The sequence below is a fragment of the Rhizobium sp. 05N430 genome, assembly GCF_056396985.1.
Map to the genome: position 1 here is coordinate 112154 of NZ_JBFTMO010000007.1, position 54949 is coordinate 167102.

The following is a 54949-nucleotide window of genomic DNA, read 5'->3' on the forward strand; positions in this document are numbered from 1 at the left end:
GTTGAAACAAACGCAAGAAAGGCAAAGCTGTCATGGCTCTTTATGAACATGTATTCCTTGCCCGGCAGGATATTTCCGCTCAGCAGGTTGATGCCCTCGTAGAACAGTACAAGGGTGTCCTCGAAGCTAACGGTGGTAAAGTCGGGCGCGTCGAAAACTGGGGCCTCAAGTCCCTCACCTACCGCATCAAGAAGAACCGCAAGGCTCACTACGTTCTCGTCGACATCGACGCCCCGGCTGCTGCCGTGCAGGAAATGGAACGTCAGATGCGCATCAGCGAAGACGTCCTGCGCTACATGACGATCGCTGTTGAAAAGCACGAAGAAGGCCCGTCTGCCATGATGCAGAAGCGCGACCGCGACGACCGCGGCCCGCGTGAAGGCGGCGACCGTGGCCCGCGCCGCGACTTCGGCGACCGTCCGCCGCGCCGTGACGGCGACTTCCAGCGTGGCCCGCGTCCGGACCGCGCTCCCCGCGAAGACCGCGCTTAAGGAGATCTGATAATGTCTGAAGCTTCCTCCGCACCGGTTCGTCGCCCGTTCCACCGTCGTCGCAAGACTTGCCCCTTCTCTGGTGCAAACGCTCCGCGCATCGACTACAAGGACGTTCGTCTCCTGCAGCGCTACATTTCCGAGCGCGGCAAGATCGTTCCTTCCCGTATCACGGCTGTTTCCCAGAAGAAGCAGCGCGAGCTCGCTCAGGCGATCAAGCGCGCCCGCTTCCTCGGCCTGCTGCCGTACGTCGTCGCCTAATCGGCTGACGAGACCAAATCGAGGGAAGGCAGAAATGCCTTCCCTTCTCCCTTTCGCGATGGGCGCGGATCGGAACTCTTAAAACCCATGTTGAGGTCTTTCTGAAACCGATTCAGAAAAATCCCTCTAACTGCTTGATAAAGCAGGACAGCGATCGTGAACAAACTGAACTCTAAAACGCTATTGATCGGCGCTCTCGCCGGTTTGACCGCCGCACTTCTGGTGCTCGGCGCGAGCGTTCAATTGTCGTTCAGCGCCGTGCTTTACGCGGCTTCGGCCCTCCCCATTCTTCTCGTCGGTCTTGGCTGGGGCAATGCTGCGGCGATCTCGGCTGTCGTTACCGCCGGTGTTCTCGGTGCCGTGGCCATCTCGCCGACCTTCGCGCTGATGATGACGCTGGTGACGCTGCTGCCGGCCGGCTGGATCAGCCACCTCGCCAATCTCGCCCGCCCCGCCGCCGAACTTGGCGGCCCCGACAATCTGATGGCCTGGTACCCGCTCTCCGACATCCTGCTGCATCTCTGCGGCCTGGTGACGCTTGCGGTCATCGTCACCGGCTTCATGATCGGCTACGGCCCGGATCTCGTCAGCCAGATGGTCGATACGCTGTTCACCTCCTTTGCCCAGCAGCAGCCGGAGCTGAATATCGACGCCGCCGCCGCTGCGCAGACCAAGTCGCTGCTGGTGCTGATGCTGCCTGCCATCCAGGGGTCGATGTGGGTGGTTCTGCTGTTTGCGGCCTATTACATCGCCACGCGGATCGTGAATGCTTCCGGCCGCGCGCTTCGTCCGCGCGAGGACATTCCGTCGGCGCTGCGCATGAACCGCAATTCGATCTTCATCTTCCTCGCCGGTCTGGCCGCCACCTTTTTCGGCGGCGTTCCGGCGATGATCGGAGCAACCGTCGTCGGCACGTTCGGCGCCGGCTTCCTGCTCTCCGGCTTCGCCTCGCTGCATTTCCGTACGCGCGGCAAGGACTGGCGCCTACCGGCGCTGATCCTCTGCTACCTGGCATCGCTTCTCCTGATGCTGCCAGCCTTTTTCATCCTGGTCGTCGGTCTTTCCGATACGCGCAAAGCGATCGCTCTGACCCCCAACAAGGATGGTGATGCCCCTAAACCAACAGATTCGAACATCTAAGAAAGGAACTCTAACATGGACGTCATTCTTCTCGAACGCATCTCCAAGCTCGGCCAGATGGGCGAAACCGTCAAGGTTCGCGACGGCTTTGCCCGTAACTACCTGCTGCCGCTCGGCAAGGCGCTGCGCGCCAACGAAGCCAACCGCAAGCGTTTCGAAGCCGAGCGTGCAACGCTCGAAGCCCGTAACCTCGAGCGCAAGTCGGAAGCCCAGAAGGTTGCCGACGTTCTCGACGGCAAGTCCTTCATCGTCGTCCGTTCGGCTGGCGAAACCGGCCAGATGTACGGCTCGGTCGCTGCTCGCGACGTCGTCGAAATCCTGGCTGCCGAAGGCTTCAACATCGGCCGTAACCAGGTTCACCTGAACACGCCGATCAAGGCAATCGGCCTGCACAAGGTTGCGATCCAGCTTCACGCCGAAGTCGAGATTCACGTCGAACTCAACGTTGCCCGTTCTGCCGAAGAAGCCGAACGCCAGCTCAAGGGCGAGACCCTGACCTCGGTTGACGCGATCTACGGCGTTGACGAAGACGCACTGCGTCCGGAAGACTTCTTCGATCCGGAAGCTGACGGCGTTGACGAAGACGAAGCATAAGCTTCGCTTGCACCTGCTGATACGGAAAGCCCGGCCTTGCGCCGGGCTTTTTCGTCTCTAGTTCTCCGCAACACTCTTCAGCGGTGCGGCGCTCTTGTCGATGCGCACCTCCACCGAGAGCCCGGGTGCCAGATCCTTTGCCAGCTCCTGGCCGGGGTCGATGCTGATGCGGACACCGACGCGCTGGGCCACCTTGGTGAAATTGCCGGTGGCGTTGTCCGGCTTGATGACGGCGAATTCGGAACCTGCAGCCGGCGAGAAGCGCTCGACGCGGCCGGTCAGGCGGTGGTGGCCGAGTGCATCAACCGAGACGGATACCGGCTGGCCGACCTGCATGCCATCGAGCTGGGTTTCCTTGAAATTGGCGATCACCCAGACATCTTCGGGGACAACCGCCATCAGCTGCGTGCCGGACGTCACATACTGGCCGATACGCACGCCGATCTCCCCGAGATGGCCGTCGCGCGGCGCAACGATCGACGTGTTCTGCAGGTCGATCTCGGCGAGCTGGACCGCTGCCTCGGCGCCCGCGACATTGGCTTCCAGAGACGCGCGGTTGACGATGATCGTCGCCAGGCTCTGCCTGGAGACCTCAAGAGCCGCCTGCGCCTGATTGAGCGCAGCCTTCGCCTGATCAAGGGTTGCCTGGGCGGCTTCGGATTCGCTGGCCGAGGCGATGCCGCGGTTGCTGAGATTGTCGACGCGATCCCAGGCGAGCTGAGCGCGTTTAAGCGCCGCGTTGGCGCTGTCGATTTGCGCCTGGCTGGAGGCAATGGTGGCTTGCGCAGAGAGCTCCTGCTGGTGGGAATTGGCGAGCGAGGCTTTCTGGCCGTCGAGTGCGGCGCGCGATTGGGCCAGCTTCTGTGCATAGATGCGGTCATCGATCTTTGCGAGGACCTGCCCCTGCTTCACATGCTCGTAGTCCTTGACCGGGACGTCGACGACGTAGCCGCTGACCTGCGGGCTCATCAGCGTGACGTAGCCACGGACATAGGCATTATCCGTCGTCTCCACCGAGGTGACGAAGGGCGGCAGGCGCCAGGCATAGAGCACCAGCAGAATACCGGCGGCGCCGGCGATCAGCACGATCAGCGAGGTGGGCGAGCGGAGGGACTTGAACATGCGGACGGGGCCTCTGGCTCAGGATTGCGCAAGGGCTGCCTCCGGCCCGTTCTGCCAGGGCCGGCGCTTCCATGCGAGATGAAGAAGAAGGACGACGAGACCTGCCAGGCAGGACAGGAAGATCATGTAGAAGGCGTCGTTATAGGCAAGGACATAGGCTTCCCTGGTTACCTGCTGGCCAAGCAGCGAGAGGCCCTCGGCATTCAGCAGCGTCTTGTCGGTGATGACCTTGCCGTAGGCCGCCGAAAGCTGTGATACCCGCTGGGCGACGATCGGATCGGTGAGCAGGATATGCTCGACGAGAACGTTCGAATGAAACTTCTCGCGGATGACTACGAAGGTGCCGAGCACCGACGAAGCAAACAACGAACCGATCGACTGGGTGAACAGGAAGATCACCAGGAAGTTGACGATATAGGGCATGCCCTTGGCGAGCACTGCGGCAAAGCCTTTCGACATGACCGGCGGCAGGAACATCGCCGCCCCGGCAGCGACCATCGCCTGGCTCAGATACATTTCGGGCGGCCGTGTCAGGCTGGTCGACTGGCTGTCGATATAGGCACCAGCTGCAATCAGGATCAGCGCCAGCACATGGGCGGTCTCGACATAGCGCGTCACCATCAGATAGGCGCAGAAGAGCCCGCCTGCGAGCGAAGACAAGAGGATGATCCCGTAGAGGTGGATCGTCTGGTCGTTGAGCAGGCCGAGCTGCTGATAGAAATTGGCGGCCGTCGTCGATTGCTCCGAGGAGACGAAGCGGAAGAGCAGTAGCAGGCCGGCCATGCGCAGGTTCGGGCCTGACAGAACCCAACGCAGATCGATCATCGGATTGGCGCGCGGCAGCTCGATCAGGAACATCAGCGTCAGGGCGCCGATCGAGACAGCGAGCACGACGCCGAGCCAGGGCACTTCGAACCACCAGTAGAGCCGCCCGAGCGTGAGCACGACGGCGAGGCAGCCGAAGCTGACGGCGAGCAGCAGATAGCTCAGGATGTCGAGCCGCTGAATGACATTGGCGCGCGGCGGCGCCGTCAGCGGCAGCAGGTAGATGACCGGCAGCGCAATCAGCGCCAATCCCATCTCGAAGGTGTAGAGAGCGCTGTAGCCGCCGAGATCGAGCAGCGAGGGAGAGATGATGCGGGCGATCGGCGCAGCAAACAGCGTGTTCATCAAGGCAAGGCTAAGCCCCACCGAAAGCTTCTTCTCCGGCGGGAAGGCTTCCAGCATATAGAGGAAGCCGAGCGTCGAGAGCGGAGCGGCCGCCATGCCGCTGATGGCGCGCACGACGATTGCCGAATGCAGATCGGTGATCAGCAGGTTCATCATCGAGGCGAAGAGGAAGCAGATAATGCTGAATTCCGCGAAGCGGCGCAGGCCATATTGCGTGCGGATCTTGAAGAGCGCGATGGCGAGGCTGGCATAGGGCGCCATATAGGCGGCCGAAAGCCAGGACACTTCGATCGTGGTCGCAGAGAACGAGCCCTGCAGCTGATAGATATTGGCCGTCAGCAGGTTCATCCCCAACCCCTGGGTCAGGAAGAACAGCACCGAGGAGGCCATGTAGAGCGGCACCTTCCAGCGGGCCAGCGGCGCCGGCAGGACAGGCGCTGCGGGCGGCGGCATAACGGCCTCTTCCTCGCCCTTGCGGGCGGGCCCAGCATTGCCATTGGCTGTCTCGGCGAGGCTCATGCGAGCATCCTCATTGCCCGCGAACGGCCGCCAGGTTTGCCTGCATCGCGCGGATAACATTCAAGGTAGTCCGGAGATCGTTTTCGGGAATACCGGAGATGATCTGGCCGCGAATATCCTCGGCCAGAGCCTCGACTTCGCCGGCAACCACCCGCCCGGCATCTGTCATGTAGATTTCCTTGGCGCGGCGGTCGGAGCCGGCGACGCGGCGCTCGACATAGCCCTGCCCTTCCATCGCATCGAGAATGCGCACCAGCGTCGGGGTCTCCAGCTCCAGCCGGTCGGCGAGTTCGCGCTGGTTGATGCCGTCCTTCTTGTTGAGATTAAAGAACACCCGGGCGCGTGGCAGCGTCATGTTGCGCTCCCTCACCTTGGCGTCGAAAGTCGCTCTCAGCTTGCGGGTGAAGGCAGCGATGTCTTCGATCAGTTCGCGGCCAAGCAGCTTATTCGCCATAGATTCCAGTCCATTTTTGTTAGTGCACTAATTATATTACTGCTATCTAAATCAAAATTTGTATTTTTTCAAGTGCTAACTTCAGACGCTTGCGGGTAAAATGACCGCTATGGAATCGGCGCCTGAGTCGCAGCCTTCCTGCCGTGTCCCCAGGGTGACACGATAGCATATTTTGTCCACAGGCCCGAAGCCGCTGTGGACAAGTCGAACAACGTGCAAAGCGCAATGGATTTTGACGACCGGCAGGCGCTGTTGCAGCCATGCACTTGCATTTGCGGGTGGCTGTCTTCAAATCCGGGATAGAAACGACAGAACGGATGACGATGAACGACGCAGCGCGAAAGATTGCAGCCGTTGCTCCTGCCGAGCAGCATTACCGCGAAGCCCCCAACAATATCGAGGCGGAGCAGGCGCTTCTGGGGGCGATCCTGATGAACAACGACGCCTATTACCGGGTGTCCGACTTCCTCAAGCCGATCCATCTCTACGAGCCGCTGCACCGCAAGATCTTCGAGGTCGCGGGCGACATCATCCGCATGGGCAAGATCGCAAACCCGGTGACGATCAAGACCTTCCTGAAGGCCGACGAGAAGGTCGGCGACATGACGGTGTCGGAATATCTGGCCCGCCTCGCCCGCGAAGCCGTCACCATCATCAATGCCGAAGACTATGGCCGCGCCATCTACGATCTTGCGCTGCGCCGGGCGCTGATCACCATCGGCGAGGATGTCGTCAACATCGCCTATGACGCGCCGCTCGACATGCCGCCGCAGGCGCAGATCGAAGACACCGAGCGCCGGCTGTTCGAACTGGCCGAAAACGGCCGCTACGACGGCGGCTTCCAGTCGTTCAACGACGCCGTGGCGCTGGCGATCGACATGGCCGCCGTCGCCAAGGAGCGTGACGGCGGTCTGTCCGGCATCTCCACCGGCATCCATTCGCTCGACGGCAAGATGGGCGGGTTGCAGCGCTCCGACTTGATCGTGCTCGCCGGACGTCCGGGTATGGGCAAGACCTCGCTCGCCACCAACATCGCCTATAACATCGCCGCCGCCTATGAGGGCGAAATCCAAGCGGACGGCAGCTACAAGGCGAAGAATGGCGGCGTCGTCGGCTTCTACTCGCTCGAAATGTCGTCCGAACAGCTGGCCACCCGTATCATCTCCGAGCAGACGGAAGTCTCCTCCTCGAAGATCCGCCGCGGTGATATCAACGACGCCGATTTCGAAAAGCTCGTCGCCTGCTCGATGATGATGCAGAAGGTGCCGCTTTATATCGACCAGACCGGTGGTATCTCGATCGCCCAGCTATCGGCCCGCGCCCGCCGCCTGAAGCGCCAGCGCGGCCTCGATTGCCTCGTGGTGGACTATATCCAGCTGATGACCGGCTCGGGCAAATCGGGCGAAAACCGCGTCCAGGAAATCACCCAGATCACCACGGGCCTCAAGGCGCTCGGCAAGGAACTCAACGTTCCGATCGTGGCGCTGTCGCAGCTGTCGCGTCAGGTCGAAAGCCGTGACGACAAGCGCCCGCAGCTCTCCGACCTTCGTGAATCGGGCTCGATCGAGCAGGACGCCGACGTCGTGCTCTTCGTGTTCCGCGAGGAATATTACGTCAAGAACCTTGAGCCCCGCGATCCCGCCGATCCGAAATATGCGGAATGGGAAGCGCTGTTCGACAAGGTCAAGGGCACGGCCGATGTTATCATCGCCAAGCAGCGCCACGGACCGACCGGCACCGTCAAGCTCGCCTTCCAGTCGGAGTTCACCCGCTTCGCCGACCTCGCCGAGCCGTCGTTCACGCAATACGAAGAACATTGAGGACTGGTTGCTGCAATGCAGCGCCGGGCTTCCCCTCTGACCTCATGAGCTTTAGACTGGCCGGAGACACCTCTCCGGCCTTTCTTTTTTGATGTGTGCGATGACCGATATTTCCGATGCCTTTGAAGACGATCATTTTGAATCCGCCGGTCTGCGGCTGACCGTGGATCTCTCTGCGCTTGCGCAGAACTGGCAGGACATGGCGCGGCGCTCGGGCAAGGCGCGGGCATCGGCTGTCGTCAAGGCTGACGCCTATGGCATGGGGATCGAGGATGCCGGGGAGACGCTCTATCTGGCAGGTGCGCGCGATTTCTTCGTGGCGACGGTCGATGAGGGCGTGACGCTCAGGCTCTATGCGCCGGAGGCCCGGATCTTCGTGCTCTCGGGCATCTGGCCGGGTACCGAGCGGCGCTTCTTCGAGAACGATCTGGTGCCCGTGATCTCCTCCGAAGAGCAGCTCGCATTCTGGATGGCGGTGCTGTCCGACTATGGCGATTATCCCTGCGCGTTGCATGTCGATACCGGCTTCAACCGGCTTGGGCTGCATATCGACGAGGCCCTGGCGCTGGCCGACGACGTATCGCGTCCGGCAAGCTTTGCGCCGGTCCTCGTTATGAGCCATCTTGCCTGCGGCGACGATCAGCTTTCGCCAATGAACAAGCAGCAGCTTGAATCATTCCGCAAGGTTACCGCCGCCTATGAAGGTATCGATTCAAGCCTGGCGGCCTCTGCCGGCATCTTCCTCGGCGACAACTACCACTTCGACCTGACCCGCCCCGGCATCGCGCTCTATGGCGGCGAGGCGGTCAACGGCATGGCAAACCCGATGCGTCCGGTCGCCACCGCCGAAGCGCGGGTGATCCAGGTGCGCACCGTGCGCGCCGGAGAGAGCGTCAGCTACGGGCGGGCGTTGAAACTCACCCGCGACAGCCGGCTGGCGATCGTCGCCGCCGGTTATGCGGATGGCTACATGCGCAGCCAGTCGAGCGGCGGCGTGCCGCTGCGCAATGCGCTACCGCAGGGCGGCCAGGGCTTCTTCGAAGGATACACGGTGCCCGTTGCCGGGCGGATCACCATGGACCTGACGATCTTCGACGTCACCGACCTGCCCGACAATCTGATCCGCGCCGGAGACTATATCGAGCTGTTCGGCAAGAATATTCCCGTCGATGACGCGGCGCGCGCCGCCGGCACGATCGGCTACGAGATGCTGACCAGCGTCGGCCTTCGCCACGAGCGGAAATATGTCACCGACGAGGAATAGGCGCGCTTAGCGGGTGGTGAGCGCCAGGCGGACGCCGAGCGCCACCAGCAGTGCACCGAGCCCGCGATCGAGCCACAGGCCGATCTTGCGATTGCCCTTGACGAGTTCGGCGAGCTTCCCGCCTGCAAGGATCAACGGCGGCTCGATGAGCATCGCGACAGCGATGATCAGGACGCCATGGACGGCAAGCTGCAGCCAGACCGGGCCAGCGCCTTCGACGACGAATTGCGGCAGGAAGGCGAGGAAGAAGATCGCCACCTTCGGATTGAGCAGCGAGACCAGCACGCCCTGCCGGTAGATCCGGTGCCAGGCCATCGTTTCCGCCGCCGCCTTGATGAAACCGCCCTCTCCGCCCGACCGCAAAGCCTGAACGCCGAGCCAGACCAGATAGGCGCCGCCGACCCACTTGACCGCGGAAAAGGCAAAAGCCGATGCGGCCAGTACCGCCGACAGGCCGAAGGCGGCAAACAGCACATGCATGAAGGCACCGCTCCAGACGCCGAAGACGGCCGAAAAACCGGCGCGCGTGCCGCTCTTGATCGTATGGCCGAGGATGAAGGCCATATCAGGCCCTGGCGACAGGTTCAAAAGAACGGCGGCTGTCAGGAAAGTAATCCAATGGGCGAGCGAATAATCGAGCATGAGCAATGTTCCATAAAATGAGCATTGCAACCTGCCACCGCGGCCGATGATAGGAAAATCATTAGTTTTGATTGGTGTCGCCAGCCTCAATTGAGGGAGCGCGTTGAAGGCTGATCCGCCGACGTTAAATAGTCGGCCGCGCTTGCGCACGGCCGCCCCGAATTCGGTTTTGGATTATTCTTCGTCGGAGCCGCCGTCTCCGTCGTCACCGTCTCCGTCATCGGCACTATCGTCGCTGTCGTCGGCTTCATCTGCGCTGGACTCTTCGTCCGTGGCAGATTCCTCCTGCGTCATCGCTTCCTCGACAACGCTCTCCTCGCTCTCGTAGGAGGACTCGATGGTCTCCGATTCTTCGGACACATATTCCGAATAGGAGAAGGACGCATCGGACGTGTCGCTTTCCCAGCTCGAAACCTCGGTCAGCGATACGGCCTCGCTGTAGGACTCCATCGTGATGACAGCGGCAACCGCGACCACCGCACCGTCGCGCTCCAGCGAAAGCGCGACATCCGAATGGCCTGCCTTCAGATCGCGCCTGACAGCGACATCGACATCGACGGGCTTATGAACCTTATGGCCATGAACCTCGGAAAGAACGTCGCCCGGCTTGATCCCTTGCTTGTCGGCAACGCCGCCCGGCTTTACGGAAAGTACCAGAACGCCATGCTCTCCCTTGGCGAGCTTGAACTTCTTGACGACGGCCTTGTTGACCGGCAGCAGAAGCGCATCAAGCGCCTTGGAGATCGAGGGTTTCGGCAATCCGTCTGCAGGGGGCGTTGCAGCGGCTGCGGGATGTATTGCGAGCGGCGAAGCGATGTTCGCGGCAATGACAAGCGCGCGAACAGCAAGGTATGATTTTTTCAAGTCAATCTCCACCATAGACACGAGCCGGCCGATGCCGAACTCCGCGTGCTATAAATGGCCCTCTCGGCTTAATAATTCGCCAATAGATCAGCAGATCATTAAACTAAAGTCGCATGCGCGTGTGCTGCTCTGACCGCACGCCTATCGCCTGTTGCGTCGGGCGCCGAACGGACCGACATATGGATGAAAGAGCGAATCATCCGCGACCGGATGGCGGCGCCAACTCCAGAATTGAAAGTCCAAGCTGATGGCGAAGGCCAGAACTCAATTCACCTGCCAGAACTGCGGCACGGTCCACAACCGCTGGGCCGGAAAGTGCGAAGGCTGCGGCGAGTGGAATACCATCGTCGAGGAAGATCCGATGGGCGGCATCGGCGGCGGACCGGCCAAAACGCCGAAGAAGGGGCGTCCCGTTGCCCTCACCGCGCTTTCGGGCGAGATCGAGGAAGCGCCGCGCATCCATACCGGCATCTCCGAACTCGACCGGGCGCTCGGCGGCGGCTTCGTCCGCGGTTCGGCCGTATTGGTGGGCGGTGATCCCGGTATCGGCAAGTCGACGCTGCTGATGCAGGCAGCGGCGGCATTGTCGCGCCGTGGACACAAGATCATCTACGTGTCGGGCGAAGAGGCCGTCGCCCAGGTGCGCCTGCGCGCCCAGCGGCTGAACGCGGCCGATACCGCCGTGATGCTGGCTGCCGAAACCAATGTCGAGGACATCCTCGCGACGCTTGCCGAGGGCAAGCGCCCCGATCTGGTGATCATCGATTCCATCCAGACGCTGTGGAGCGACCTGGCGGAATCGGCGCCGGGCACCGTCACCCAGGTCAGAACCGGCGTTCAGGCGATGATCCGTTTCGCCAAGCAGACCGGAGCCGCCATGGTGCTCGTCGGCCACGTCACGAAGGACGGCCAGATCGCCGGACCGCGCGTCGTCGAACACATGGTCGATGCAGTCCTCTATTTCGAGGGCGATCGCGGCCACCACTACCGCATCCTGCGCACCGTCAAGAACCGCTTCGGACCGACCGACGAGATCGGCGTCTTCGAAATGTCCGACAAGGGCCTGCGCGAGGTTGCCAATCCTTCCGAGCTGTTCCTCGGAGAACGCAACGAAAAATCGCCGGGTGCAGCGGTGTTTGCCGGCATGGAAGGCACTCGGCCCATCCTCGTCGAGGTACAGGCGCTGGTGGCGCCGACATCGCTCGGTACGCCGCGCCGCGCCATCGTCGGCTGGGACTCGGCAAGGCTTTCGATGATCCTGGCAGTGCTCGAAGCCCATTGCGGCGTGAAGCTCGGTCAGCACGACGTCTATCTGAACATCGCCGGCGGTTACCGGATCTCCGAGCCGGCAGCCGATCTGGCGGTCGCATCGGCCCTTGTTTCATCGCTTGCCGGTATTGCTCTCCCGGCCGATTGCGTCTATTTCGGCGAAGTCAGTCTGTCGGGGGCCGTCCGACCGGTTGCGCACACCGCCCAGCGCCTCAAAGAAGCCGAGAAGCTGGGATTTTCTGCAGCGCTGCTTCCAACAGCGACCGCCGATCTGCCGAAGGGCACGGGCGGACGCTGGAACGAGATAGAGAGCCTGCCGGACCTGGTCGCGCGCATCGCCGGATCGAAGGGTGCGCTACGACGTGTGGAAGACGACGGTTGATCCTTTCATTGCCGCAAACGGTAGTGATATAGGATGCACACGAATGAGGCGCGGCCCGCTTGCGGAAACGTAAGGGCCCTGGAGTTGAATTTATATGCCCATTACGATTTTCGACGGTATTGTCATCGGCGTCGTACTCTTCTCCGCCGTATTGGCGATGGTCCGCGGTTTTTCCCGTGAGGTCCTGTCGATCGCAAGCTGGGGTGGCTCGGCTGCCGCAGCCTACTACCTCTACCACTACCTGGTGCCCTACGCGAAGAAGTACACCGATGACGACCGCATCGCGATCGTCGGCTCTGCCGCGGTCGTGTTCCTGATCGCGCTGATCGTCATCTCCTTCATCACCATGAAGATTGCCGATTTCATCATCGACAGCCGTATCGGCGCGCTTGACCGTACTTTGGGCTTCCTCTTCGGTGCTGCACGCGGCATACTGCTGCTCGTCGTTGCCGTCGCCTTCTGGAACTGGCTTGTCGATGCCGATCACCGTCCGGGCTGGGTCAACAACGCCAAGTCCAAGCCGTTCCTCGACTCGATGGTCGTGAAGCTGCAATCGGTCCTGCCGGAAGAATTCGCCCAAATGGTACGCACGAGCGTGATGGACAAGGTTCTTCCGCCGAGCGAAAATACGGGCAACGCCAATGCACCGGCCACCGATCAGGCGCCGGCGGACGATGCAGCACCGGCCGCACCCGCAGCCCCTGCGCAACCGCAGTCGAATTGACACAGTGTTCAACAGCTTGACCTGCACGATGGCAATTGCCATTTGAGCGGGACGTACAGTAAAGGTCCGGCCGGGCAACCGCTCTGCCGGGCCTCAGCCGTTTAAAACGCATGATGACGGCGTCATGCTATGGAAAAGCCGATCCATTCTTGTGAGAGCAAAGGCCCGCATCGATGAACCAGTCCTATTCCCTGACGCTCAATGACGAACTCGACGGGGATACGCTCCACGAAGAGTGCGGCGTCTTCGGTATTCTCGGCCATCCCGATGCGGCAACGCTGACGGCGCTTGGGCTTCACGCCCTCCAGCACCGCGGGCAGGAAGCCGCCGGTATCGTCTCCTTCGACGGACTGCGCTTCCACTCGGAACGGCATATGGGTCTGGTCGGCGACCACTATACCAACCCGACGACGCTGGCCCGCCTGCCCGGCAATATCTCGATTGGTCACAACCGCTATTCGACGACGGGCGAAGTGGCGCTGCGCAACGTGCAGCCGCTGTTTGCCGAACTCGAAGTCGGCGGCATCGCCATTGCCCATAATGGCAACTTCACCAACGGCCTGACCCTTCGCCGCCAGCTGATCGCCGGTGGCGCCATCTTCCAGGCGACCTCCGATACCGAAGTCGTTCTCCACCTCATCGCCCGCTCGCGCTACACCTCGACCGCCGACCGCTTCATCGACGCCATCCGCCAGATGGAAGGCGGCTATTCGATGGTGGCGATCACCCGCACCAAGCTGATCGCGGCGCGCGACCCCACCGGCATCCGTCCGCTGGTGATGGGCGAGCTCGACGGCAAGCCGATCTTCGCATCCGAAACCTGTGCGCTGGATATCATCGGCGCAAAGTTCATCCGCGACGTCGAGAATGGCGAAGTCATCATCTGTGAGATCCAGCCGGATGGCTCGATCACCATCGACGCCCGCAAGGCCGGCAACGGCCAGCCGGAGCGCCTCTGCCTGTTCGAATATGTTTATTTCGCCCGTCCGGATTCGGTGGTCAGCGGCCGCAGCGTCTATGTTGCCCGCAAGAACATGGGCATCAACCTCGCCAAGGAAGCGCCCGTCGAAGCCGACGTCGTCGTTCCCGTTCCCGATGGCGGCACGCCGGCTGCTCTCGGCTATGCGCAGGAGAGCGGTATTCCCTTCGAATACGGCATCATCCGCAACCATTATGTCGGCCGTACCTTCATCGAGCCGACGCAGCAGATCCGCGCCTTCGGCGTGAAGCTGAAGCATTCCGCCAACCGGGCAATGATCGAAGGCAAGCGCGTCGTACTCGTCGACGACTCGGTCGTGCGTGGCACGACATCGCTGAAGATCGTGCAGATGATCCGCGATGCCGGCGCCAAGGAAGTGCATCTGCGCGTCGCCAGCCCGATGATCTACTATCCCGACTTCTACGGCATCGATACGCCGGATCGCGACAAGCTACTCGCCAACCAGTACGAGAGCCTGGAAGCGATGTGCAAATATATCGGCGCCGATTCACTTGAGTTCCTGTCGATCAACGGCCTCTACCGCGCCGTCGGCGGCGAAGACCGCAACAACGCCCGCCCGCAGTTCACCGACCACTATTTCACCGGCGACTACCCGACCCGCCTGCTCGACAAGGATGGCGAGACTGTAGGCCGCAAGGTCTCGCTGCTGGCGACCAACGGCTGACTGTATCGGCTTTGACATTTTATCGAGGGGCGCTTATTGCGCCCCTTGTTTTTCCTGTGACGCAGAGACCGGGGCACAATGACTATCAACCTTGAAGGCAAGATCGCACTCGTAACAGGCGCTTCGCGCGGCATCGGCTACTTCACCGCGCTCGAACTCGCCAAGGCCGGCGCGCATGTGATTGCCTGCGCCCGCACCGTCGGCGGCCTCGAGGATCTCGACGATGCGATCAAGGCGGCGGGCGGCAGTGCCACGCTGGTCCCCTTCGATCTTGCCGACATGGACGCCATCGACCGCCTCGGCGGCTCGATCTTCGAACGCTGGGGCAAGCTCGACATTCTCGTCGCCAATGCCGGCGTGCTCGGCGTCATCTCGCCGATCGGCCATGTCGAGGCGAAGACTTTCGAGAAGGTGATGAATATCAATGTCAACGCCACTTGGCGCCTGATCCGTTCCGTCGATCCGCTGCTGACCCGCGCCGAAGCCGGCCGCGCCGTGATCCTGTCCTCGGCCGCTGCCCACAAGTGTCGCCCGTTCTGGGGCCCCTACTCCGCCTCCAAGGCCGCCGTCGAGGCGCTGGCCCGCACCTGGGCCGGTGAAAGCCAGTCGACGCCGCTGCGCATCACCAGCGTCGATCCGGGTGCCACCCGCACCGCCATGCGCGCCCAAGCCGTTCCCGGCGAAGACCCGGCAAGCCTGCCGCATCCGTCGGAAGTCGCCAAGGCCATCCTGCCGCTCACCGGCCCCGATGTCACCGAAACCGGCAAGCTCTTCATCGTCCGCGAAAACAAGCTGGTCGATTATCACCTGCCGTCGTGAGCTATCTCGACGGCCAGGAAAAATACGGCGCCAACCCGCTCTCCGGGCATAGCGCGTTGAGATCGACCGCGCCCTTGATGCCTTCCACCTTCCCATCGTCGGCGAATTGCCAGAGCGACCAGCGGCTGCAATCCGGCCGGTGCGCGATGCTGCGGATCCAGAGGTCGTGGGACGGGAAGCGGTTTTCATTGCCGGCGAAATATTGCTCGAAGAAACTTTCGTTCATGTAGAACAGCGGCCGGCCGGGATAGCGGGTGAGGCGCGTGTAGAAGGCCGATAGCTCGGCGCTGAGTTCGTCCAGCGTCGGCACCTTGCCGCAATTGCCGGTGAATTCGAGGTCGAGTACCAGTGGCAGGGTATCAGCATCGGCGGGGATGGTGGCCAGCACGTTATCCGCCTGTTCTGCGCCTGGGCGGCAGAAGGTGAAGAAGTGGTAGGCGCCGCGGATGATGCCTGCGTCCTTGGCGGCCTGCCAATTCTCCGCGAATTTCCGGTCGCGATGATCGCCGCCTTCGGTCGCCTTCATGATGACGAAGCGGACGTTGGGCTGGCCTTTGAGCTTGGCCCAGTCGATATCGCCCTGGTGGTGGCTGATATCGATGCCCTGGATCGGATAGTCGGCAAGTGATGGCGGCGAGAATGGCGTCATGGCCCGATCGTATGCCAGATAGGCGCCGTAGGCGACAACCGTCAGGATGATGGCGGTGATGAGCAGGCGGAAGACGCGGCGCACGGGATTGATCTCATCTGTTTCGACTGCGGTGATAGCATGGAATGAACGCGCGTTGACGCCCTGCTCTTCGCTTGCGCTTCGGGCGATCGGCCCTGCGATCGATTCACGGGATCGATCGCTGCGGCTTTGCCGCACCGGGCCTCACCCCCACTTGACCAATGCCCGTTCCCGCGCCATAAAACGCGCTATGAAAACGGTTATCTGCATTAACTGCCGGAAGATTATTCGCTAGCGCGCTCGCTGGCCTGGCCGTTTTCGTCTCCCAAATACGCAAAGAGATAAACGCCTCGGCCCGCCGGTGGTGGCATTTTTCGGAACATTGCATTGGGAGAACAAGACATGGCCGGTCAGGCTGAACTTCGACTGTACAACACGCTGACGCGCGAAAAGACGGTGTTTGCGCCGATCGATCGCGACAATGTCCGCATGTATGTCTGCGGCCCGACTGTCTATGATTTCGCCCATATCGGCAATGCCCGCCCGGTCATCGTCTTCGACGTGCTGTTCCGGCTGTTACGGCATGTCTATGGCGCCGAAAAGGTCGTCTATGCGCGCAACATCACCGACGTCGACGACAAGATCAACGCCCGCGCCCTGCGCGATTATCCCGGCCTGCCCCTGAACGAGGCGATCCGCCGCGTCACAGAGAAAACCGAGACGCAGTTTCTGGACGACGCCAGATCGCTCGGCTGCCTGGAGCCGACGCATCAGCCGCGGGCGACCGAGAATATCGGCGGGATGATCGAGATCATCGAGAAGCTGCTGGCCAATGGCCACGCCTATCAGGCCGAGGGCGAAGTGCTGTTCGACACCCGCTCGATGCGTGACTACGGCGAGCTGTCGAAGCGCAATCTCGATGAGCAGCAGGCGGGCGCGCGCATCGCCGTCGATGCCCACAAGAAGAACCCCGGCGACTTCGTGCTCTGGAAGCTCTCGTCGCATAACGAACCCGGCTGGGAGAGCCCCTGGGGTCGCGGCCGTCCGGGCTGGCATATCGAGTGCTCAGCGATGAGCCAGCGCTATGTCGGCGAGGTCTTCGACATTCACGGCGGCGGGCTCGACCTGATCTTCCCGCACCATGAAAACGAGATCGCCCAGTCACGCTGCGCCCACGGCACCGAGGTGATGGCGAATGTCTGGATGCATAATGGCTTCCTGCAGGTCGAAGGCCGCAAGATGTCGAAATCCGAAGGCAATTTCGTCACCATCTACGAGCTGCTGCACACCGAAAAATTCGGCGGCCGGACATGGCCGGGCGAAGTGCTGCGGCTGGCGATGCTGATGACGCATTACCGCGAGCCGATCGATTTCTCGATCAAGCGGCTCGAGGAAGCGGAGCGTCTGCTGGCAAAGTGGCCGGCGGTTGATGCCGGAAATGCCGAGCCAGATGCAGCGGTGCTGGCGGCGCTGGCAGATGACCTCAACACGGTCGCCGCTGTGCAGGCGCTGCATGCGCTGGCGCAAGGCGGCGATCCCTCGGTGTTTGCGGCCAGTGCGGCGCTGCTCGGCGTTTTGCCGGAGAAGACGGAGGTGGACGAGGCCGTCGCCCTCGACATCGACCGGCGCGTCGCGGCGCGGCTTGAGCTGTTGAAGGCGAAAAATTTCGCCGAGGCGGACAAGCTGCGTGACGAACTGCTGGCCGAGGGCGTGCAGCTGAAGGACGGCAAGGATGCGGCGAGCGGCGAGCGGGTCACGACTTGGGAGTTGAAGCGGTGAGATCATTGGTCTTGGCCAAATCCCCTCCCCAGCCCCTCCCCACAAGAGGGAGGGGCTTAGCGCTCGCCTCGCCTGGTTCTCACCTTTCAAATTGCGCCGATGCAATGACGATGTCTGCAAGCGGTGCCACAAGTAAGCCCTCCCCCTTGTGGGGAGGGTTGGGAGGGGTCTTTTTTCAGGACCTGGGATCGCGGAGGACGATGCAATGACAGTCTACACCGGCGGATGCCAGTGCGGTGCCGTTCGCTTCCGGGTCGAGGGCGAGCTGACGCATTCGTCGATCTGTCATTGCCGCATGTGCCAGAAGGCTTCGGGCGGCTATTATGCGCCGCTGGTCTCGGCCCGTGGCGCCGAGCTCACCTGGACGCGCGGGGAGCGCAAGCGCTTTAAGTCTTCCAACTTCGCCTGGCGCGGCTTCTGCGGCGATTGCGGTACGCCGCTGACCTATGAGGCGCCGGATGGTCTCGCGATCGCCGCCGGTGCCTTCGACGATCCGGCCGCGCTGCCGCCGACCATCCAGTACGGCATCGAAGCCAAGCTTCCCTTTACCGACAGGCTGCATGATCTGCCGGGCATCCGCACCGAAGATGATCTCGAAGCGGCGGAGTTCATCAACGAGATTGTCTCCTACCAGCACCCGGATCACGACACCTCCGTGTGGCCGCCGGAGGACAGGTCGTGAATGGAACGCGGGACAAGAGCGGTGGCTGCCAGTGCGGCGCGGTGCGCTACCGCACTACCGGCGAGCTCGGCTATCCGCATGTCTGCCATTGCCGCATGTGCCAGAAGGCAGCCGGAAACTATTCGCTGCCGCTCGCCGGTGTCATGCGTTCTGATTTCGACATCACGCGCGGTGAACCGAAATGGTTTCATTCATCCGATCTCGTGCGCCGCGGCTTTTGCGGCGAGTGCGGTACGCCGTTGTTCTACGATGTTCCGGGCGCAGAGTTCATCAACATCACCCTCGGCTCGCTCGACGAGCCGCAATCCGTCAAGCCGGTCGCGCAATCGAACATGGCGAGCAAGATGCGCTGGTCGCATGAGCTCGACAGCCTGCCCGTCGAGTCCGAAGCAGGAAGCAGCGAACGCCAAGACGCGATCGCATCGAGCAACCATCAGCATCCCGACCACGACACCGATCATTGGCCCCCTGGAGCATCAAGATGAGTGAACCCATTCGAACAGGCGGCTGCCAGTGCGGCGCGATCCGTTTCCGCATCTCCGGCAAGCTCGGCCGCCCGTCGATCTGCCATTGCCGCATGTGCCAGAAGCAGTTCGGCGGCTTCTTCTCGGCGCTGGTGACGGCGCCCGAAGACGGCATCGAATGGACGCGCGGCGAGATCAGCTATTTCCAGTCGTCGATCAACATCGAGCGCGGCTTCTGCAGCGATTGCGGCACGCCGATGACCTACCGGCATCCGGGCGGTCTGGAACTGGCGATCGGCAGTTTCGACGAGCGAGACGACCTGCAGCCGCAGGTCCAGGTCAATCATGACGCCCGGCTTCCCTGGATCGAAAAGATCTTCGAGGCGCCGGTACACACGGATCCGGATTTCTACGCGCGGCAGGAGGCGATCATCTCCTTCCAGCATCCCGATCACGATACCGAAAACTGGCCGGCGAAAGGCTTCAAGGCATGACCGAAGTGTTGCGGACGCTCTATCCCGAAATCGAGGCCTATGCGTCGGGCCATCTCGATGTCGGTGACGGCCACAAGATCTACTGGGAACGCTCGGGCACGCCGGGCTCCAAGCCGGCCGTCTTCCTGCATGGCGGCCCGGGCGGCGGCTTCTCGCCGGTGCATCGCCGCCTCTTCGATCCCAAGCTCTACGATGTGACGCTGTTCGACCAGCGCGGCTGCGGCAAGTCCACGCCGCATGCGAACCTCGAGGCCAACACCACCTGGGATCTCGTTGCCGATATCGAACGGCTGCGCGAGATGGCAGGCATCGACAAATGGCAGGTCTTCGGCGGCTCCTGGGGCTCGACGCTGGCGCTTGCCTATGCCGAAAAGCACCCGGAACACGTTTCGGAACTGATCGTGCGCGGCATCTACACGCTGACCAAGGCCGAGCTCGACTGGTACTATCAGTTCGGCGTCTCCGAGATGTTCCCGGACAAGTGGGAGCGCTTCATAGCCCCCATTCCGCCGGACGAGCGCCATGAGATGATGCAGGCCTATAACCGCCGTCTGACCGGTTCGGACCGGGCGGTGGCGCTCGACGCGGCGCATGCCTGGAGCATCTGGGAGGGCGAGACGATCACGCTCTTGCCGGAGAAATCGACCAGCGGCAAATTCGAGGAAGCCGAGTTCGCCTATGCCTTCGCGCGCATCGAGAACCACTTCTTCGTCAATGCAGGCTGGATGGACGAAGGGCAGCTGCTGCGCGATGCGCACAAGCTGAAGGACATTCCGGGCGTCATCGTCCACGGCCGCTACGACATGCCCTGCCCGGCCAAATATGCGTGGCAGCTGCACAAGGCCTGGCCGAAGGCTGAGTTTCATCTGGTCGAGGGCGCGGGCCATGCGTTTTCGGAGCCGGGGATTCTCGATCAGCTGATCCGGGCGACGGACAGGTTTGCGGGGAAGGTGTGAGGTGGCCATCCTCGTCCTTCGAGGCCCTTCGGGCACCTCAGGATGAGGATGGAGAGAGCCTGCCGGGCGCCTCATTTCGAGGACCTTAAGCTTCTCAGGATGAGGACGTAGGTTCACGCCGCCGTGGATCGCGAGCCGGGTGGCACAACGATCAACCCTCATGGTGAGGAGGCCCTAAGGGGCCGTCTCGAACCACGAGGCCGGTGAGCGTGAAGACGACCAAGGCACAATCGCTGCCTGAGAGACATGCGTGCCAGATGGCACAACAACCAGCCCTCATGGTGAGGAGGCCCGCAAGGGCCGTCTCGAACCACGAGGGCGGGTGACAGACACTCAACACCCGCTCAGCCGGGAGGAACGACAATGAGCAGAGAACGCATCTACCTCTTCGACACCACGCTCCGGGACGGACAACAGACCCCCGGGATCGACTTTTCGGTCGAGGACAAGATTGCGATTGCCGCGATGCTCGACGAGTTCGGTCTCGACTATGTCGAGGGTGGCTATCCCGGCGCCAATCCGACTGACACGGCCTTTTTCAGCGAGAAGCGCACCAAGGACGCGCGTTTCGTCGCCTTCGGCATGACCAAGCGTGCGGGGATCTCGACGTCCAACGATCCGGGGCTGGCGACACTGCTGCAGGCCGAGAGCGACGCTATCTGTTTCGTCGCCAAGAGCTGGGACTACCATGTGAAGGTCGCGCTCGGCTGTACCAACGAGGAAAACCTGGAATCGATCGCCGAAAGCGTCAAGGCGGCGGTTTCAGCCGGCAAGGAGGCGATGGTCGATTGCGAGCATTTCTTCGATGGCTACAAGGCCAATCCTGAATATGCCATCGCCTGCGCCAAGACTGCCTATGAGGCCGGCGCGCGCTGGGTGGTGCTCTGCGACACCAATGGCGGCACGCAGCCGCCGGAAATCCGCGCCATCGTCGAGGCGCTGATTTCGGCGGGCGTTCCCGGCGGCTGTCTCGGGATCCATGCGCATAACGATACCGGCCAGGCGGTCGCCAATTCGCTCGCCGCTGTCGAGGCCGGCGTGCGCCAGATCCAGGGCACGCTGAACGGCATTGGCGAACGTTGCGGCAACGCCAATCTGGTGACGCTGATCCCGACGCTGGCGCTGAAAGATACCTATGCGACCCGTTTCGAAACGGCGATCGACGCGGAGCGGTTGCTCAATCTCACCCGCCTGTCGCATGCCTTCGATGAGTTGCTCAACCGCTCGCCCGATCACCAGATGCCCTATGTCGGCGCCTCCGCCTTCGCCACCAAGGCCGGTATCCATGCCTCGGCGCTGCTCAAGGATCCGCGCACCTACGAGCATGTGCAGCCCGAAAGCGTCGGCAATTTCCGCAAGATCATGGTCTCCGACCAAGGCGGCAAGGCGAATTTCATCAATGCCCTGAAGCGCCGCGGCATCGAGGTCGGCAAGGACGATCCGAAGCTCGACCTCTTGATCTCCATCGTCAAGGAGCGCGAGGCCTCCGGCTATGCCTATGAGGGCGCCGATGCCAGCTTCGAGCTGCTTGCCCGCCGCACCCTGGGCACCATCCCGGAATTCTTCGGCATCGATGGTTTCCGGGTGATGATCGAGCGCCGCTTCGACAGCCTCGGCCGCGTTAAGATCGTCTCGGAAGCGGTCGTGAAGATCACGATCGATGGCCAGACGCTGATGTCTGTCGCCGAGGCCGAAGGCCCGGTCAACGCGCTCGACCTCGCGCTGCGAAAGGATTTCGGCAAGTACCAGCATGAGATCGACGACCTCGTGCTCGCCGACTTCAAGGTGCGTATCCTCAACGGCGGCACCGAGGCGATCACCCGCGTGCTGATCGAATCTATCGATTCCAGCGGTGTGCGCTGGTGGACGGTCGGGGTGTCCGAGAACATCATCGACGCCTCGTTCCAGGCGCTGATGGACTCGGTCATCTACAAGCTGATGAAGAACCGGCAGCTGGCGGGGAAGATCGCGGCGGAGTGAGCGTTTTGGCTTCTGGCAAATCAAAACTCCTTCACATCCATTCACGGAAATGAATTGGCCTATTCATGGCGGTTAGGTTAGAGCGGGCTCCATAACGATAAATTATGGAAACGCCCCCATGTCCGTCGATGCGACCGCGCCGATCATCAAGAACGAAGACAGCCCGCGCGGCTTTGCCTTCGCGCTGACTGCCTATCTGCTGTGGGGGCTGCTGCCGATCTACATGAAGGCGCTGTCGCATATTTCGCCGGCCGAGGTTATCGCGCATCGTGTTCTCTGGTCGGTTCCGATCGCAGGCCTCGTGCTTCTTGTGCTTGGCCGCACGCAAGAAATCCGTGATGCGCTGCGCTCGCCGCGATTGATCGCGATGGCGACGCTGACCGCCGCTCTCATCACCGTCAACTGGGGCACCTATGTCTGGGCGATCGGCGCCGGGCACTCGCTGGATGCGGCGATGGGCTATTTCATCAATCCGCTGATCAGCATCTTCATGGGCTCGGTTCTGTTGAAGGAAAAGCTGCGGCCGCTGCAGATCGCGGCGATCGGCCTTGCTGCCATTGCCGTCGTTGTGCTCGCCTTCGATGGCGGCGGTCTGCCGTGGATCGCGCTGACGCTCGCCTTCAGCTGGGCCTTTTACGCCTTCTTTCGCAAGACGCTGCCGCTCGGTCCGAACCAGGGTTTTCTGCTCGAAGTGCTGATCCTCAGCGTCCCCGCGATCCTCTACATCCTCTACCTGGAGCTCGTGACCGGCGAAGGCCATTTCATTGAGACCGGCTGGAGCGATACCGCCCTCCTCCTCGGTTGCGGCCTCATCACTGCCGCGCCGCTGATGATCTATGCCAATGGCGCCAAGCTTCTGAAGCTCTCGACCATCGGCATCATGCAGTATATCGCCCCGACGATGATCTTCCTGATCGCCATCTTCGCCTTCCACGAGCCGCTCGGCACGGCGCGGATGATCGCCTTCCCGCTGATCTGGGCGGGCCTGGTGCTCTACACAGTGTCGATGCTGAATGCGACGCGCGGGCGCTGAGGCGCCCGCTTACCATCACATTTTCGAAAGAACCTCGTCCTCGCCGCCACGATCGGCGGCGATTTCGGCCGCCTGCGCCATGATCGCCGGAACGATATCGGCGATGTTGTCGATCACGAGCGGCTGAACGCGATGGGCCGTGTGAATGAAGCCCTCGTCCGTCATATGCTTCAAGAGCTCCATCATCGGATCCCAGAAGCCGTTGATATTGGCGAAAACCATCGACTTTTCGTGACGGGCGAGCTGCGCCCAGGTCATGATCTCGACGATCTCCTCCAGCGTGCCGATACCGCCCGGAAGCGCCACGAACGCGTCGGAGCGCTCGAACATCATGTGTTTGCGCGCATGCATGTCCGGCGTTACAATCAGTTCGTTGAGCTGGCCGAGAGAATGGCGCGTCGCTTCCATGTCGATCAGGAATTCCGGGATGATCCCCGTCACCTGACCGCCCGCCGAAAGCACGCCGCTGGCAACCGCCCCCATGATGCCTTTGGTGCCGCCGCCGTAGATGAGCCTTAACCCATATTCGGCAATTTCCTTGCCGAGCGTGCGTCCGGCAGTCATGTATGCAGCGTCGCGTCCCGGCCTGGAGCCGCAGTAGACGCAGATGGATTTTATCGAGTGTGATTGATCGGTCATTGGGCCAAACAACTATTCCGGGGCTGAGCAGTCAAGAAAAATGAGGCAAAACCTACGTCTTAAGCGTAGGTGACGGGCTTGGATGCTTGTGAAAAGCACAGGGAATCGCTAGCAATTTCTGATTACTACGGCACATTGCCGCCTGGGGAGAATGAATGATGAGAAACCGCGCCGGCTTGCTGGCCCTCGCAGTGCTTGCAATTGCAATCCTTTTGATGGTCTTCGTGGTGATGCCCCGGATCGGCGGAGACGCGTCAAAAGTTGGTGATGCGATCAATCAGGCTGGCTCCGAAGTCAAGAATACGGTCGAAGAAGCCGGCAAGACGGCCCGTAACGCCGTTGCCGACGCTGCTGAAACCACCGGAAAGGTCGGCCGCCTGACGGCTGACGCCGGACAGTCTCTCACGGAACTTAAGGCGCTGTTTGCCGACGGCAAGACCCCGGCTGCCGATGCGCTCACAGCCGCCAAGACCAAGGCGACCGGCGCGCTGCAGGCGATTGCCAATTTCGCCGCGCCTGAGGGTATCGACCCGGCAACCTCTGCCATCATCACCAAGGCCAAGGACGGCGCTGCGAAGGCACTGGCGACGATCCAGGCGCTGCCTGAAAATGCTGCAGACGCGCTCGCCGCCCTCCTCAAGGCCGAAGCCGAACTGACGGGCGCTCCGGCCGCCCAGCCTGCCGCAACACAGCCCGCGGCCGACGCTACGGCCCAGCAGCCGGCAGCCAACGCGAATGCTCCGGCAACCGCGGCTCCTGCCGCCACCGATCAGGCCAATGCCGGCCCGAAGGTTCCCGCCTTCGACGTTCTGCGCGTCGAGCCGGACGGCTCCACCGTCATTGCCGGCTCGGCTGAGCCGAACGGCAAGCTCGAAGTCGTCGATGGCGACAAGGTGGTCACCACGACCGATGTCGGCCCCTCCGGCGACTTCGCAGCCGTGCTCGACAATCCGCTCGGCCCCGGCGATCACCAGCTGGTGCTGAAGGTCACCGGCAAGGACGGCAAGGTTCAGACCTCGGAAGAAGTCGCGACAGTTTCCGTGCCGAAGGATGGCAGCGGTGCCGAGCTGCTGGCCATGGTTTCCAAGCCGGGTGAAGCAAGCCGCATCATCACCGCTCCGAAGGCCGAGCAGCAGACCGCTGCGGCAACGCCTGCAGCAAACGGTGCAACACCCGCCCTGCCCGCAGCTTCCACCGATATCGCCAACACCGCACCGGCCGTTCCGGCAACGCCGGCTGAAGTCATGGTCAATGCGGTCGAGATCGAAGGCAACAAGATCTTCGTTGCAGGCACGGCCAAGGCCAATGCAAACGTGCTCGCCTATGCGGACGACAAGCTGATCGGCAAGGCGAAGGCCGGTGGCGACGGCCACTTCGTCATCGACGGCGCGATGGATCTCGCCGTCGGCGATCACAAGATCCGCGTCGATGTCGTCGATGGTTCGGGCAAGGTTCTCGTGCGCGCCGCCGTCAACTTCAACCGTCCGGAAGGCGACCAGGTCACCGTCGCAGCGCAGACCGCTGCGCCTGCCACGGGCGCAGCCACCACCGCACCGTCGATGGTGCCGCTCGAAGAGGGTGAACTGACCAAGCTGCGCATGGATGCCGGCAAGGCGTTCGCGCTGCTGAAGGGTCTGTTTGCCGATGCCAAGGTGCCGGGAGCCGAACAGCTCGCCGCCGCCCGCTCGGCAACCGAATTCGCGCTGCGCTCGATCTCCGAGTTCCGTCCGTCGGTGGATGCCGGCGCGCCGTTCAAGGAAACGGCAGCAAAGGCGTCGCAGTCGGCGGCATCCGCATTGTCGACGCTGCAGGCCCTGCCCCGCGATGCGAAATCGGTCGGTGCAGCACTCGAAAAGCTGTCGGCGATGATCGATACGCTGACCACCGTTCCGGCCGCTCCCGCAGCGCCGGCTCAGGCTCCGGCGACGGCCGCCGCACCTGCTCCCGCCACCAACGAAGTGGCGTCGGGCAACAGCAGCGAGCCGAAGACGATCGAACAGGCGCCGCTGACGACGAGCAACAACACCGTCATCATCCGCCGCGGCGATACGCTCTGGCAGATCTCGCGCCGCGTCTATGGCGCGGGCGTGCGCTACACGACGATCTACATGGCCAACGAGGACGAGATCAAAAACCCCGATCGCATCCTGCCCGGCCAGATCTTCGGCGTTCCGAAGGACGCGCTGCCGAATTCGGAAGAGCTGCATCGCAAGCTGAAGGCGGGCGAACACCTCTAACCGGTTCGAAAGATCTGTGATCATTGATAAAGGCCGGGCGAATATAGCGCCCGGCCTTTTCTCTTTGCCGGTTTGCCGTTGCATTCGCCGCCGTCAAATCCTATGTGGCGGGGGACGGCGAGACTGTCTGGCGGAGGTCCTCGAAAGGGCCGTTCCGCCTTTTGCAATTGCCGCTATCGAAACGATGCATTCGTGGTCAAAGCCCACCCCCGGGCTGGAGATGGGCATGGCAAACAAGACGGTTTCTGATTCCAACCTGCTGCGCACGCTGTTCAATCTCTGGCCCTATATGTGGCCGAATGAGCGGCCGGACCTGAAGATGCGCGTCGTCTGGGCCTCGGTCTACCTGCTGATCTCTAAATTCGTGCTGCTGCTCGTCCCCTATTTCTTCAAGTGGTCGACGGATGCGCTGAACGGCAAGACCGATCTCCACACCAGTCTTCCGCCGCTGCTGACGGGCGCGATCGCGCTGATCATCGCCTATAACCTCACGCGGCTGATCCAGCTGGCGCTCAACCAGCTGCGCGACGCGCTGTTTGCCAGCGTCGGCCAGTATGCGGTGCGCAAGCTCGCCTTCAAGACCTTCGTGCATATGCACGAGCTGTCGCTGCGCTTCCATCTGGAGCGCAAGACCGGCGGCCTGTCACGCATCATCGAGCGCGGCACCAAGGGCATCGAGACGATCGTCCGCTTCACGATCCTGAACTCGGTACCGACGGTCATCGAATTCCTGCTGACCGCCTTCATCTTCTGGTGGGGCTACGGCTTCTCCTATCTCGCCGTTACCGCCTTCACGGTCTGGGCCTATATCTGGTTCACGATCCGCGCCAGCGACTGGCGCATCTCCATCCGCCGGTCGATGAACGACAGCGATACCGACGCCAATACCAAGGCGATCGATTCCCTCCTCAACTTCGAAACCGTCAAATATTTCGGCAACGAGGAGATGGAGGCCAAGCGCTTCGACAAGTCGATGGAGAAATACGAGAAGGCGGCGACCGACGTCTGGACCTCGCTCGGCTGGCTGAACTTCGGCCAGGGCGTGATCTTCGGTCTCGGCACCACCGTCATGCTGGTTCTCTCGGGCCTTGCCGTGCAGCGCGGCGAACAGACGGTCGGCGACTTCGTCTTCGTCAACTCGATGCTGCTGCAGCTTGCCGTGCCGCTGAATTTCATCGGCTTCGTCTATCGCGAAATCCGCCAGGGCCTCACCGACATCGAGCAGATGTTCGATCTTCTGGAAGTGAAGGCCGAGGTGACGGATGCGCCGGATGCCAAGCCGCTTTCGATCGCGCAGGGCGCCATCAGCTTCAAGGACGTGCATTTCGCCTACGATGCGGCGCGGCCGATCCTGAAGGGCATTTCCTTCGATGTCCCGGCGGGCAAGACGGTGGCCGTCGTCGGTCCCTCGGGCGCCGGCAAGTCGACGCTGTCGCGCCTGCTCTACCGATTCTACGATATCCAGAGCGGGGCGATCACCGTCGATGGCCAGGATATCCGCGGACTGACGCAGAAGAGCCTGCGCTCGGCGATCGGCATGGTTCCGCAGGATACCGTGCTCTTCAACGACACCGTCGCTTATAACATCCGCTATGGCCGCCCCGGCGCCAGCGAAGCCGAGGTAAAGACCGCGGCGGAGATCGCGCAAATCGCCCATTTCATCGATCTTCTGCCTGAGGGTTTCGAGACCAAGGTCGGCGAACGCGGGCTGAAGCTCTCGGGTGGGGAAAAGCAGCGCGTGGCGATCGCCCGGACCGTTTTGAAGGCGCCGCCGATCCTGATCCTCGACGAAGCGACATCGGCGCTCGACACGACGACCGAAGGCGAAATCCAGACGGCACTCGACGCCGTCTCGAAAAACCGCACGACGCTTGTCATCGCCCACCGCCTGTCGACCGTCATCGGCGCCGACGAGATCATCGTCTTGAAGAGCGGCGAGATCGCCGAGCGCGGAACGCATGCGGCGCTGCTCGCCAAGGACGGTCTCTACGCCTCGATGTGGAACCGCCAGCGCGAGGCGACACAGGCCGAGGAACATCTGAAGCAGGTGCGCGAGAGCGACGATCTGGGCGTTGTCACGCGCCTTGCTCCTGCCACTTAACCACCTGAACAAAACGGCCGATCCGCCGTTTTGCTGTTTAGAACCCTTTCATGAAGGCCGCCGCAGCGGCCACGGCATTGCCCCGGCCGGAGTTTTTCTATAACCAGCGGTAACGAAAAAACCGAGGAGACCGGCGCATATGAGCCTGCTTGATACCGTTCGAAACACCATCGTTCCGGTCCATAAGGAAGGCTATCCCTTTGTCGCCGCCTTCTTCGTCGCATCGCTGCTGCTTGGCTGGCTGTTCAAGCCGCTGTTCTGGGTCGGCCTGATCCTGACGCTGTGGTGCGCCTACTTCTTCCGCGACCCCGAGCGCATGACGCCGCAGGACGACGATCTGGTCATCTCGCCTGCTGACGGCAAGGTCTCGTCGATCCAGATGGTGACGCCGCCGGCCGAGCTCAATCTCGGCAGCGAGCCGATGCTGCGCATCTCCGTGTTCATGAACGTCTTCAACTGCCATGTGAACCGGTCCCCGGTGCGCGGCCGCATCGTCAGCATCAATTACCGCTCCGGCAGCTTCGTGAATGCCGAACTCGACAAGGCCAGCGAGGACAACGAGCGCAACGGCCTCGTCATCGAAACCGCCCATGGCAATATCGGCGTTGTGCAGATCGCCGGTCTGGTCGCGCGGCGCATTATCTGCTGGGCGAACACCAACGAGCCGCTGGCCGCCGGCGAGCGCTTCGGCCTGATCCGCTTCGGTTCGCGCCTCGACGTCTTCCTGCCTGCCGGTTCGGCGCCGCGCGTCGCGCTCGGCCAGACGGCGATTGCCGGTGAGACGGTGCTTGCCGAATTCGCCTCCGCCAAGGGTCCTGTCATCAGCCGCCGCAGCTAAGACGATCAGGAGCGCCACATGGAGACGCCTTTTCCGCCTTTCGAACCCAACGGCCCGAACGATTCAGCGCGCGGGCCGAGACTGCGTGAAATTCCGCTCCGGCTGGTCGTTCCCAATCTCATCACCATCCTGGCGATCTGCGCCGGCCTGACCGGCATCCGTCTTGCCTTCGAAGGGCGCTACGAGCTTGCCGTGATGATGGTGTTGCTCGCCGCCTTCCTCGACGGCATCGACGGACGTATCGCCCGGCTGATGAAGGCAACGTCGAAATTCGGCGCGCAGATGGATTCGCTGGCCGACATCGTCAATTTCGGTGTTGCCCCTGCCCTCGTCGTTTATGTCTATGCACTAGACCAAGCCCGCTCGATCGGCTGGATCGCGGCACTGATCTACACGATCGCGGCCGGCCTGCGGCTTGCGCGTTTCAACGTCATGTCGGAGCGCGAAAACCGTGCACCCTGGCAGTCGGAATATTTCGTCGGCGTGCCGGCCCCTGCCGGCGCCATGCTGGTGCTGCTGCCCGTCTATCTCGGCTTCCTGGGGATGGAGAGCGACCGGCTGTTTGCCTATATCTCTTCGGCCTACACCGTGCTGATCGCCTTCCTGCTGATCAGCCGCCTGCCGGTCTGGTCCGGCAAGCAGGAGGGCAGCAAGCTGCGCCGCGATCTGGTGCTGCCGCTGATGCTCGGCGTCGTTCTCTATGTCGCGCTGCTGATGAGCTTTACCTGGGAAATCATGGTCTTCACCGTGGTGATCTACCTCATCTCCCTGCCCTTCGGCGCCCACCGCTGGAAGAAGAAATACGGCACGCTGACGATCGAGGAACCCGGTGTCGGCGAAGACGACATGGGCCGCCACATCTGAGATTTAATTAGCACGCTACCCAAGCGTGCTTTTCTGCATCAAGCCTCGCGCAAAGTTTTCGCCTTACACACTTCCTGATGATCGATGCCTCTCTTTTGTCGTTTTTCGCGACAAAAGAGCAAATCAGAACACATCCAGGGAACACGTAAGGAGAGTACCGTGACCTCGAAGAAAACTGGTGCAGCGGAACAGCCGGCCAAGCAGGATCTCAGCACCCACTACCGCCCGCTCGGCCTGAAGGCCGTACTGGCAGCAGCACTGATGCTGAAAAAGCCTGCCCTCATCAAGAAGCCTGCTTAAGCAGCGAGGAAGCGCCAGAGCAGGCTGATTGCCAGCAGGCTCATGACGACGCCGATGATGACGTCGAGAACCCGCCAGGCGGCGGTTTTTGCAAAGACCGGCTGCAGCAGCCGCGCTCCATATCCCAGACCAAAGAACCAGACGAAGGATGCAACTGCGGCGCCCGCGCCGTACGCGATCCGGTCCTGCCCCTGATAGGCGGCCGACAGGCTGCCGAGCAGCACCACCGTATCCAGATAGACATGCGGATTGAGGAAGGTGAAGGCGAGGCAGGTGGCAACCGCCGCCTTCAGCCCCAGCGCCTGCGGCGATCCCGCCTGCATGGCGCCCGGATGCAGCGCCCGGCGAAAGGCCATGAAGGCGTAGGAGCCGAGGAAGACGGCGCCGCCGAGCGTGACCACCGAAATCAGCACCGGCGATTGCGATACCAGCGTGCCGAGACCGCCGACGCCGGCGGCGATCAGCAGCGCATCGGACAGCGCGCAGATCAGGCAGAGAATGAAGACATGCGAGCGCAACAGCCCCTGGCGAAGAATGAAGGCATTCTGCGCGCCGATGGCGATGATCAGAGATGCGCCGAGGAAGAAGCCCGAAAGGGCAGCCGAAATCGAGATCATAGTATGGTCCGGGAAATGAGAGAATTTTGGATCAGAAGAAGCTGAGCTGCCCGTCGCCGGGCTTGGCGGCAACAGGCTTCGGGGGCTTTTCGAGGACGACAGGCGTCTGCAGGTCCTCACCCATGTTCGAAACCTTGTTGACCTTGTCGGACACCGGGATCGCTTCGAAGAAGTCTTCTTCCACCGGCTTCATCAGATCGGCAACCTCGCGCGGCTCCTGCGTCTTGCAATCCAGCCAGCGGGAAAAGTCCTCGGGCTTGATGACGACAGGCATTCGGTCATGGATCGGCGCGATCGCCGAGTTGGCTGCGGTCGTGAGAATCGCGCCGGTATCGACTTCCGAGCCGTCGGCGGATGCCCAGGTCTCCATCAATCCGGCAAAAGCGACGATGCCGCCATGCTTCGGCTTGATCCAATAGGCCTGCGATTTCTCGCCGCTTTCCTTCGATGGACGATGCCATTCGTAGAAGCCGCTCGCGGGAACCAGAACGCGGCGGTGACGCATGGCGGCGCGGAACGATGCCTTGCCGATCGCCGTCTCCGAACGCGCATTGATCAGCAGCGGAAACTGCTTGGGATCCTTGACCCAGGAGGGCGTGAAACCCCAGCGCACGAGGACGGCGCGGCGATCCGGCTGATTGCTGCCCTTCTCCGGCGTCTCGCCTGAGACGACGACGAGGATCGGCTGCGTCGGGGCGATATTGTAGCGCGCCGGAAAGTCCTCCAGCTCGACCACTCCCAGCAGGTCCTGCAGCTCTTCCGGCGTCAATGTCAGGGCATAGCGTCCGCACATGAGATTGTCTTTGCACCCCGTCAGGCGACGGTCAAGGGTCGGTTGCGTCAGCTGCGCGGCGCAAAGAGGATGATCGCCGTGCCCGCCAGGCAGACCGCCGCGCCGCCGATATCCCAGCGATCGGGCACCCGGTTTTCGGCCAGCCAGAGCCAGAGGATCGACGCGGCGATATAGATGCCGCCATAAGCCGCGAAGGTGCGCCCGGCCGCCTCGCTGGGCACGAGCGTCAGCAGCCAGGCAAACAGCGCCAGCGACACCATGCCGGGCGCCAGCCACCAGACGGACTTGCCCATTTTCAGCCAGGCCCAGAAGGCAAAGCAGCCGGCGATCTCGAAGAGTGCAGCAAAGGCATAGATCAGGTAGGTCAGCGGTCTTTCCTTCGAATCGAACGTCCGGTACTCAGGCTGATATCCACGTTCGGCGATCGGAACATGGTGCGCAACCTTGAAAGCAGCTGGGACATGACAGAGACGGCATCGACGGCCAGGGCGGCATCCTCTGGCATTCTCGAGCGTGACGGCAGGTTTCTGCTGGTGCTGCGCCGCAATCCCCCCTCTGCCGACATGTACGCCTTCCCCGGCGGCCGGGCGGAACCGGGAGAGACGCCGGATCAGACGGCGCTTCGCGAGTTCCACGAGGAAACCGGCATTGCAGCCCGCAATCCGAAGCTGTTTTCCGAGTATGATCTGAAGACCCACGCCCCCGACGGCAGCATCAGCAGCCATTTCTATCTTTCGGTCTTCACCGTGGAGGCAGATGCGGATGCGGTTGCGGAAGCTGCCGACGATGCGGCCGCAATCGGCTGGTACAGTCTCGACGAGATCCGGCGGCTGCCGGTTCCGCAATCGGTGCTCGAGTGCGTGGAACGGCTGGCGCTTCGACAATAACCGCGTGGAAACTTGGCGCTGCGCCTTGTTCCCGACATCGCTTGCGTATCAACTATCAGCATGATTCCCGTACGACGCGTTTTCTTGTCTCTGTTCTTGTGCGCCGGTGCGGCGATATCCGCACCTGTGTGGGCTCAGGGCAAGAAGGCACCGCCTGCGGTTCCCGAGGCGCCGCCGCCCCCACCGGCTGCTGTGCCCTATGACGACAAGCTGCTGCGCTTTGCCGAAGTGATCGGTTCGGTGCATTATCTGCGAACGCTGTGCAAGGCCCCGGGCGGGGACGAATGGCGCGATGAGATGCAGCAACTGCTTGATTCTGAAGCGAAAGACGAGCCTCAGCGCAAGGAAAGACTGACCGCGGCCTTCAACCGTGGATACCGTGCCTTCGCCTCCGTCTATACCGATTGCACGGCATCCGCGATCGTGGCAGAAGAGCGCTACCGTAACGAAGGTGCAACACTGGCCACAGAAATTACTTCGCGTTTTGGAAATTGACGTTTAATTAACCTGTTTTCACTCCCGCGCGTGTCGTTTTGGGAAAAGGCTGATAGAGTTGTTAACCAGGCAGTAAGGCATGCAGTTCGAGGAAAAGAAAATGGAACCAAGCCTCAACGACATCGACGACATGATCGTCCACGAAAAGATGCAGGCGGCTTTGGAGTACCACAACGAGGCTTGGGCTGACGGCATGGCCGACGGCATCGAGCCCGAAATCATTGCCGACACCGCCATCATCCATGCCCTGCGCGAGACGATTCGCCTCCACGGCGAGAACAACGCGGAAGCCTTGCTCGATTCGCTGCGCGAACGGATGCTTGCTGGTGAGTTTTCTCCCAACCGCAGACTGCAGTAGAATTAGAGAGCCCGATGCAAACCGGTAAGGACAAGGCCCCGCGGCGGCTGATGGCGCCGCTTCTCGTTGCTTTATGCGTTGGTGCCGGTGTTCTGCCAGCGCCGGTGGCGCATGCGCTTTCCGAGCTGCACAAGGTTCCGGGCCAGCCCGACCCGCAGGCGACCGATCAGAAAAACAGCCAGCAACAGCAGCAAACGCAGACCCGGCCGGCGACGGCGCCGGGCGTACCGATGCCGGATCCGCTTGTTAACAAGGACAATGCCGGCAAGAGCACCGACAAGACGCCAGGCGCCACCGACGACGCCAAGTCTGTCGAGGTGATCTACGATATCAACAAGGCGCCGGAGCCGGTGCGCAAGATGCGCCAGCAGATCGTCGAGGCGGCGGCTTCCGGCGATCTGGAGCGGCTTCGCCCGCTGATGGGGACCGGCGCTCAGCAGACGCAGGTGACTGTCGGCGAGCCGACGGACGACCCGATCGGAACGCTGAAGGATCTCTCCGGAGATCCTGACGGTGACGAGATCCTCGCCATCATGCTCGACGTGATCTCCACCGGCTTCGTGCATGTCGGCGCTGGAACGTCCGATGAAGCCTATGTCTGGCCCTATTTCGCCGAGAAGGACCTGAAGGCATTGACGCCTCCCGAGCGTGTCGAGCTTTTGCGCATCGTCACCGCTGGGGATCTCTCCGACATGCAGGAATTCGGCGGCTACAATTTCTACCGCCTGGGCATCACGCCTGACGGCAAGTGGAAGTTCTTCACCGCAGGCGATTGATCGCAAGCCCTCCCCCGCCGCTTGCAGCGGCGGCGCGGAAGACTTAACTCTGAGCGACAACGAACGCGACAGGTCTCGCCATGCCATCCGTCTTTCTCCCGCACCGCGCGCTTTTCCGCATCGGCGGCGCGGATGCCGAATCCTTTCTGCAGAACCTGATCACCACCGATATCGTTTCGATGGCGCCAAACGAGGCGCGCCCCGGCGCGCTGCTGACGCCGCAGGGCAAGATCCTGTTCGACTTCATGATCTGGCGCGACGGCACGGATTTCATCATCGAGACCGATCGCGATCAGCATGATGCGCTGGTGAAGCGGCTGACGATGTACAAGCTGCGCGCCGCCGTGACGCTGGCGACCATCGAGGCCGACGGTGTGACCGTTTCCTGGGATGATGCAACCGCTGACGGCGCGGCCGACAGCCGGTTTGCCAAGGCTGGCATCACGCTGCACCGCCGCGAGGGCAAGCATGGCGCGGATGACGCCTTGCTCTATGATGCCTTGCGGGCAGCACATGGCATCGTCGCTTCGGGGCCTGATTACGCGCTGCAGGATATATTTCCGCATGACGCGCTGATGGACCTCAATGGCGGCCTGTCGTTCAAGAAGGGCTGCTATGTCGGCCAGGAAGTGGTTTCCCGCATGCAGCACCGCGGCACCGCGCGCCGGCGTGTGGTGACCGTCACTGCGGCTGGCGTCCTCCCAGCACCGGGCACGGAAATCACGGCCGCAGGCAAGCCTGTCGGCGCGCTCGGCACTGTCAGCGGCCAGACCGGTCTTGCCATCGTCCGTATCGATCGCGCCGGTGAAGCCATGGCTGCAGGTACGCCGCTGATGGCGGGCGATACCGCGGTGTCGCTGACGCTGCCCGCCTGGACCGGCCTGACCTTCCCGGCCGCCTCCGACGAGGCCAGCGCGTGACGAAGCCGCCCCGTGCCTGGCAACGCATGCTCTCCGGCAGGCGTCTCGATCTGCTCGATCCCTCGCCGCTGGATGTCGAACTCAGCGACATCGCCCATGGCCTTGCGCGTGTTGCGCGCTGGAATGGCCAGACCTCGGGCAATCATGCATTTTCGGTGGCGCAGCATAGTCTTGCCGTCGAGGATATCTTTCGCCGCCTCAATACAGCGAGCCCCGACGACTGCCTGATGGCCCTGCTGCACGATGCGCCGGAATATGTGATCGGCGACATGATCTCGCCGTTCAAATCCGTCGTCGGCGGTGGCTACAAGACGGTGGAGAAGCGGCTGGAAGCCGCCGTTCATCTGCGCTTCGGCCTGCCGCCGCACCCCTCGCGCGAGCTGAAGGACAAGATCAAGAAGGCCGACACGATCGCCGCCTATTTCGAGGCCACCTGCCTCGCGGGTTTCACGCCTGCCGAGGCGCAGAAATTCTTCGGCCAGCCGCGCGGGATCACTCGCGAGATGCTGCCGATGGAGCCGCTTCCGGCGGTCGAGGCGCAGCGGCTGTTCTGCGAACGGTTCGAGGCGATCGAAGCTCTCCGGAACGCCAGGCCGTGACGCCCCATATCGTCGTTTCACCGCTCTCGCGGATCGCCGAGATGGCGGTGCGCCACGGCGCCCGCGAGATGGTCAGCCTGATGGCCAAGGAACAGGCCTTTCACCGGCCGGGCGTCATCGCCGCCGACCGCCATCTGCTGCTGCACATGAACGACATCGCCTTCAAGGGCACCGGCAATCTCGTTGCGCCCGATGAGGCCCATGTGCAGAAGATCATCGATTTCGCTGCCGGCTGGGACGACAGCGCGCCGCTGCTTGTCCATTGCTGGATGGGAGTGTCGCGCTCGCCTGCCGCAGCACTTGTTGCCGCCCTTGCGCGAGTGCCCGATCAGGACGACCGGGAGCTTGCGCAACGGCTGCGCACCGCCTCGCCCCATGCGACGCCGAACACCCGAATCATCGAGATCGGCGACAACCTGCTGAAGCGCGATGGCAGGCTGATTGCCGCCGTTCGCGCCATTGGCCGCGGCGCCGATGCCGACGGCAACGCGCCTTTCGTGCTGTCCATCGCTCCCGATAAAAGTGGTTGACGCCCCGGTACCCTGCCCCATCTAGCGAAGGGCAATGGAAATTCGAGGTATGACAGCAGGCATGGAACAGGCAACAGACGTCATCGTCGCAACGCGCACGGCGCTCAGCCAGGCAAGCGCGCTCGCAGTTCAATATTCCTTTTCGATTCTCGGGGCGATCATTCTGCTGATCGTCGGCTGGGCGATGGCGAGCTTTCTCAGCCGCTGGGCCTATGAGGGGATTTCCCGCGTTCGCGGCATCGACGAGACGCTGGCGCGCTTCTTCACCAACGTGCTGCGCTATGCGCTGCTCATCCTCGTCTTCATCACCGTACTCGGCCAATTCGGCGTGCAGACGGCCTCGATCATCGCCACTCTCGGCGCTGCCGGTCTGGCCATCGGGCTGGCGCTGCAAGGCACGCTGCAGAATATCGCCGCCGGCATCATGCTGTTGATCCTGAGGCCGTTCCGGGTGGGTGAATATATCGAAACCAGCAGCATCTCCGGCACGGTTCGCGAGATCGGCTTGTTTGCGACGGAGTTCAAGACCGGCGATGGGCTCTACAGGCTGGCGCCGAATTCCATTCTCTGGAACACGCCGATCACCAATTACAGCCGCGAACCGACGCGCCAGAACGAGGTGAAGGTCGCGGTCGCCTATGCCGACGATCTGGATGCGGCGATGGAGCGGCTGGTGTCGCTGGCCAAGCAGGATCAGCGTGTGCTGAAATCGCCGGCTCCCAGCGCTTTCGTCGATACGATCGGCGGCGCGACGATCAGCGTGACGCTGCGCTATTGGGCAAAGACCGGCGACTGGTGGCTGCTCAGCCGCGATATGGTGAAGCGGATCAAGCTCAGTTTCGACGAAGGCGGCCATCTGCTGCCGGTGACCGCGGCCAATGGCAACGCGCTGCCCGAAGCCGCTCCTGTCGAAGAGAAGACAACAGGTCCGAGCAGACGCGCAGCAGCCAAGAACCAGCCGTCCAGGCCATAGCGCGAACGGAACGTTTTGACTCGCTGCCGGTTAATCTCTCAAGGAGATTGATCTATGCCACTGCCGAACTACCGCGATACATTTTTGCAAAGCCTGCAGACGCTCAAGGGGCTAACCGGTGATTCCGGCGAGTATGTGCGGTTTCGCTGGCAGGCGATCTATCTGACGCGCGGCCAATTCTCCTATTTCTTCCGCGGTGCGCTCGATGGCACCAGCGCCGGGTTTTCGGGCCAGCAGATCGACCTCGTCAGCGGCGAGGTCAGCGTCATCCCGGCGCAATCGGTGGGCCTCTATGGCGCGACCTTCGGGCTCAACGAAGCAATCACCGCCTATAGCGGGCCGCAGAAATCGGTCATCGAAGTCGCCCATGCCTTCACCGAGGCGAGCGAGATGGATTACCACCCGGAATTCTTCTACGTCAGGATGAACCTGCTGCACACAGCCAGCGACAGCAAGATGGGCTTCGCCCGCGACCCGCGGCTCAGGGAAAACACCAACCTGATCTTCGTCGGGCTGGAAGATCAGATGACGTCGGAGCTGCTGGAGGAAAGCGACATCGCCCGCTGGGTGGCGCAGGAAAAGCCGATGGCATCGGCCGATTGGTATGCGGAGCGGTATTATTATGGGTGAGGGAGATTATTTAATCACCCCACACGCCAGCCTCTCGCCCGCATCGCCCGACGGCTGGCTGCGATAGTCATCCGAATTTGCGTGGATCATCAGCGCCCGCCCGCGGATGCCGTCCTTCTTGCCATCCAGCGTCACCATGCTGTCGAAGACCTGGGCGCGGAGGATGCCGTCCTGACCGACATACTGGTTTGGCATGTCGCCGGCATGCGGACCCTTTGCCGCCAGGAAGCCGTGTTCGGCATCTGTCGGGTTGAAATGCTTGCCGGCCGATTCGTGACGGGTGGCGGCGTCGCATTTGCCGGTTTCGTGGACGTGGAAGGCGACCCACTTATTGGCGGGCAGACCGGAGACCTCGACTTCGAGCATCACGCCGCCATTTGCTGCGGCGGTCAGCGTTGCCCGGCCGCTCTCCTTGCCTTTGCCGTCGACAAAATTGGCGGTCGCGGTCTGCTTGTCCTGCGCATTGGCGGCGAAGGCCGGGGCTGCGAGCGTCAGCGCAGCAATGACGATGGTCGTTTTCATGAGGGTTCCCTTCCGCTTGGCTATCGTTGTCCAACGCCTCACTGCCGAAGGGGTTCCGGCAAAAACAAAAGCCGGCCAAATGGCCGGCTTCGTGAATACGGTCTGCGTTCGCCTCAGGAGGCGATATCGAGATCGTATTGGCCGTAGGTGCTGCGATAGAGATCGGGCGAACCATCATCATTGGATGCCGCGAAGGTCATATCGGTACCGGTCGTACGCATGCCCATCATCAGGGCAAGAACATTGTCGGTTGCTGTCGAGCGCGGCTCATGCTTCGGCTCTTCACTCAGTTCAGCGAGAATACCAGGCTTCTCGTCAGCTGCACGTTCGCCACGGCTCAAAACGCCGTCGCCATTCGTGTCGAGCCGGGAAAGCGTTGCCAAATAGGCATATGCCGTGTCTGAAACAGATGTAACTTGGGCCATACAAACCTCCGTCCACCGCCTTAATTCTTCGGTGCTGTCTGTACGCAATACAAATTGGGAAAATCGAACTGGTCCGGGGATACCCCGAATAGTGAGTCGGGTCAACAAGCTGTTAACTTCCCATTAAGGAAGGTTGACAAAGCGTTCAGAGGTGATCGCGCCGGCGGGTTTTCCACGGCTTCGCCCCTCATGCGAAAGGCGCATTGCAACTCTCTGCCCGAAGCCCTATTCCGGGCCTCCATACCAACGATTGCGGTGACGAGAATGCATCAGGCCGAAGCCTTTGCCCCCTTCGAGAGCCTTGCGGCTGAGCTTATTCCATTTGCCACCGAGGGCGACGACGGTTCGCATGATCTGGCGCATGTGCTGCGCGTCTTCAAGAACGCCATGCGCATCCAAAAGAGCGAAGGCGGCGATGCGCGCATTCTGGCCGCTGCCGTGCTCCTGCATGATTGCGTTGCCGTCGAGAAGAGTTCGCCGCTCCGCTCCAAGGCCTCGGCGCTCGCGGCACAGAAGGCATCCGGGATCCTGCAGAAGCTTGGCTGGACTGCAGAGGATATCGCAGCCGTTTCGCATGCGATCACCGCACACAGCTTCTCCGCCAATGTTACGCCCGAGACGCTGGAAGCGAAGATGCTGCAGGATGCCGACCGGCTCGACGCGATCGGCGCTGTCGGCGCTGCCCGCTGTTTCTATATCGCCGGGCGCATGGTCTCCGGGCTCTACGATCCCTTCGATCCCGGCGCCAAGGAGCGCCCGCTCGACGACAAGCGCTATGCAATCGACCATTTCCAGACCAAACTGTTCAAATTGGCCGATGGCTTCCAGACGGGAGCAGGACGCGGACTGGCGGCAGAACGCGACAAGCGGTTGCGTGATTTCCTCGCCGACTTCATGGACGAAATCTAGGCTTCAGGAGACAGCATGCAGGTCAGCGATCTCTTCATCTACCCGCTCAAGAGCGCCAGGGGCATTGCGCTTCCCTCTTCTGCGATCGACGCATTCGGCCTGCCGGGCGACCGGCGGGCAATGATCACGGACGCTGACGGACAATGCATCACCCAGCGCGAACTGCAGGATCTGGCGCGCATCGATGTTCGCCCGGAAGCCGCAGCGTTCCGTCTGCTGATGGATGGCAAGGGCGAGATCGCGGTTCCGCCGCCACAACCGGACAGGCGGATGGATGTCGTCATCTGGAAGACGCCTGTGAATGCCGCCGTTGCCGATGACGGGAGCAACAGCCGCCTGTCGGAATGGCTGGGACGTGAGGTCAAGCTGGTGTTCTTCGATGCCGCCGCCGAGCGAATTGCCAGCCCGGAATGGGCCGGGCCGGACACGCCGGTGACCTTTGCCGACGGCTATCAGATCCTGGTGACGACGACGGGATCGCTGAAGGCGCTGAATGCCGATCTGGCCAGCCATGCGGAAGGCGAAATCGGCATGGAACGTTTCCGCCCGAACATCGTCATCGATATCGACGAACCCTGGCCCGAGGACCGCTGGGCGGCGATCGAGATCGCCGGCATCCGGCTCGATCTCGTCAAGCCCTGCGCCCGCTGCATCATGACGACCCAGGACCAGGTCACCGGCTCGCGCGACGTGCCGAACCCGATGCCGGCGATGGGCCGTGTGCGCATGTCGGCGGACCGGCGCGTACCGGGGCCGCTGTTCGGCTGGAACGCAACGCCGCGCGGCACCGGCACGATCGCCATCGGCGACACCGTGACGGTGATCGAGGAACGGCCGGAAGGCTGGGCCTTCAAGGTGCGTAACCGCGGCTAGAGGCCGGAAAGCGCCTCGTCGATCCTGCTCATCACATCTGATGGCAACGGGCCCTTCGCCAGGGCACCGGCATTTTCCTCGACCTGGGCGACCGTCCGGAAACCGGGGATCGGCAGGGTGCGGGGCGAGCGGCCCCAGAGCCAGGCGAGCGCGCCCTGCGTCGGCGTCCTGCCGCCATCGGTGAGGAGATTTCTGACGGCGTCGAGACGGGCGGCGAATTCAGGGGCGATCTTTCCGTCCTTGAAATAGATCATCCAGTCGAGGCTTGCGCCGCGGACGTCCTTTTCGCCGACAGTCTTGCCCGGCGTGAACTTGCCGCTGAGCAGCCCCATGGCCAGCGGGCCGCGGTTGATCGAGATCAGGCCGTTCTTCTCGATGAGGGCGATCATCTCCGGCACCGGCTCGAAGACGTTCATCGTATGCTGCACGGAGACGAAGCCGTTGCGATCGAGATGGCGGGCCGCCCGGTCCGGATAATCGGTGCTCCAGCCGAAAGCGTCGATCTTGCCCTCGGCCTTCAGGGTCTCGAGCGTCCCGAAGACCTCGTCGGAAGCTTCGAGCGGAAAGTCGTTCAGATGGAACTGCAGCAGATCCAGCCGCTCGCGACGCAGGCGACGCAGCGAGGTTTCCGCCGATTGCCGGATGAAGGCCGGGTCGGCAAACGCGCCGGTCGCCTGCCTGGTCTTTTCGTCGGTCGCATGGCCGAACTTGGTGGCGACGACGATATCGTCGCGATTGCCGATGGCGCGGCCAACCACCTCCTCGGAATGCCCTGCCCCGTAATTCGAGGCAGTATCGAAAAAGCGGATGCCGAGATCGACCGCACGGTTGATGGCGCGGATCGATTCGCCGTCGTCCACTTCGCCCCAGCCAAGCGGGATATCGCCGGCATAGAACGGCCCGCCGATCGCCCAGCAGCCCATGCCGAGGCGCGGGATCTCGCGGCCGTTCCAGAGGGTGATCGCCGTCGTGTTGTCAGGTTTGGTCAGCATATCGTTTTCCTCCACCATCTGCCGTTGCCGAAGAGATAGGGAGCGAGAGCGGCGTGGTAAACCGTCAAATCCGCAGCATATCTTTCACCGGTGAAAAACCGCGCTTCAGGCGGAGAGTTTGCCATCCGGCGGCAGGGCTGCTGCCGAGGCGTTGATCGCCTTCAGTGCCGACTGGATGAAACCGTCGCGGGCCGATGCCGCCTCGATGCCGCGCGGCTCGTAGACATGGCGGTGGAGAAAGAAGCTGGTCAGGCGGAAGGCGGCGGCGAGATTGTCGTAATCGGCCGCGTGATTGCCCTCGCCCGCCAGAAACGACGGCAGCAGCAGCATCTTGTCGGCATAGGGCCTGCCTGCAGCCCGGCAGACGGCGCGGCCGGATTTCGGCGAGACATAGGCGAGATCGGTCTTGACGCCGGTCGCCGCACATTCGCTGAGATCGATGCCGTAACCGAGGTCGTTCAGCACCGCGAGTTCGAAGCGGACGAACAGCTCACCGGCATCGGCAGGATTGTGGAGATTGTCGAGAATGACCTCCAGCGCGTCGTAGAGATGCGGATGCGGATCACGCTCGGGCAGCAGGCGCAGCAACGCTCCCATCGCCTGCACGCCGTAAACGGCGGTGGCGCTCTCCATCAGCCGCGCGGCGCGCAGCTGCAGCGGCTCGATCCTGAATTCGCCAAGATGCTCGTCAAGGCGCGCACGCCAGATGACATCGACTTCATTGCCCGGCTGCAGCACCGGCTGCATGCTGCGCGAACGGCCGGAACGGACGAGACCGAGGTGGCGGCCGCGATCGCGCGTCATCACCTCGGCGATGACGCTTGTCTCGCCGTGGCGCTTCACGCCCAGAACGATTGCATGATCCTGCCATTGCATCGGCAACAAACCTCAGACTTCAGGAATCGATCCTAGAGCAAGGCGTCGCAAATGTCATGGAAGCCGTCATTCGCCCGGAAAGAGCTTGTCCAGAAAATCGCGCATCGCGCCTTCGTCGAAGGGCTTTACGAGCAGAGGCACCTGCTGCAGGTCGGCTGGAAAATCCTGGCTGTCGGAATAGCCGCTGACGAAACCGAACGGAATGCCGCGGTCATTCAGATGGCGGGCAAAGCCGAAGCTCATGGATTCGCCGAGGTTCACATCGAGAAGCGCGAAATCGTAGCTCTCGGCGTTCACGGCCTCCATGGCCTGATCCAGGCTGTTGGCAATGTCGATCGTCTCGACGCCGACGGCGCGCAGAATGTCTTCTGCTTCCATCGCAATGATAAGACTGTCTTCCAGAACCAGAACACGGGTTGCGTTCATGATTTATGCCCCTCGCTGTGCGCCGCTGACGGCGCGCACCGTCTTATCAAACCGCATTTTTACCTCAGATGCCCTCTTGGACGGGTGCTCGCCGCACCGGAAACGGTTCGGCCTGCAACCCGACGTCCCCTTCGCTCCATAAGACAGCGAACCGGGAGAAAAAGTGGCATGTCCGGACCTTATTTTCCATAGCACTGATTTGCATTTAAAAAAGACATAGTTGCTGAAACGCTTATATGAAAGGGCGTTTCCCGCTAGGCAGTCCTTCCCAGCCGGCGATATCCAGCAGCCCCTCGCCGTTCAGCACTTCGCAGCCCCGTTCCTGCCAGCGGATCAGCCCGCGCTCGGCAAGCTTCTTCAACGTCTTGTTGGTGTGGACGATCGACAGGCCGAGCGTATCGGCGATGTGCTGCTGGGTGATCGGAATAAATTTCCGCCCATTGAAGAGGTTGAGCCGCTTACCGCGCTCGTAGAGGAAAGCAACAAGATAGGCGGCGCGCTCGAGCGCGGTGCGACGGCCGATGCTCAGCAGATGCTCGTCGAGGATGCGCTCCTCCTGCGCGGCGATCCAGGTGATGTCGAAGGCGAGCGAGGAATGCTTGTTATAGAGCGTCATCAGCTTGTCGCGCTCGAAGACGCAGAGCGAGACCGGCGACAGGGCCTCGACGGAATGCTGCATCTCGCCCATGATCGTGCCCTGCAGACCGATCAGGTCACCGGGCATGATATAGTTCAGGATCTGGCGACGGCCGTCTTCCAGAGACTTGTAGCGGAAGCCCCAGCCCGAGAGCACCGTGAAGAGATGGGCGCTGTTGGCGCCCTCGACGAGGATCGTGGCACCGGCATCGGCGGCCAGTTCCCCCTTCTTGAAGCGCGAGACGAAATCCAGTTCGTCGCCGCTGAATTCGCGGAAATGCGGCAAGGGCCGCAACGGACACTGTTCGCACGGTGTCTTGAAGGAGTGTGTCGGTTTTGACGTTGCCATCCCAGCCCTGCGCCCCGAAAAAGCGGCGCATCATGTCCAGCGCGCCGTTCAGGGCGCACAATGCGCGGGATGGCGTTTTTGTTCCGCGAACGGTTGGGATTTTTTATTGAAAAACAAGGATGTGGGTGGGGCTAGATGGTTTTCCTGCCAGCGGAGCGTGCGGAGCCCCCTCATCCGCCCTTCGGGCACCTTCTCCCCGCGGGGGAGAAGGGAATGGAGAGGTTGCGGCTTGCCCCTTCTCCCCTCGGGGAGAAGGTGGCTCGAAGAGCCGAATGAGGGGGGCCGCAGACGCTAAGCGCTATCCCCTCACCTACCTTTTATCGCGGGAAATCCAGTCCCATTTCGCGGAACCGCTCGGGATCGTCGCCCCAGTTCTCGCGGACCTTCACGAACAGGAAAAGATGAACATTCTGCTCGAGGATTTCCGAGAGCTCGCGGCGGGAGGCCGACGAGATCGCCTTGATCGTTTCGCCGCCCTTGCCGAGAGCGATCTTCTTCTGGCTGTCGCGCTCGACATAGATGACCTGCTCGATGCGCACCGAGCCGTCCTTGCGCTCTTCCCACTTCTCTGTCTCGACGTGAGATGAATAGGGAAGCTCTTGGTGCAGGCGCAGGAAGAGCTTCTCGCGGGTGATTTCGGCCGCCAGCTGGCGCATCGGCAGATCGGAGATCTGGTCTTCCGGATAATACCAGGGGCCCTCAGGCAGCGTCTCGGCGAGATAGTTCATCACGTCGTCGCAACCCGAACCGTTCTCGGCCGAGATCATGAAGGTCTGGTCGAACTGGACCGTCTGGTTTGCCGTTGCCGCGAGCGCCAGAAGCAGTTCGCGGTTGACGCGGTCGATCTTGTTCAGAACCAGGATCTTCCGCTGCGGGACTTCTTTCAGCCCTTCCAGAATAGCCTCGGCATCGCCGCGCAATCCGCGCTCGCTGTCGATCAGCAGCATGATGACGTCGGCATCCTTGGCCCCGCCCCAGGCGGAGGTGACCATGGCGCGGTCCAGCCTGCGGCGCGGCTTGAAGATACCGGGCGTGTCCATGAAGACGATCTGGGCGTTGTTGTGGATCGCGATGCCGCGGACAACGGCACGCGTTGTCTGCACCTTATGGCTGACGATCGATACTTTGGCGCCGACGAGGCGGTTCACCAGCGTCGACTTGCCGGCATTCGTCGGCCCGATCAGGGCAACGAAGCCGGAATGGGTCGGGCCATGCGTTTCTGCGGCGCCGTCGGGCGCGATGTCGTTTTCTTCGGTCATTGTTCCGTCAATTCCCGGCAGAGGGTTTCTGCCAAATACCTTCACGTTCCAGCATCTTCGTCGCAGCCACCTGTTCGGCTGCGCGCTTGGAACGGTCCACGCCCGTTTCAGGAGCCACACCGGCCACTTCAACGGTCACTGTAAAGCGCGGATCATGATCCGGGCCGCTGCGTTCTTCAACACGATATAGGGGCGTCACGCCAAATTTCGCGTGCGCCCATTCCTGCAATTCGGTTTTCGCGTCGCGGCGGGCGCCATCGGCCCTGACCGCACGCTTCTCCCAATACTTCAGAATGAAGCCGCGGGCGATCTCCAGCCCGCCATCGAGATAGAGCGCGGCGATCAGGCTTTCCACCACGTCGGCGCGCACATTCATCATTCGCTTTCCGGTCAGCTTCTTCACATCTGAACCGGTGCGGATGAAAAGATGCAGATCGAGCTCGTCAGCAACGGAAGCGCAGGTATCGGCGCTGACCAGCTGGTTCAGCCGCACCGAGAGCTCGCCTTCCGCAGCATTGCCGAACGTCTTGAAAAGCAGCTCGGCGATGCAGAGGCCGAGCACTCTGTCGCCGAGGAATTCCAGACGTTCGTAATTGCCGCCCTTTTGCGTGCGGGCGCTGGCATGTGTCAAGGCACGGTCCAGGCGCCCCTTCTCGGCGAACTCATGACCGATCAAGCTTTCAAGCTTGGAACGGTCGGCCGCCGAGAGCGTCTGAGCCTTCGTCATTCAACAACCTTGAAGAGGCGGTCCCAACGCATGTTGGACGGCCATTTCCAGATTTCGCGGAACGAGGTGTCGTTGCCGAGCGAGAAGAAGATGACGCTGGCGCGGCCGACGAGATTTTCGGCCGGAACGAAACCGACGTCGAAACGGCTGTCGAGCGAGTTGTCACGGTTGTCGCCCATCATGAAATAGTGGCCTTCGGGGACGACGAATTCCTGGGTGTTGTCGCCGCGCGAAACCGGCGACTGGTCGAGCGTGTCGTAGGTCTTTCCGTCGTCGAGCGTTTCACGGAACACCGGAACGTCCTGGCCCGGATCCTGCGCATAGTCGGAATTGAAGGTGCCGTCGGCAACCTTCGGAACCGGCTTGCCATTGATGAAGAGCACGCCGTTGGTCACCTGGATCTTGTCACCAGGCAGGCCGACGAGACGCTTGATGTAATCGACTTCCGGATTCGGCGGGAAGCGGAAGACGACGATATCGCCGCGCTTCGGCTCGCTTTCGAAGATGCGGCCGGAAAAGAGGTTCGGCGAGAAGGGCAGCGAGTATTTCGAATAGCCGTAAGCGAACTTGTTGACGAAGATGTAGTCACCGACCAGGAGCGTCGGCATCATGGAGCCCGACGGGATGGTGAAAGGCTGGAAGAAGACGGTGCGGATCACCATCGCCAGCAGCAATGCCTGGATGATGACCTTGATGTTTTCCCACAGAGCGTTCGGCTTGGTATCGGCTTTTTCGGACACGCAGTCTTATTCCTCAAAGGCGCCGAAGCGGCGCAATTCTATAGTTGCTTCTCTCTAGCGGCTTCGGCCGGTGGCGGCAATGGCGCGAACATTAAAAGCGACGACAGGCCGCGGCTCAGATGCCTTCCGGCAGCGCCTCGATGATCACGAATGCCTGAGCAAGCGGATAATCATCGGTTATTGTCAAATGAATGACCGGCCGGTGCGCTGCAGGCATCATTGCCTGCAGGATTTCGGCCGCCCCGCCCGTCAGGCGCATCGTCGGCTTGCCGCTCGGCAGATTGACGACGCCCATATCCTTCCAGAAGACACCCTGGGCGATGCCCGTTCCAAGAGCCTTCGAGCAGGCTTCCTTGGCGGCGAAGCGTTTGGCGTAGGATTCGGCCCGGTTCGCCCGGCGGTCGGAGCGGGCCCGCTCGACGTCGGTAAAGCAGCGGTTTGTGAAACGCTCGCCAAAACGCTCGATCGATTTCTCGACGCGCCTGATATCGATGAGATCGCTGCCAATGCCGATGATCATGAAAGGTCCTTCTGCGGGCGAGACGTCATACCGTCGGCACGTCATGCTCGGCGATGGCGAGACGGAGCTTGGCGCGATCCATCAACCGCGTGCGGCGGCGCGACTGAAAGCCACTGACGGTGTAGTATGTCAGCATATAAAGCACAACGGATGTGACGGCGGCGGGCGGGATGGCGCCGATCAGCATCGGCTCCAACACCGGGCGCCAGAGCTCGGTGAAATGCAGCTGATGGAACATCTCGTGGAGATCGATCTGCTGACCTGCCAGCGTATCCTTGCGCGCCAGCAGCAGATGTCCGATTTCCCAGGTGATGCCCCAGATGAAGGGATAGGTCAGCGGATTGCCGAAGGCGGCGCATCCGAGTGCGGCGGCCACCATGCTTCCCGACAGGAAGTAGGTGATGACGAAGGCCATGATGAAATGCACGCCGATGAATGGCGTCCAGGACACGAAGACGCCGGCAGCCACGCCCGCCGCAACGGCATGCGGCGAGGCCGTCAATCTGAGGACGCGCATCTTCAAGTAACGCATGGGGCGCAGAAAGCCTTTGCGGGGCCAAAAGGCCTCGCGCATTCTTTCTCGGAATCCTGCGGGTTTTCTACGGCGGAACAACATGGCGGCTATTTAGTGCAGGGCACCTCACCATGACAAGAGCGGCGAATAATCACGGTTACCGCCAGCCGCGCCGTCCAGTCTCTTCGCGCAGGGCGCACATCACATAGAGCGCTCCATCACAGTTTCGGAAGTATTATTCGCAGATTAACGGGCGCGGAACAGACCGCGGTCAACCTGACGCTGACGATATTCAAGATCAATACGGTCATGCGAACCGTTCAGGTAGGCCATTTCACGTTCCTGGGCGCTCGGAGCGCGAAGGGCACGGGCGATTTTCTTGATAGGACCAAACATAACGTTGTCTCTTTCTTTCGTTCATTCTCTGATGACACGGAAGATAGGTGCTGCAGCGCACAATTACCAACGCTCTAATACGAGTGCAGCCATGCGCATAATGCATACATGGCCTTTTCGTCGTGCAAATTTGGTCACAAAACGATCATAAAATGTGCAGACGCCTCAGTCGTAGAGGCGCCGCACTGTGGCAATGCAGTCCAGTTCCTTGAGCTGAGCGAGCATCTGGTTCAGCTGGCGCAGGTCCCAGACCTCAATATCCAGCGTCATTTCGGTGAAATCGGCGGCAACACGCACCGTGTTCAGGATGCGGATGTTGACGTCGAGACCGCCAACCGTCTGCGCCACTTTTGCAAGGGTGCCCGGCTCGTTCAGCGCATTGACCAGAATGCGGGCCATGAAGCGCGACTTGTTGGCCTCGTCGAGATCCCAGCGAACATCGATCCAGCGGTCCGGCTGGTCGTCGAAATGCTGGAGGGCGGAGGACTGGATCGGATAGATGGTGATCCCCTTCCCCTTCTCCATGATGCCGACGATACGATCGCCGGGCACTGCACCTGTCGGCGCGAACTGCACGGCGATGTTGCTGGAGATGCCGCGGATCGGAACCGCGTCGACGCCCGGCTCGCCTGCCAGAAGGCCCGCTTCGGCACCTTCCTTGTTCTTGCCCGGCACCTTGAAGATCATGCCCGAGGCGCTGCGGACGTTGAACCAGCCCTCGTCGCCGCTCGGCTTGACGGTGACGCGCTCGTCCTGGTGATCCGGATAGACGGCGCGCAGCACGTCGAGCGACGACATCTCGCCACGGCCGACGGCGGCGATCGCATCCTCGACATCCTTCTGGCCGAGACGGTGAAGTGCAGGCTTCATCGCATCGCGCGAGAAGATTTTGCCGGCGCGGTCGAAGGTGCGCTCGAGAATACGGTGGCCGAGGCCGGCATATTGCTTGCGGATGGCCATGCGGGTTGCGCGGCGGATGGCAGCACGCGCCTTGCCGGTGACGACGATCTCTTCCCAAGCGGCCGGCGGCACCTGCACGCCGGAACGGATGATTTCGACTTCGTCGCCATTCGCCAGCCGCGTCACCAGCGGCATGATGCGGCCGTTGATCTTGGCGCCGACAGTGGTGTCGCCGATATTGGTGTGGACGGCATAGGCAAAATCGATCGGGGTGGCGCCGCGCGGCAGGGCGATCAGCTTGCCCTTCGGCGTGAAACAGAAGACCTGGTCCTGGAAGAGCTCGAGCTTGGTGTGCTCGAGGAATTCTTCCGGGCTGTCGCCTTCGGCCAGCGCCTCGATCGTGTGGCGCAGCCAGGAATAGGCATTGGATTCGCGTGACAGGATATCGCCGTCAGGCGTCGTCGCGCCGTCCTTGTAGAGGGTGTGGGCGGCGATACCGTATTCGGCGATCTCGTGCATGCGCTTGGTGCGGATCTGCAGCTCGATACGCTGCGAGGACGGGCCGACGATGGTGGTGTGCAGCGAACGGTAGTCATTCTGCTTCGGCGTCGAGATATAATCCTTGAAGCGGCCGGGAACGACGCGCCAGCGGGTGTGGACGATGCCGAGCGCCCGGTAGCAGGCAGGGATTTCATCGACGAGGATGCGGAAACCGTAGACATCCGACAGCTGCTCGAAGGACAGCGACTTCGACTGCATCTTGCGGAAGACCGAATAGGGCTTCTTCTGGCGGCCCTTAACGTAAACGCTCGCCATGCCGTTCGCCACGAGCAGATCGCGCAGTTCCGTCTCGATCTTCTTGACGAGGCCTTCATTGCGCTGGGAGAGCTCCTCCAGGCGCTTGGTGACGGTCTCATAGGCTTCCGGGTTGATGTGGCGGAAGGAGAGCTCCTCGAGCTCGTCGCGCATGTCCTGCATACCCATGCGGCCGGCGAGCGGCGCATAGATATCCATCGTCTCTTCCGAAATGCGGGCACGCTTGTCGGCGGCCATGTGGTCGAGCGTGCGCATATTGTGCAGACGGTCGGCCAGCTTGACGAGCAGCACACGCACATCGTCGGAAATGGCGAGCAGCAGCTTGCGCAGATTCTCGGCCTGCTTCGCCTTCTTGGTGACGAGGTCGAGCTTCTTGATCTTGGTGAGACCCTCGACGAGACGGCCGATATCCTCGCCGAACAGTTCGTCGATCTCGGCGCGCGTCGCCGTCGTATCCTCGATCGTGTCATGCAGCAGGGCGACCGCAATCGTCGACTCGTCGAGATGCATGTCGGTCAGAATGGCCGCGACTTCGAGCGGATGGGAGATGTAGGGATCGCCGCTGGCGCGCTTCTGCTGGCCATGCTTCTGCATGGCGTAGACATAGGCTTTGTTCAGCAGAGCTTCATTGGCGTCGGGCTTGTATTTCTGCACCCGCTCCACGAGCTCGTACTGACGCATCATCCCGAAAATACTCCGACAAAAATAAAAGCGCGCCAATCAACGATTGGCGCACGGATCATCAATATTATGCCGGAGCAATAAAGGCGCAAGATTGACGATTGGTAATCGTCAAATCATTTGGCGCACCGGACAGGCAGCGACTTAGTAGTCGTCGCTCTTTTCCGGCGGCACGAGGCCTTCGATACCGGCCAGAAGCTCTTCTTCCGACATCTGGTCGAACGTGATGGTTTCCGGCTGATCGTCCTGATCTTCGCCATCGGCAGCCGATACGCCGCCAGCAGCAATCAGGCTGGCCGGATCTGGCTCGGGCTCGTCGACTTCGACATGCTTCTGCAGCGAATGGATCAGGTCTTCCTTCAGGTCGTCGGGAGACAGGGTCTCGTCTGCGATTTCGCGCAGAGCTACAACCGGGTTCTTGTCGTTGTCGCGATCGATGGTGATCGAGGCACCCTGGGAAATCAGCCGGGCGCGGTGGCTGGCAAGCAGAACCAGCTCGAAGCGGTTCTCTACTTTGTCGATGCAATCTTCAACTGTGACACGGGCCATTGCCTGTCCTTTGCGGTCGTGATCTCGGGATTGGTACGCCCGATACAATTAAAACCCGGCGAATTCAAGTTTTTCGTGCGTAGGCCTGCGGTTTACGGCCTATCCTGTTAAAATCGCACGGAGAATATGACATTTCCACCAATAGTTGCTTGGAATATGCCGAATCGTGCCCTAAATCTCCTGTATATGAATAATTCATAAATTACGGATTATTCCTCTCGCCAGTTAAGCCATTGTTTTTATGTGTTTTTGACGAGAGACTATTTGGATTACTCTAATTGGATTGGCAGGCGATGTTCGACCCACGGGAAAAAATTGCGCTCTTTATCGATGGCGCCAACCTTTATGCGGCATCCAAGAGCCTCGGCTTCGATATTGACTACCGCAAGCTGCTGAAAGCATTCCAGAAACGCGGCTACCTGCTGCGTGCTTACTATTATACGGCGTTGATCGAAGACCAGGAATATTCCTCGATCCGCCCGCTGATCGACTGGCTCGATTACAACGGCTACAAGGTTGTAACCAAGCCTGCCAAGGAATTCACCGACTCCATGGGCCGCCGCAAGATCAAGGGCAACATGGATATCGAACTCGCGATAGACGCGATGGAACAGTCCGAGACCGTCGATCACCTCGTCATCTTCTCCGGCGACGGCGATTTCACGACGCTGGTCGAAGCGCTGCAGCGCCGCGGCCGCAAGGTTTCGATCATCTCGACGATGGCAACCCAGCCGCCGATGATCGCCGACGATCTGCGCCGCCAGGCCGATCACTTCATCGATCTTCTGTCTCTCAAGGCAGAAATCGGCCGCGATCCTTCCGAGCGGCCGCAGAGGCAGGTCGAGGCTCCCGCAGCCGCCGAGACCGACGAATAAGACCGGCTGGCCGGTTCACCTGCGTGATCCGGCTGCATCCTTCTTCCATGATGAATTTGTGCCATCGGACCGTGATCTTCGATTACGGTCCGATTGTCTTTTAGCGCGCGGGCAAGGCCCGAAGGCGCTGAGGATCAGCGATTGTCCTTGAGCAACCGGCTCTTCTGCCGGTTCCAATCGCGTTCCTTCTCCGTCTCGCGCTTGTCGTGCAGCTTCTTGCCCTTGGCGAGGGCGAGTTCCATCTTGGCGCGGCCCTGTTCGTTGAAGTAGATCTTCAACGGCACGAGCGTCATGCCTTCGCGGTTGATGCCGGAGCGCAAGCGATTGATTTCACGTGCAGACAGCAGCAGCTTGCGGCGGCGGCGCGGCTCGTGATTGAAGCGGTTGGCCTGCAGATATTCCGGCAGATACGAATTGATCAGCCAGATTTCGCCGCCTTCATCCGATGCGTAGGATTCAGCGATGTTGGCCTTGCCGTCGCGCAGCGCCTTGACCTCGGTGCCCATCAGCATGAGCCCGGCCTCATAGGTATCGATGATCTCGTAGTTGAAGCGCGCCTTACGGTTTTCGGCGACGACCTTCTTGACGATGCGCTGGCTGCCTTTGGGGGCCATGACGAAATTCCAACTGCTTGGGGCGCACGACGGCGCGCCCTCATTTCCTGCCACTTATGTAGGGGAACCACCCGTGCTTGTGAAGACGGGCGAGCCCGCCCTCACCTTTGGTTCAGTTCAACAGGCCGGCGTGACGGAGCGCTGCGTCCATGGCGGCTTCCGTGCCGGCTTCCAGCGAGGCGACCAGCGGCGAGCGAACGTTGCGGCTCATGCGGCCAAGCTTGGCCAGACCGTATTTCGCGCCACAGACGCCCGGCTCCATGAACACTGCCTTGTGCAGCGGCATCAGCCGGTCCTGATATTCCAGCGCCTTGACGTAATCACCAGCCAGCGTTGCCGCCTGGAACTCCGCACAGAGGCGCGGCGCCACATTGGCAACGACCGAAATACAGCCGACGCCACCATGGGCGTTGAAGCCTAGCGCCGTTGCGTCTTCACCCGAAAGCTGGCGGAAATCCTTGCCGCAGGTGATGCGCTGGTCGGAGACACGCTCGATCTTGCCCGTCGCATCCTTGACGCCGACGATGTTCGAATGCGCCTTGACGAGCGCACCCATCGTCTCCGGCGACATGTCGATCACCGAACGGCCGGGAATGTTGTAGATATAGATCGGCAGCTTGACCGCCTCGGCGATCGCCGAGAAATGGGCGATCAGACCCTTCTGTGTCGGCTTGTTGTAATAGGGCGTGACGACGAGAACGGCATCCGCGCCTGCCTTTTCGGCATGCTGGGCAAGCTCGATCGCTTCGCGCGTGTTGTTCGATCCGGCACCGGCCATAACAGGAACGCGCTTGGCGGCCGCCTCGATGCAGAGTTCCACCACCCGTTTGTGCTCGGCATGCGACAGCGTCGGCGATTCGCCGGTCGTACCGACGGGAACGAGGCCGCTGCTTCCTTCCTTGATCTGCCAATCGACATGGGCGGCGAAAGCCGCTTCGTCGACATTGCCAGAATCCGTGAAGGGGGTGACGAGGGCGGGAATGGATCCCTTGAACATGCAGAACTCCCTAAGGCCGAAATCCACGCTTCGGCCGCATTCTTTGGATAAGAGTTGCGCACCATAGAGCGGTGAAAACGCCGCGACAAGCATGCTGAGATCGGTTTAGGGCAAATTCCGATATCAAATGTGAACGAAGTTTACCGGTTCCGGTAAGCTTTCATTAAGATGCCGTTTGCGAGACTTGGGGCCACGTTTTCGTTGCGAGTATCCCGGATGAGAAGAGCTGTCCTGACCCTGACCGCCCTCGGCCTGTCGGCCGCCGCGTGGAGCAGCGTCGCGTCGCCATTGCCGCAGACAGATGTTCCGGTCCCCGACGTCAAGCCGATCGGCTATGTGCCGCAGACATCCATGCCGGAATCGATTATGACCGGCGCCATTCCGCGCACGGTCGCGCCGGTGAACGGCGACCTGAAGAGCGGGCTCGACGCGCTGTCGGCCAAGGATCCGCAGCAGGCGATCTCCATTCGCGACGGCATGGCGAAGGGAACGCTCGACCGCCATATCCTGACCTGGGCGATCGCCATGTCCGGGCAGAAGGGTATCCCCTCCTACGAGATCGCCGGCGCCTCGCAGGAGCTGAAAGGCTGGCCCGGTCTTTCGCGGCTGCGCGCCAATTCGGAACGCGCACTCTACGACGAAAACCCTGACCCGGCGGCTGTGTTTGCCGCTTTCGGCGATACCGCGCCGGAGACCAACGAAGGCGCCATCATCCTATCGCGCGCATTGGTTTCGGCCGGAAAGCAGGCGCAGGCAGCCAAATACATCCGCAAAGTCTGGCGCGGCCAGGGCCTGGACAAGCCAACCGAAGACAAGATCCTCGCCGAGTTTTCAGGCCTGATCACGCCTGCCGACCACAAGGCGCGCATGGACTATCTCATGTATCGCGGCCGCACGGCACAAGCCAAGCGCTTCGGCGACATGGGACAGGCGCAGTCGCTCTACAAGGCTTGGGCCGCCGTCGCCGCCAAGGCGCCGAATGCTGCAGCCCTGCTCAACGGCGTCGACAAGACATGGGGCACCGACCCCGGCTATCTCTTCGCCCGCATCGAATATCTGCGTAAGCAGGAGAAATATGCCGAGGCCGCGAAGCTTCTGGCACAGATGCCATCGAAGCGCGACGAGCTGGTGAATGCCGGCGAATGGTGGAACGAACAGCGGATCATCAGCCGCGGCCTCGTCGATCAGGAACAGTTTGCCGCCGCCTATCGCATCGTTTCCAACAGCGTGGCGACGAGCCCGACCGATATCGTCGAGGCGGAATTCCATGCCGGATGGTATGCACTGCGCGGCCTTCAGGACCCGAATGCGGCCGAACAGCATTTCCGCAAGATCCTGCAGATTTCCAGCGGGCCACTCTCCGTGTCACGCGCCTGGTATTGGCTCGGACGCTCGGCGGAAGCCGGTGGCTCCGGCCAATCGAAGGAGTTCTACACCAAGGCCGCGAGCCTGCCGAGCACCTTCTACGGGCAGCTCGCCAGCGAGCGGCTGGGCCGCAAGACGCTGAATGTTTCCTATCCGTCGCCGACCAATGAGGAC

At 61.8% G+C, this 54949-nt stretch carries 60 protein-coding genes and 2 pseudogenes (1 of these 62 only partly in view); 35 read left to right on the plus strand and 27 right to left on the minus strand.

Annotation, left to right across the window (positions count from 1 at the left end):
- Positions 1 to 32 precede the first annotated feature (32 nt).
- The 4 genes from rpsF to rplI all read left to right on the plus strand — a co-directional run bounded on the left by rpsF (position 33) and on the right by rplI (position 2486).
- Positions 33 to 491 (plus strand): 30S ribosomal protein S6, encoded by a 459-nt coding sequence (rpsF, locus tag AC1DJO_RS16375; protein WP_112390859.1) that lies wholly within the window; start codon positions 33 to 35, stop codon positions 489 to 491.
- 12 nt (positions 492 to 503) lie between these two features.
- The gene (gene rpsR / locus AC1DJO_RS16380; protein WP_004680498.1) at positions 504 to 752 is read left to right on the plus strand and encodes a 30S ribosomal protein S18; all 249 of its coding nucleotides are present in this window, start codon (positions 504 to 506) and stop codon (positions 750 to 752) included.
- Positions 753 to 908: 156 nt separating this feature from the next.
- Positions 909 to 1892: a DUF2232 domain-containing protein gene (locus AC1DJO_RS16385; protein ID WP_477949809.1), complete on the plus strand. Its 984-nt coding sequence runs from the start codon at positions 909 to 911 to the stop codon at positions 1890 to 1892.
- 15 nt (positions 1893 to 1907) lie between these two features.
- Positions 1908 to 2486 (plus strand): 50S ribosomal protein L9, encoded by a 579-nt coding sequence (rplI, locus tag AC1DJO_RS16390; RefSeq protein WP_112517079.1) that lies wholly within the window; start codon positions 1908 to 1910, stop codon positions 2484 to 2486.
- Positions 2487 to 2543: 57 nt separating this feature from the next.
- On the opposite strand, the gene AC1DJO_RS16395 is transcribed toward rplI, so the two are convergent.
- Genes AC1DJO_RS16395 through AC1DJO_RS16405 form a run of 3 tightly spaced genes read right to left on the minus strand, consistent with a single transcriptional unit; the run spans position 2544 to position 5751 of the window.
- Positions 2544 to 3608: an HlyD family secretion protein gene (locus AC1DJO_RS16395; protein ID WP_477971772.1), complete on the minus strand. Its 1065-nt coding sequence runs from the start codon at positions 3606 to 3608 to the stop codon at positions 2544 to 2546.
- Between the two features lie 18 nt (positions 3609 to 3626).
- Positions 3627 to 5297 carry an MFS transporter gene (locus tag AC1DJO_RS16400; protein ID WP_477971774.1) on the minus strand — a complete coding sequence of 557 codons (1671 nt, stop codon included), beginning with the start codon at positions 5295 to 5297 and terminating at the stop codon, positions 3627 to 3629.
- 10 nt (positions 5298 to 5307) lie between these two features.
- Positions 5308 to 5751: a MarR family winged helix-turn-helix transcriptional regulator gene (locus AC1DJO_RS16405; protein ID WP_477971776.1), complete on the minus strand. Its 444-nt coding sequence runs from the start codon at positions 5749 to 5751 to the stop codon at positions 5308 to 5310.
- Between the two features lie 323 nt (positions 5752 to 6074).
- Here AC1DJO_RS16405 and AC1DJO_RS16410 point away from each other — a divergent pair, with 323 nt between their 5' ends.
- Positions 6075 to 7571 (plus strand): replicative DNA helicase, encoded by a 1497-nt coding sequence (locus AC1DJO_RS16410; protein WP_310298694.1) that lies wholly within the window; start codon positions 6075 to 6077, stop codon positions 7569 to 7571.
- A 100-nt stretch (positions 7572 to 7671) separates the two neighbouring features.
- Positions 7672 to 8835, plus strand: coding sequence for an alanine racemase (gene alr, locus AC1DJO_RS16415; protein ID WP_477971778.1), 1164 nt, complete (start codon positions 7672 to 7674; stop codon positions 8833 to 8835).
- A gap of 6 nt (positions 8836 to 8841) precedes the next feature.
- Here alr and AC1DJO_RS16420 read toward each other — a convergent pair whose 3' ends face one another.
- Entirely contained in the window at positions 8842 to 9477 is a 636-nt protein-coding gene (locus AC1DJO_RS16420; protein ID WP_477971780.1) for a LysE family translocator, read from the minus strand.
- A gap of 174 nt (positions 9478 to 9651) precedes the next feature.
- Complete coding sequence (locus tag AC1DJO_RS16425; protein ID WP_112517339.1) at positions 9652 to 10341, minus strand: PDZ domain-containing protein; 690 nt, start codon at positions 10339 to 10341, stop codon at positions 9652 to 9654.
- Between the two features lie 247 nt (positions 10342 to 10588).
- On the opposite strand from AC1DJO_RS16425, the gene radA reads away from it, so the two are divergent.
- The 4 genes from radA (at position 10589) to AC1DJO_RS16445 (ending at position 15199) form a co-directional block, all read left to right on the plus strand.
- Complete coding sequence (gene radA, locus AC1DJO_RS16430; protein WP_112390849.1) at positions 10589 to 11992, plus strand: DNA repair protein RadA; 1404 nt, start codon at positions 10589 to 10591, stop codon at positions 11990 to 11992.
- Positions 11993 to 12086: 94 nt separating this feature from the next.
- Positions 12087 to 12716: a CvpA family protein gene (locus tag AC1DJO_RS16435; protein ID WP_477971782.1), complete on the plus strand. Its 630-nt coding sequence runs from the start codon at positions 12087 to 12089 to the stop codon at positions 12714 to 12716.
- Positions 12717 to 12889: 173 nt separating this feature from the next.
- Entirely contained in the window at positions 12890 to 14380 is a 1491-nt protein-coding gene (gene purF / locus AC1DJO_RS16440; protein WP_477971784.1) for an amidophosphoribosyltransferase, read from the plus strand.
- Between the two features lie 78 nt (positions 14381 to 14458).
- On the plus strand, positions 14459 to 15199 hold the full coding sequence (locus AC1DJO_RS16445) for an SDR family NAD(P)-dependent oxidoreductase (RefSeq protein ID WP_112517085.1): 741 nt from the start codon (positions 14459 to 14461) through the stop codon (positions 15197 to 15199).
- A gap of 1 nt (position 15200) precedes the next feature.
- Here AC1DJO_RS16445 and AC1DJO_RS16450 read toward each other — a convergent pair whose 3' ends face one another.
- On the minus strand, positions 15201 to 15932 hold the full coding sequence (locus AC1DJO_RS16450) for a GH25 family lysozyme (RefSeq protein ID WP_477972015.1): 732 nt from the start codon (positions 15930 to 15932) through the stop codon (positions 15201 to 15203).
- Positions 15933 to 16271: 339 nt separating this feature from the next.
- Here AC1DJO_RS16450 and cysS point away from each other — a divergent pair, with 339 nt between their 5' ends.
- The 7 genes from cysS (at position 16272) to rarD (ending at position 23257) form a co-directional block, all read left to right on the plus strand.
- Positions 16272 to 17648: a cysteine--tRNA ligase gene (gene cysS, locus AC1DJO_RS16455; protein WP_477971786.1), complete on the plus strand. Its 1377-nt coding sequence runs from the start codon at positions 16272 to 16274 to the stop codon at positions 17646 to 17648.
- 205 nt (positions 17649 to 17853) lie between these two features.
- A complete protein-coding gene (locus tag AC1DJO_RS16460) occupies positions 17854 to 18330 on the plus strand; it encodes a GFA family protein (protein ID WP_477971788.1) in 477 nt (158 codons plus the stop codon).
- Positions 18327 to 18815: a GFA family protein gene (locus AC1DJO_RS16465; protein ID WP_477971790.1), complete on the plus strand. Its 489-nt coding sequence runs from the start codon at positions 18327 to 18329 to the stop codon at positions 18813 to 18815. Before AC1DJO_RS16460 ends, AC1DJO_RS16465 begins: the two co-directional genes overlap by 4 nt.
- Positions 18812 to 19288, plus strand: a complete 477-nt coding sequence (locus AC1DJO_RS16470; protein WP_477971792.1) for a GFA family protein — start codon at positions 18812 to 18814, stop codon at positions 19286 to 19288. The genes AC1DJO_RS16465 and AC1DJO_RS16470 overlap by 4 nt, the downstream gene beginning before the upstream one ends.
- Entirely contained in the window at positions 19285 to 20244 is a 960-nt protein-coding gene (gene pip, locus AC1DJO_RS16475; protein ID WP_477971794.1) for a prolyl aminopeptidase, read from the plus strand. Before AC1DJO_RS16470 ends, pip begins: the two co-directional genes overlap by 4 nt.
- A gap of 363 nt (positions 20245 to 20607) precedes the next feature.
- On the plus strand, positions 20608 to 22224 hold the full coding sequence (gene cimA / locus AC1DJO_RS16480) for a citramalate synthase (protein WP_477971796.1): 1617 nt from the start codon (positions 20608 to 20610) through the stop codon (positions 22222 to 22224).
- 118 nt (positions 22225 to 22342) lie between these two features.
- Entirely contained in the window at positions 22343 to 23257 is a 915-nt protein-coding gene (gene rarD / locus AC1DJO_RS16485) for an EamA family transporter RarD (RefSeq protein WP_477971798.1), read from the plus strand.
- A 15-nt stretch (positions 23258 to 23272) separates the two neighbouring features.
- On the opposite strand, the gene AC1DJO_RS16490 is transcribed toward rarD, so the two are convergent.
- Positions 23273 to 23896 (minus strand): LOG family protein, encoded by a 624-nt coding sequence (locus AC1DJO_RS16490; RefSeq protein ID WP_477971800.1) that lies wholly within the window; start codon positions 23894 to 23896, stop codon positions 23273 to 23275.
- Between the two features lie 155 nt (positions 23897 to 24051).
- Between AC1DJO_RS16490 and AC1DJO_RS16495 the strand changes: the two genes are divergently transcribed.
- The 5 genes and pseudogenes from AC1DJO_RS16495 to AC1DJO_RS16515 all read left to right on the plus strand — a co-directional run bounded on the left by AC1DJO_RS16495 (position 24052) and on the right by AC1DJO_RS16515 (position 30236).
- Positions 24052 to 26133: a LysM peptidoglycan-binding domain-containing protein gene (locus AC1DJO_RS16495; RefSeq protein ID WP_477971802.1), complete on the plus strand. Its 2082-nt coding sequence runs from the start codon at positions 24052 to 24054 to the stop codon at positions 26131 to 26133.
- A gap of 226 nt (positions 26134 to 26359) precedes the next feature.
- The gene (locus tag AC1DJO_RS16500; RefSeq protein WP_477971804.1) at positions 26360 to 28234 is read left to right on the plus strand and encodes an ABCB family ABC transporter ATP-binding protein/permease; all 1875 of its coding nucleotides are present in this window, start codon (positions 26360 to 26362) and stop codon (positions 28232 to 28234) included.
- 136 nt (positions 28235 to 28370) lie between these two features.
- Positions 28371 to 29072 (plus strand): annotated as a pseudogene (locus tag AC1DJO_RS16505) (phosphatidylserine decarboxylase); the annotation flags it as partial.
- 18 nt (positions 29073 to 29090) lie between these two features.
- Complete coding sequence (gene pssA / locus AC1DJO_RS16510) at positions 29091 to 29936, plus strand: CDP-diacylglycerol--serine O-phosphatidyltransferase (protein WP_112517094.1); 846 nt, start codon at positions 29091 to 29093, stop codon at positions 29934 to 29936.
- 159 nt (positions 29937 to 30095) lie between these two features.
- Complete coding sequence (locus AC1DJO_RS16515; protein ID WP_310298710.1) at positions 30096 to 30236, plus strand: hypothetical protein; 141 nt, start codon at positions 30096 to 30098, stop codon at positions 30234 to 30236.
- On the opposite strand, the gene AC1DJO_RS16520 is transcribed toward AC1DJO_RS16515, so the two are convergent.
- Genes AC1DJO_RS16520 through AC1DJO_RS16530 form a run of 3 tightly spaced genes read right to left on the minus strand, consistent with a single transcriptional unit; the run spans position 30233 to position 32014 of the window.
- The gene (locus AC1DJO_RS16520; protein WP_477971806.1) at positions 30233 to 30853 is read right to left on the minus strand and encodes a LysE/ArgO family amino acid transporter; all 621 of its coding nucleotides are present in this window, start codon (positions 30851 to 30853) and stop codon (positions 30233 to 30235) included. The genes AC1DJO_RS16515 and AC1DJO_RS16520 overlap by 4 nt on opposite strands.
- 31 nt (positions 30854 to 30884) lie before the next feature.
- A complete protein-coding gene (locus AC1DJO_RS16525) occupies positions 30885 to 31646 on the minus strand; it encodes an SOS response-associated peptidase (RefSeq protein ID WP_477971808.1) in 762 nt (253 codons plus the stop codon).
- A 47-nt stretch (positions 31647 to 31693) separates the two neighbouring features.
- Entirely contained in the window at positions 31694 to 32014 is a 321-nt protein-coding gene (locus AC1DJO_RS16530) for a YnfA family protein (RefSeq protein WP_477942185.1), read from the minus strand.
- Positions 32015 to 32077: 63 nt separating this feature from the next.
- On the opposite strand from AC1DJO_RS16530, the gene AC1DJO_RS16535 reads away from it, so the two are divergent.
- The 9 genes from AC1DJO_RS16535 to AC1DJO_RS16575 all read left to right on the plus strand — a co-directional run bounded on the left by AC1DJO_RS16535 (position 32078) and on the right by AC1DJO_RS16575 (position 37814).
- On the plus strand, positions 32078 to 32533 hold the full coding sequence (locus AC1DJO_RS16535) for an NUDIX hydrolase (protein WP_477971810.1): 456 nt from the start codon (positions 32078 to 32080) through the stop codon (positions 32531 to 32533).
- A 36-nt stretch (positions 32534 to 32569) separates the two neighbouring features.
- Positions 32570 to 33028, plus strand: a complete 459-nt coding sequence (locus AC1DJO_RS16540) for a TIGR02301 family protein (RefSeq protein WP_477972017.1) — start codon at positions 32570 to 32572, stop codon at positions 33026 to 33028.
- A 100-nt stretch (positions 33029 to 33128) separates the two neighbouring features.
- Entirely contained in the window at positions 33129 to 33386 is a 258-nt protein-coding gene (locus tag AC1DJO_RS16545; protein ID WP_112390884.1) for a hypothetical protein, read from the plus strand.
- Between the two features lie 14 nt (positions 33387 to 33400).
- Positions 33401 to 34162, plus strand: a complete 762-nt coding sequence (locus tag AC1DJO_RS16550) for a hypothetical protein (RefSeq protein ID WP_477971812.1) — start codon at positions 33401 to 33403, stop codon at positions 34160 to 34162.
- An 80-nt stretch (positions 34163 to 34242) separates the two neighbouring features.
- Complete coding sequence (gene ygfZ / locus AC1DJO_RS16555) at positions 34243 to 35082, plus strand: CAF17-like 4Fe-4S cluster assembly/insertion protein YgfZ (protein WP_477971814.1); 840 nt, start codon at positions 34243 to 34245, stop codon at positions 35080 to 35082.
- Between the two features lie 26 nt (positions 35083 to 35108).
- Positions 35109 to 35681 (plus strand): YfbR-like 5'-deoxynucleotidase, encoded by a 573-nt coding sequence (locus AC1DJO_RS16560; protein ID WP_477972019.1) that lies wholly within the window; start codon positions 35109 to 35111, stop codon positions 35679 to 35681.
- Between the two features lie 41 nt (positions 35682 to 35722).
- Positions 35723 to 36211, plus strand: coding sequence for a tyrosine phosphatase family protein (locus tag AC1DJO_RS16565; protein ID WP_477972021.1), 489 nt, complete (start codon positions 35723 to 35725; stop codon positions 36209 to 36211).
- A 61-nt stretch (positions 36212 to 36272) separates the two neighbouring features.
- Entirely contained in the window at positions 36273 to 37184 is a 912-nt protein-coding gene (locus tag AC1DJO_RS16570; RefSeq protein ID WP_477971816.1) for a mechanosensitive ion channel family protein, read from the plus strand.
- Between the two features lie 54 nt (positions 37185 to 37238).
- The gene (locus AC1DJO_RS16575; RefSeq protein WP_477971818.1) at positions 37239 to 37814 is read left to right on the plus strand and encodes a hypothetical protein; all 576 of its coding nucleotides are present in this window, start codon (positions 37239 to 37241) and stop codon (positions 37812 to 37814) included.
- A 6-nt stretch (positions 37815 to 37820) separates the two neighbouring features.
- On the opposite strand, the gene AC1DJO_RS16580 is transcribed toward AC1DJO_RS16575, so the two are convergent.
- Positions 37821 to 38336, minus strand: a complete 516-nt coding sequence (locus AC1DJO_RS16580) for a superoxide dismutase family protein (RefSeq protein ID WP_477971820.1) — start codon at positions 38334 to 38336, stop codon at positions 37821 to 37823.
- 113 nt (positions 38337 to 38449) lie between these two features.
- On the minus strand, positions 38450 to 38761 hold the full coding sequence (locus AC1DJO_RS16585) for a hypothetical protein (protein ID WP_112390823.1): 312 nt from the start codon (positions 38759 to 38761) through the stop codon (positions 38450 to 38452).
- A gap of 264 nt (positions 38762 to 39025) precedes the next feature.
- Here AC1DJO_RS16585 and AC1DJO_RS16590 point away from each other — a divergent pair, with 264 nt between their 5' ends.
- Together AC1DJO_RS16590 and AC1DJO_RS16595 are read left to right on the plus strand one after the other, a co-directional pair.
- The gene (locus AC1DJO_RS16590) at positions 39026 to 39670 is read left to right on the plus strand and encodes an HD domain-containing protein (protein WP_310297959.1); all 645 of its coding nucleotides are present in this window, start codon (positions 39026 to 39028) and stop codon (positions 39668 to 39670) included.
- A gap of 15 nt (positions 39671 to 39685) precedes the next feature.
- A complete protein-coding gene (locus AC1DJO_RS16595) occupies positions 39686 to 40543 on the plus strand; it encodes an MOSC domain-containing protein (RefSeq protein ID WP_477971823.1) in 858 nt (285 codons plus the stop codon).
- Here the strand turns inward: AC1DJO_RS16595 and AC1DJO_RS16600 are convergent.
- From AC1DJO_RS16600 to rpoZ, 13 genes and pseudogenes are all read right to left on the minus strand, one after another.
- Positions 40540 to 41535: an aldo/keto reductase gene (locus AC1DJO_RS16600; protein ID WP_477971825.1), complete on the minus strand. Its 996-nt coding sequence runs from the start codon at positions 41533 to 41535 to the stop codon at positions 40540 to 40542. The two genes, AC1DJO_RS16595 and AC1DJO_RS16600, sit on opposite strands and share 4 nt — an antisense overlap.
- A gap of 105 nt (positions 41536 to 41640) precedes the next feature.
- Positions 41641 to 42411: a DNA repair protein RecO gene (recO, locus tag AC1DJO_RS16605; protein WP_477949832.1), complete on the minus strand. Its 771-nt coding sequence runs from the start codon at positions 42409 to 42411 to the stop codon at positions 41641 to 41643.
- A gap of 66 nt (positions 42412 to 42477) precedes the next feature.
- Positions 42478 to 42837 (minus strand): response regulator, encoded by a 360-nt coding sequence (locus AC1DJO_RS16610; RefSeq protein WP_112537558.1) that lies wholly within the window; start codon positions 42835 to 42837, stop codon positions 42478 to 42480.
- A 232-nt stretch (positions 42838 to 43069) separates the two neighbouring features.
- Positions 43070 to 43822, minus strand: a complete 753-nt coding sequence (locus tag AC1DJO_RS16615) for a Crp/Fnr family transcriptional regulator (protein WP_112517109.1) — start codon at positions 43820 to 43822, stop codon at positions 43070 to 43072.
- 154 nt (positions 43823 to 43976) lie between these two features.
- A pseudogene (locus AC1DJO_RS16620) lies at positions 43977 to 44110 on the minus strand (endonuclease domain-containing protein); the annotation flags it as partial.
- A gap of 29 nt (positions 44111 to 44139) precedes the next feature.
- Positions 44140 to 45081, minus strand: a complete 942-nt coding sequence (era, locus tag AC1DJO_RS16625) for a GTPase Era (protein ID WP_112390796.1) — start codon at positions 45079 to 45081, stop codon at positions 44140 to 44142.
- Positions 45082 to 45088: 7 nt separating this feature from the next.
- The gene (rnc, locus tag AC1DJO_RS16630; RefSeq protein WP_112390795.1) at positions 45089 to 45808 is read right to left on the minus strand and encodes a ribonuclease III; all 720 of its coding nucleotides are present in this window, start codon (positions 45806 to 45808) and stop codon (positions 45089 to 45091) included.
- Complete coding sequence (gene lepB / locus AC1DJO_RS16635) at positions 45805 to 46548, minus strand: signal peptidase I (protein ID WP_112390794.1); 744 nt, start codon at positions 46546 to 46548, stop codon at positions 45805 to 45807. Before lepB ends, rnc begins: the two co-directional genes overlap by 4 nt.
- A 115-nt stretch (positions 46549 to 46663) precedes the next feature.
- Positions 46664 to 47068, minus strand: a complete 405-nt coding sequence (gene acpS, locus AC1DJO_RS16640) for a holo-ACP synthase (protein WP_112390793.1) — start codon at positions 47066 to 47068, stop codon at positions 46664 to 46666.
- Between the two features lie 25 nt (positions 47069 to 47093).
- Entirely contained in the window at positions 47094 to 47684 is a 591-nt protein-coding gene (locus AC1DJO_RS16645) for a DUF2062 domain-containing protein (RefSeq protein ID WP_112390792.1), read from the minus strand.
- Positions 47685 to 47828: 144 nt separating this feature from the next.
- Complete coding sequence (locus AC1DJO_RS16650; protein ID WP_112390791.1) at positions 47829 to 47978, minus strand: DUF3563 family protein; 150 nt, start codon at positions 47976 to 47978, stop codon at positions 47829 to 47831.
- Positions 47979 to 48143: 165 nt separating this feature from the next.
- Positions 48144 to 50378, minus strand: coding sequence for a RelA/SpoT family protein (locus AC1DJO_RS16655; protein WP_112390790.1), 2235 nt, complete (start codon positions 50376 to 50378; stop codon positions 48144 to 48146).
- Positions 50379 to 50519: 141 nt separating this feature from the next.
- Positions 50520 to 50924 (minus strand): DNA-directed RNA polymerase subunit omega, encoded by a 405-nt coding sequence (rpoZ, locus tag AC1DJO_RS16660; protein WP_112390789.1) that lies wholly within the window; start codon positions 50922 to 50924, stop codon positions 50520 to 50522.
- A 293-nt stretch (positions 50925 to 51217) separates the two neighbouring features.
- Between rpoZ and AC1DJO_RS16665 the strand changes: the two genes are divergently transcribed.
- Positions 51218 to 51799 (plus strand): LabA-like NYN domain-containing protein, encoded by a 582-nt coding sequence (locus AC1DJO_RS16665; RefSeq protein ID WP_112517113.1) that lies wholly within the window; start codon positions 51218 to 51220, stop codon positions 51797 to 51799.
- A 134-nt stretch (positions 51800 to 51933) separates the two neighbouring features.
- On the opposite strand, the gene smpB is transcribed toward AC1DJO_RS16665, so the two are convergent.
- A complete protein-coding gene (gene smpB / locus AC1DJO_RS16670) occupies positions 51934 to 52413 on the minus strand; it encodes an SsrA-binding protein SmpB (RefSeq protein WP_112390788.1) in 480 nt (159 codons plus the stop codon).
- Positions 52414 to 52525: 112 nt separating this feature from the next.
- Complete coding sequence (dapA, locus tag AC1DJO_RS16675) at positions 52526 to 53410, minus strand: 4-hydroxy-tetrahydrodipicolinate synthase (protein ID WP_477971828.1); 885 nt, start codon at positions 53408 to 53410, stop codon at positions 52526 to 52528.
- 216 nt (positions 53411 to 53626) lie between these two features.
- Between dapA and AC1DJO_RS16680 the strand changes: the two genes are divergently transcribed.
- Positions 53627 to 54949, plus strand: the 5' portion of a protein-coding gene (locus AC1DJO_RS16680; protein ID WP_477971830.1) for a lytic transglycosylase domain-containing protein. It continues 744 nt past the right edge of the window; 1323 of the gene's 2067 nt are visible here — the first part of the coding sequence; it begins with the start codon at positions 53627 to 53629; its stop codon lies beyond the right edge, outside the window.

What these genes read in the sequence shown, in the direction of transcription:
- rpsF (WP_112390859.1), top strand. Translation starts at nt 33, where the DNA reads ATGGCTCTTTATGAACATGTATTCCTTGCCCGGCAGGATATTTCCGCT.
- rpsR (WP_004680498.1), top strand. Translation starts at nt 504, where the DNA reads ATGTCTGAAGCTTCCTCCGCACCGGTTCGTCGCCCGTTCCACCGTCGT.
- rplI (WP_112517079.1), top strand. Translation starts at nt 1,908, where the DNA reads ATGGACGTCATTCTTCTCGAACGCATCTCCAAGCTCGGCCAGATGGGC.
- AC1DJO_RS16395 (WP_477971772.1), bottom strand. Translation starts at nt 3,608, where the DNA reads ATGTTCAAGTCCCTCCGCTCGCCCACCTCGCTGATCGTGCTGATCGCC.
- AC1DJO_RS16400 (WP_477971774.1), bottom strand. Translation starts at nt 5,297, where the DNA reads ATGAGCCTCGCCGAGACAGCCAATGGCAATGCTGGGCCCGCCCGCAAG.
- AC1DJO_RS16405 (WP_477971776.1), bottom strand. Translation starts at nt 5,751, where the DNA reads ATGGCGAATAAGCTGCTTGGCCGCGAACTGATCGAAGACATCGCTGCC.
- AC1DJO_RS16410 (WP_310298694.1), top strand. Translation starts at nt 6,075, where the DNA reads ATGAACGACGCAGCGCGAAAGATTGCAGCCGTTGCTCCTGCCGAGCAG.
- alr (WP_477971778.1), top strand. Translation starts at nt 7,672, where the DNA reads ATGACCGATATTTCCGATGCCTTTGAAGACGATCATTTTGAATCCGCC.
- AC1DJO_RS16420 (WP_477971780.1), bottom strand. Translation starts at nt 9,477, where the DNA reads ATGCTCGATTATTCGCTCGCCCATTGGATTACTTTCCTGACAGCCGCC.
- radA (WP_112390849.1), top strand. Translation starts at nt 10,589, where the DNA reads ATGGCGAAGGCCAGAACTCAATTCACCTGCCAGAACTGCGGCACGGTC.
- AC1DJO_RS16435 (WP_477971782.1), top strand. Translation starts at nt 12,087, where the DNA reads ATGCCCATTACGATTTTCGACGGTATTGTCATCGGCGTCGTACTCTTC.
- purF (WP_477971784.1), top strand. Translation starts at nt 12,890, where the DNA reads ATGAACCAGTCCTATTCCCTGACGCTCAATGACGAACTCGACGGGGAT.
- AC1DJO_RS16445 (WP_112517085.1), top strand. Translation starts at nt 14,459, where the DNA reads ATGACTATCAACCTTGAAGGCAAGATCGCACTCGTAACAGGCGCTTCG.
- cysS (WP_477971786.1), top strand. Translation starts at nt 16,272, where the DNA reads ATGGCCGGTCAGGCTGAACTTCGACTGTACAACACGCTGACGCGCGAA.
- AC1DJO_RS16460 (WP_477971788.1), top strand. Translation starts at nt 17,854, where the DNA reads ATGACAGTCTACACCGGCGGATGCCAGTGCGGTGCCGTTCGCTTCCGG.
- AC1DJO_RS16470 (WP_477971792.1), top strand. Translation starts at nt 18,812, where the DNA reads ATGAGTGAACCCATTCGAACAGGCGGCTGCCAGTGCGGCGCGATCCGT.
- pip (WP_477971794.1), top strand. Translation starts at nt 19,285, where the DNA reads ATGACCGAAGTGTTGCGGACGCTCTATCCCGAAATCGAGGCCTATGCG.
- cimA (WP_477971796.1), top strand. Translation starts at nt 20,608, where the DNA reads ATGAGCAGAGAACGCATCTACCTCTTCGACACCACGCTCCGGGACGGA.
- rarD (WP_477971798.1), top strand. Translation starts at nt 22,343, where the DNA reads ATGTCCGTCGATGCGACCGCGCCGATCATCAAGAACGAAGACAGCCCG.
- AC1DJO_RS16490 (WP_477971800.1), bottom strand. Translation starts at nt 23,896, where the DNA reads ATGACCGATCAATCACACTCGATAAAATCCATCTGCGTCTACTGCGGC.
- AC1DJO_RS16495 (WP_477971802.1), top strand. Translation starts at nt 24,052, where the DNA reads ATGATGAGAAACCGCGCCGGCTTGCTGGCCCTCGCAGTGCTTGCAATT.
- AC1DJO_RS16500 (WP_477971804.1), top strand. Translation starts at nt 26,360, where the DNA reads ATGGCAAACAAGACGGTTTCTGATTCCAACCTGCTGCGCACGCTGTTC.
- pssA (WP_112517094.1), top strand. Translation starts at nt 29,091, where the DNA reads ATGGAGACGCCTTTTCCGCCTTTCGAACCCAACGGCCCGAACGATTCA.
- AC1DJO_RS16520 (WP_477971806.1), bottom strand. Translation starts at nt 30,853, where the DNA reads ATGATCTCGATTTCGGCTGCCCTTTCGGGCTTCTTCCTCGGCGCATCT.
- AC1DJO_RS16525 (WP_477971808.1), bottom strand. Translation starts at nt 31,646, where the DNA reads ATGTGCGGACGCTATGCCCTGACATTGACGCCGGAAGAGCTGCAGGAC.
- AC1DJO_RS16535 (WP_477971810.1), top strand. Translation starts at nt 32,078, where the DNA reads ATGGTGCGCAACCTTGAAAGCAGCTGGGACATGACAGAGACGGCATCG.
- AC1DJO_RS16545 (WP_112390884.1), top strand. Translation starts at nt 33,129, where the DNA reads ATGGAACCAAGCCTCAACGACATCGACGACATGATCGTCCACGAAAAG.
- AC1DJO_RS16550 (WP_477971812.1), top strand. Translation starts at nt 33,401, where the DNA reads ATGCAAACCGGTAAGGACAAGGCCCCGCGGCGGCTGATGGCGCCGCTT.
- ygfZ (WP_477971814.1), top strand. Translation starts at nt 34,243, where the DNA reads ATGCCATCCGTCTTTCTCCCGCACCGCGCGCTTTTCCGCATCGGCGGC.
- AC1DJO_RS16560 (WP_477972019.1), top strand. Translation starts at nt 35,109, where the DNA reads ATGCTCTCCGGCAGGCGTCTCGATCTGCTCGATCCCTCGCCGCTGGAT.
- AC1DJO_RS16565 (WP_477972021.1), top strand. Translation starts at nt 35,723, where the DNA reads ATGGCGGTGCGCCACGGCGCCCGCGAGATGGTCAGCCTGATGGCCAAG.
- AC1DJO_RS16570 (WP_477971816.1), top strand. Translation starts at nt 36,273, where the DNA reads ATGGAACAGGCAACAGACGTCATCGTCGCAACGCGCACGGCGCTCAGC.
- AC1DJO_RS16575 (WP_477971818.1), top strand. Translation starts at nt 37,239, where the DNA reads ATGCCACTGCCGAACTACCGCGATACATTTTTGCAAAGCCTGCAGACG.
- AC1DJO_RS16580 (WP_477971820.1), bottom strand. Translation starts at nt 38,336, where the DNA reads ATGAAAACGACCATCGTCATTGCTGCGCTGACGCTCGCAGCCCCGGCC.
- AC1DJO_RS16585 (WP_112390823.1), bottom strand. Translation starts at nt 38,761, where the DNA reads ATGGCCCAAGTTACATCTGTTTCAGACACGGCATATGCCTATTTGGCA.
- AC1DJO_RS16590 (WP_310297959.1), top strand. Translation starts at nt 39,026, where the DNA reads ATGCATCAGGCCGAAGCCTTTGCCCCCTTCGAGAGCCTTGCGGCTGAG.
- AC1DJO_RS16595 (WP_477971823.1), top strand. Translation starts at nt 39,686, where the DNA reads ATGCAGGTCAGCGATCTCTTCATCTACCCGCTCAAGAGCGCCAGGGGC.
- AC1DJO_RS16600 (WP_477971825.1), bottom strand. Translation starts at nt 41,535, where the DNA reads ATGCTGACCAAACCTGACAACACGACGGCGATCACCCTCTGGAACGGC.
- recO (WP_477949832.1), bottom strand. Translation starts at nt 42,411, where the DNA reads ATGCAATGGCAGGATCATGCAATCGTTCTGGGCGTGAAGCGCCACGGC.
- AC1DJO_RS16610 (WP_112537558.1), bottom strand. Translation starts at nt 42,837, where the DNA reads ATGAACGCAACCCGTGTTCTGGTTCTGGAAGACAGTCTTATCATTGCG.
- AC1DJO_RS16615 (WP_112517109.1), bottom strand. Translation starts at nt 43,822, where the DNA reads ATGGCAACGTCAAAACCGACACACTCCTTCAAGACACCGTGCGAACAG.
- era (WP_112390796.1), bottom strand. Translation starts at nt 45,081, where the DNA reads ATGACCGAAGAAAACGACATCGCGCCCGACGGCGCCGCAGAAACGCAT.
- rnc (WP_112390795.1), bottom strand. Translation starts at nt 45,808, where the DNA reads ATGACGAAGGCTCAGACGCTCTCGGCGGCCGACCGTTCCAAGCTTGAA.
- acpS (WP_112390793.1), bottom strand. Translation starts at nt 47,068, where the DNA reads ATGATCATCGGCATTGGCAGCGATCTCATCGATATCAGGCGCGTCGAG.
- AC1DJO_RS16645 (WP_112390792.1), bottom strand. Translation starts at nt 47,684, where the DNA reads ATGTTGTTCCGCCGTAGAAAACCCGCAGGATTCCGAGAAAGAATGCGC.
- AC1DJO_RS16650 (WP_112390791.1), bottom strand. Translation starts at nt 47,978, where the DNA reads ATGTTTGGTCCTATCAAGAAAATCGCCCGTGCCCTTCGCGCTCCGAGC.
- AC1DJO_RS16655 (WP_112390790.1), bottom strand. Translation starts at nt 50,378, where the DNA reads ATGATGCGTCAGTACGAGCTCGTGGAGCGGGTGCAGAAATACAAGCCC.
- rpoZ (WP_112390789.1), bottom strand. Translation starts at nt 50,924, where the DNA reads ATGGCCCGTGTCACAGTTGAAGATTGCATCGACAAAGTAGAGAACCGC.
- AC1DJO_RS16665 (WP_112517113.1), top strand. Translation starts at nt 51,218, where the DNA reads ATGTTCGACCCACGGGAAAAAATTGCGCTCTTTATCGATGGCGCCAAC.
- smpB (WP_112390788.1), bottom strand. Translation starts at nt 52,413, where the DNA reads ATGGCCCCCAAAGGCAGCCAGCGCATCGTCAAGAAGGTCGTCGCCGAA.
- dapA (WP_477971828.1), bottom strand. Translation starts at nt 53,410, where the DNA reads ATGTTCAAGGGATCCATTCCCGCCCTCGTCACCCCCTTCACGGATTCT.